Here is a 56680-nt window from a genome sequence, read left to right on the forward strand (position 1 = left end):
ACGCACACGCCGATCTCGGTGCCTTTCTCGGCGGCCAGCTGCTTGAGCCGGATCGCCGCCGACAGCCCGGCGGGGCCACCGCCGACGATCACGACGTCGTATTCCATCGATTCGCGCGGGCCGTATTGCTCGATGAGGCTTGCGGGGGTCATTGGCGTTCCTCTAACCGTTAGAATGCTTTTATTCGGGAGCGTATTGTCTGCGAAACGAAACGCTTGCCGCAACAGCATGCGCGTAGATTAGCACGATCGTTCTATTTTTTGTGCTAGGGTTATGCTGCGTGGGACAGGGCGCCCGCGGCGGCGAAACGACATCGAAAGGGGATGTGCAATGGGTCGATCGATCAATCTGGAAGGCAAGGTCGCACTGGTCACGGGCGCATCGAGCGGCCTCGGGCAACGCTTTGCACAGGTGCTGTCGCAGGCCGGCGCGAAGGTCGTGCTCGCGAGCCGCCGCGTCGAGCGCCTGAAGGAGCTGCGCGCGGAAATCGAGGCGGCGGGCGGTGCCGCGCACGTCGTGTCGCTCGACGTCACCGACGTGCAGAGCATCAAGGCGGCCATCGCGCACGCGGAAACGGAAGCCGGCACGATCGACATCCTCGTGAACAATTCGGGCGTCTCGACGATGCAGAAGCTCGTCGACGTGACGCCCGCCGATTTCGAGTTCGTGTTCGACACCAACACGCGCGGCGCGTTTTTCGTCGCGCAGGAAGTCGCGAAGCGGATGATCATGCGCGTGAACGGCAACGGCAAGCCGCCCTACCGGATCATCAACATCGCTTCGGTGGCCGGGCTGCGCGTGTTTCCGCAGATCGGGCTGTATGCGATGAGCAAGGCGGCGGTCGTGCAGATGACGCGTGCGATGGCGCTCGAATGGGGTCGCCACGGAATCAACGTCAACGCGATCTGTCCGGGTTACATCGATACCGAAATCAATCATTACCTGTGGGAAACCGAGCAGGGCCAGAAGCTGCAGTCGATGCTGCCGCGCCGGCGCGTCGGCAAGCCGCAGGATCTCGACGGGCTGTTGTTGCTGCTCGCGGCCGACGAGTCGCAGTTCATCAACGGCTCGATTATCTCCGCCGATGATGGCTTCGGCCTCGCCTGAGCGGATGACATTCAGCAACAAAGAAGACTGCAATGAGCGAATATTCCCCCGTATTTGAGATGTCGATGCCGATCCGCTGGGGCGACATGGATGCATTCGGCCATGTGAACAACACGGTCTATTTCCGCTACATGGAGCAGGCCCGGATCTCGTGGTTCGAGGAACTCGGCATCGCGGGCGGCAACGGCGAGGGGCAGGGGCCCGTGATCGTCACGGCGTCGATGGAGTTCCTGAAGCAACTGCACTATCCGGGTGACGTGATCGCGAGGATGTCGGCCGCGAAGCCCGGCCGCAGCAGCTTCGACACCGGTTTCGAGCTGACGCGCGCGGACGATCCGGAGCATGTCTACGCGCGCGGCAACGCGCGCTGCGTGTGGGTCGACTACGCGCTCGGCAAGTCGGTGCCGCTGCCGCAACTGTTGCGCGATACGATCGAGCGAGCGCTCGCGGCGAAGGTCGGCTGAACCCGGCGGCACCGAAGCCGGCGCTCGGGCGCCGGTGTGTCGCCATTTCCCGTTGATTTCCCGAATCGGCCGCTTCACGCGGCCGATTGCCATTCCCGGGTGCGTTTTACTGGCCGAGCAAGCGCTGCAGCAGTTCCGGCGTATTGTTCGTGCCGTACTTGCGCATCAACCGCGCCCGATAGATGTCGACCGTGCGCGAACTGATGTCGAGCACGCGCCCGATCTGCTTGCTGGTCTTGCCGGTCGCGAGCTGCGCGGCGATCTCGCGCTCGCGCGGCGTCAGCTCGACAGCGACGCGGCGCGTCGCGCTCAGGTCCTCGAACGTCCAGACGCCGGCCGCGAGCGGTGCGGTGCGGTCGAGTGCGCGGCCCGTCACATGGCACCAGAACAGTTCGCCGTCGGCTCGTTTCATGATTCTGTCATCGGCGTAGGTGCCGTTCGCGATCATCACGCGCGAGATACGCTCGCCGATGCGCTGGAATTCGTCCGGCGACGGATAGAGCACCTCGTACGACTTCCCGATCAGATCGGCCCGCGCACAGCGGAAGATCGACGCGAGCGCGTCGTTGCAGTCCTCGATCACGCGGTCGCGCGACATCACGAGGCCGAGCGGCGCGAGGTGAAAGGCAGTCTGGTAATCGAGAGCGGGCATGGCGCAGGCAAGCGGAGGCAAACGCTTATGTATTTTTGCGTATTGTGCCGCATCCGCGCCGCATCGTACCCTTTCAGGCATCTCGCGGCGCCTTGTCGCGATATAAAAACAGCGCGCTTCGACGCAGGTATCGCCGTGCATGCATAGAATGATGCGGCGGGCTTGCGGCCCAGTGGGCGCGTGAACCGGTTTTGCTGGTTTCCATAGAGGAAGGGACATACAGATGAACAAAGTCTATCCAAGCGCGGCGGCCGCGCTGGAAGGGATCGTCCGCGACGGACAGACCTTCGCGGTGGGCGGCTTCGGCCTGTGCGGGATTCCGGAGGCGTTGATCGCGGCGCTGCGCGATTCCGCCGTCAAGGGCATCACCTGCATCAGCAACAACGCGGGTGTCGACGGCTTCGGTCTCGGCCTGCTGCTGGAAACGCGCCAGATCAAGAAGATGATCTCGTCGTACGTCGGCGAGAACAAGGAGTTCGAGCGGCAGTACCTGGCCGGCGAACTCGAGCTCGAATTCACGCCGCAGGGCACGCTCGCCGAGAAGCTGCGCGCGGGCGGAGCCGGCATCCCGGCGTTTTTCACGAACACCGGCTACGGCACCGTGATCGCGGAAGGCAAGGAAACACGCCAGTTCGGCGATCGCCACTACGTACTCGAGCCGTCGCTGACGGCCGACGTCGCGCTTGTGAAGGCGTGGAAGGCCGACAAGTCCGGCAACCTGATCTATCGCCGCACCGCGCGCAACTTCAACCCGATGTGCGCGATGGCGGGCAAGATCACCGTGGCGGAAGTCGAGGAGATCGTCGAGAACGGCACGCTGGATCCGGACCAGGTCCATACGCCGGGGATCTTCGTGCAGCGCATCGTGCTGAACGCGACGCCCGAAAAACGCATCGAACAACGCGTCGTACGCGCAAAAGGAGACTGACATGGCCTGGAATCGTGACCAGATGGCCGCGCGCGCGGCGAAGGAACTGCAGGACGGCTTCTATGTGAACCTCGGCATCGGGCTGCCGACGCTCGTCGCGAACCACGTGCCGGCGGGCGTCGAGGTGTGGCTGCAGTCGGAAAACGGCCTGCTCGGCATCGGCCCGTCGCCGACCGAGGACGAAGTCGACGCCGACCTGATCAACGCCGGCAAGCAGACCGTCACGACGCTGCCGGGTTCGTCCATCTTCTCGTCGGCCGATTCGTTCGCGATGATCCGCGGCGGCCACATCAACCTCGCGATCCTCGGCGCGATGCAGGTCAGCAAGACGGGCGACCTCGCGAACTGGATGATCCCGGGCAAGATGATCAAGGGGATGGGCGGCGCGATGGACCTCGTCGCGGGTGTGAAGCGCGTCGTCGTGCTGATGGAGCACGTCGCGAAGGGCGATCAGCACAAGATCCTCGACGAATGCAACCTGCCGCTGACGGGTGTTGGCGTGGTCGACCTGATCATCACCGATCTCGGCGTGATCGAAGTGACGCCGAATGGCCTGAAGGTGCTCGAACTCGCCGACGGCGTGAGCGCGGAAGAGATCCAGGCGAAGACGGGCGCGCCGCTCGATGTGAGCGCGGTCGTGTAAGCGCCGGCTTTCCGGCACGACGCTCGACGCCCCGCGTTCCCCTATGGAACGAGGGGCGTTTTGTCATGGCGGCATACGTTACGCGATCGCACCGCCGCCGTCGATCAGCACCGTCGAGCCAGTCGCATAAGGCGTTGTCGCCAGATATACGATCGCATTCGCGACGTCCTCCGGCTGGCCCACGCAGCGTGCCGGAAGGCGCTGCGCGGCGCCCGCGTACATCGCGTCGCGCGCATCGGGTGCGAGCTTGTCCCACAGCGGCGTCGCGATCAGGCCGGGTGACACGGCATTCACTCTCACGGGTGCCAGCTCGAGTGCAAGGCCGCGGGCGAGCGCCTCGAGCGCCGCGTTGATCGCGCCCTGCAGTACCGACGATGCGTTCGGCCGTACGCTCAGGTAACCCGACACGAACGTCAATGAACCGCCGGGCGCGATATCGATCGAGCGTGCGACGCGGTATGCGCCCCAGAATTTGCTGTCCATCGCGGCTTGCGCGTCGGCAAGTGGCAGCGCGCGGACCGGGCCCGTCGCCGTCTTCGCGGCCGAAATCACGACGTGGTCGAACTGCCCGATGCGCGCGCAGAACGTATCGACGGCCGCCGTATCGGTGATGTCGAGCGCTTCGGTGCGCACGTGCGCGCCCGGTGCGTCATCTGCATTGACCCTGGCCGGGTCGCGCGATGCAATCGTGACGACAGCGCCAAGTTGTGCGAATGCTTTCGCGGCGGCGGCACCGATGCCGGAACTGCCGCCGACGACGAGTACCTTCTTTCCGTGGAGTGAATCGTTCATGGTGGTCCTTCCGAGGTGAAGAGGTGGGCGCAATCCGGTCAGATCGTTTCGGCTTCGCGCACCGTCGACGGGCTGTGCAGGGCAAAGCGGGCAATGTCATCCTTGCGCATGAAGGCTACGCCCGGATGCGATCGAGCGTAGTGCAGGAATGCGTCCCATGCGCGGACCATCGGCGGCGTGCCGCTAATCCGGTCGTGCGCGCTGATCGACATTAATCGCCGCCGCTGTCCGGTTTCCGCGTACAACTGGTCGAAATCGAGTTTGATCTGCTCGAGGAACATCGTCGGGGAATAGTTGCGGCCTTCGATCAGCAGGATGTCGTTGTTGCGCAACGTGTACGGAACGACCGCGAAATCGCGGCCGTCGACGGTTTCGATGAACGGCTCGTCACGGCTGACGTCGTCGATGTGATACACGTAGCCGAGTTCCTGCAGCAGCGGCAGCGTGTTCGGTCCGCGCCGCAGCCAGTTGCAGTTGTAGCCGATCGGGCGCTGTCCCGTCACTGCTTCAACCATGTCGCGAGCTTCGGTGAGGAAGCGGCGCTCGTCGTCGCGGCTCATCGCGAATTGCGATCGCCAGGTCGGGCCGTGCGCGGCCGCTTCGTGGCCGCGCGTCACGATCTCGCGTGCCAGTTCGGGATGCCGGCGTGCGGCCTCTCCGATCATGTGCGACGTGACTTTCACGCCATGCCGGTCCCACAGGTCGAGAAGGCGCGGAATTCCTTCACGGTAGCCATATGCGAACCACGTGGCCGAGGCCAGATCGACCGGCACCGACGACGGAAATTCGACGGACGGGAACGGGCTGTCCGCGCCCTTGGGCGGTTGTCCGCCGGCCTCGAACTGCATCGAGATCGAGATGACGAGGCGCGTGTCGCCCTGCCAGAACCTGCCGGTACCTGTCGATGCGGGGCCCGGTGTCGGGGCGGCCGTTGCCGACCCGGAGGCGCCCGCGGCCATCGCGATGCCGGCTGCCAGCCCGGCACCCGCTTGTGCAAGAAACGTGCGGCGAGCCGGATGCGTCGTCGAACCGTGATTGCTGTCAGTCATCGTTTCCTCCGTCAGCCGACGAGCCCGAGCTGACGCATCAGCGTCAGGTTGTCCTCGATGTGCCAGTTTTCCGCTATCCGGCCATGGTCGATCCGGTAGATGTCGGTCGCGATGAAGTCGATCGACTGTCCGCTTCCGGTCGTGCCATTGAACGTGCCGGTGAAATGTCCGCGAAAGTGCAGGTGCACGACGACACGGTCGCCCGCCACGATCATCTGTTCGATGTCGCAACGCAGGTCGGGGATGGCTGCGCGCATCGTGCTGGACGCCGCGAGCGGTCCCGCTACACCTTGCGCACGGCCGGCCGGCAATGTCCGGTCGACGAAATCGGCCGCGAGCGCGGTGCGGGCGAGGGTCGCATCACCGGTATTCCAGAACGTGCCGTAGCGACGCGCGGCGAGGATTTGCGCACGTGCCTGCGTAGCCGGCACGTCGGTCGCGACGGTCAGGCTGTGCGGATCGAGAAGGTCGGCGGCGCGGGACGCTGCAGGCAACAGTGCAACGACACAGGCCGCTGCAGCGATGACGCGGGTAATCGGGCGTGCGATCGGAGGAAAGTGAATCGACATGGTTTCGGGTGTCCTGTGGATGGCGTCGTGGGGCGACGCGCTACAGGTATGGTAGGTTTCCATTTCGAGCTTAAATACGGGGAAAAGGCGAATGGATTATTCGAAAAAAGGAAATGTCGAGGCTGGACAGGTGCCGCGATGCTGATCGACGATCTCCCGGCGCTCGATACCTTCGCGAGAATCGTGTCGGCCGGCAGCCTGTCCGCGGCGGCGCGCGAGCTTGATTTGTCGCTGTCCGTCGTCAGCAAGCGGCTCGCGCATCTCGAGTCGCAGCTCGGCGTGCGTCTGCTGCACCGGACGACACGGCAGCAGACGCTGACCGACGACGGTGCGCAGTTCCATGCGCAGGTGCTGCGCATCCTGGCCGAGGTCGATCGCGCCGAAACGCTGATGAGCGATCGTCGCGGCACGGTCAGCGGCGTGCTGCGCCTGACGGCGCCCGGCGAACTCGGCCGGCTGCGGATTGCGCCGCTCGTCGCGGCGTTTCAACGGCAACATCCGGAGTTGACCGTGCAACTGATGCTGACCGACACGATCGTCGATCTGCTCGCGCAGGACATCGACGTTGCCGTGCGGATCGGCAGCCTTGCCGATTCGACGATGATCGCGCGCGAACTGGCGCCGAATCATCGCGTGCTATGCGCGTCGTCGAGCTATCTCGCCGTGCACGGGATGCCGGCTCATCCGGCCGAACTTCGAGCACATCGATGCATCGTGATGGGCGACCAGCCTCGTACGGAGTGGCGGTTCGACGGTGCAAACGGTGCAGTGGCGGTCGAAGTGACGGCCGCACTGCTGACGAACGACGGGGGTGCGGCTCGCACGCTGGCATTGGAGGGCGCCGGAATTGCGCTGAAGTCGATCTGGGACGTCGGTGCCGATCTGGAGGCCGGCCGGCTCGTCCGTGTGCTGCCGACGTTCGCGGCGCCTGCCGCACCGCTCCATGCCGTATACCCCGGCGGCCGTCACGTGCCGCTGCGCGTGCGGACCTTCGTCGATTTCCTGCGCGACCAGTTGCGCGAGACGTGGCGCCGCAGTGCGTGAGCGGTTGCGAACGATGCGTCGGATGACTGCGGCCGCGTGACGGCCCGTCGTTGCGAAGCGGTTTACAATCGTTCGCATCGGGCGGCGCGAGTGTTGCCCGCCGCACCGCCCCCGTTCGACAGGATGCCAACGATGCCATCAACTTCAGCGAATCCTCCGGTTCCCCGTCAGCGACGTGTGCAGTGTGCGAGCGCCGCCGGCCTTCACCACGTCGCCTATACCGAATGGGGCGACCCCGCCAATCCGCGTGTGCTGGTCTGCGTGCACGGGCTGACCCGCTCGGGGCGCGACTTCGACCGGCTTGCCGCCGCGTTGTCCGATACGTATCGCGTCGTCTGCCCCGACGTCGTCGGGCGCGGGCGTTCCGACTGGCTTGCCGATCCGCGGCTTTACGCGATCCCGCAATATGTGGCCGACATGGTCACGCTGATCGCGCGGCTCGACGTCGAGTCGGTCGACTGGTTCGGCACGTCGATGGGCGGGCTGATCGGCATGGCGCTCGCGGGGCTGCCCGGTTCGCCGCTGCGCCGGATGATCGTCAACGACGTCGGCCCGCGCATCGAGCCCGATTCGCTGACGCGCATCGGCGAATACCTCGGCGTGCAGCCGTGCTTCGCGACCGAACAGGAGGGCATCGACTATCTGACGTCGCTGTCGCTGCCGTTCGGTGCGTTGACCGACGACGAATGGCGCGAGATCAATGGGCCGTTGCTGCGCGAGCTGCCCGACGGGGGCTGGACGATGCGCTACGATCCGCGCATCGCCGAACCGTTCAAGGCGACGACGCCCGAGCTGGCCGCGCTCGGCGAGGCCGCGCTGTGGCGCGCGATCGAGACCACCGATGCGTCGCTGCTCGTCGTGCGCGGCGAGCGTTCCGACCTGCTGTCGCGCGACACGGTGGCGGAGATGGTGCGTCGCGGCCGGCATGTGACGCAGGCCGAGATCCGGGGCGCGGGCCATGCACCGGCGTTCATCGGCGTCGACCAGATTGCGCTCGCCCGCCGGTTTTTCGTCGAAGGCGGCGCATAAACGCGTCATAATATGCGGTTCGGCGGCACGCGGGCCGCGTCGTCGCCGATTCTCACCCAATCACACGACCGGAACATTCCATGGCAGTCATTCGTCACCACGTCGGAGCGCGTCTCTCCGAAACCGCGATCCACAACGGTACCGTGTATCTGGCCGGCCAGATCGCCGAAGACACCACCCAGGACATCAAGGGCCAGACGCGCGAAGTGCTCGGCCACATCGACCGCCTGCTCGCCGAAGCGAACAGCGACAAGGCTCATCTGCTGTCGGTGCAGATCTACATTTCGGATCTCGCGAACTTCGAAGGCATGAACGCGGAGTGGGACGCGTGGGTCGCGCAGGGCAATACGCCGCCGCGCGCGACCGTCGAGGCGAAGCTCGCGGATCCGGCGCTGCTCGTCGAGATCGTCGTCGTCGCCGCGCAACGGAGCTGATCGAAGCGAAGCATTCCGATGACCGCGATACGCCAGGCCGTGCGATGACCGAGTCCGTTTCCGCTTCTTCCGTCACAGCGCCGTCGTTCGACGACGTGCTCGCGTTCGTGCGCGAGCGTGCCGGTGACACGCGCCTGTCTTCGGGCGAACTGCTCGCCGATCACTCGGCGGGCACGGCGTCGATCATGCGCACGCTGAACGTCGACCCGCACGCAATGCAGGCGGCCGCGCTGTTCGTGCTCACGCCGCACCTGAATGATCCCGAGCGGGAGCTGACGGAACGGTTCGGCGAAGAGGTCGCCCGGCTCGTATCCGACGTGCGCAAGCTGCTGCGGCTCGGCACCGTCAGCCTGCGCGCCGCGCAGAGCGTGATGCCCGATGCCGGGCGCGACGCCGCGCAAGAGCGGCGCACGCAGATCGAGGCGTTGCGCAAGATGCTGCTCGCGTTTGCGCAGGACATCCGCGTGGTGCTGATCCGGCTGGCGTCGCGGTTGCAGTCGCTGCGTTACTACGCGGCGGCGAAGATCGATCCGCCTCCCGACGTCGCGCGCGAGACGCTCGAGATCTATGCGCCGCTCGCGAACCGTCTCGGTATCTGGCAACTGAAGTGGGAGCTCGAGGACCTCGCGTTCCGCTTCGAGGATCCGGTCACCTACAAGCGCATCGCCAAGCTGCTCGACGAAAAGCGTATCGAACGCGAGGCGTACGTCGCGCAGGCGATCGAGCGGCTGCAGCACGAACTGGCGGAAGCGCACATCCCGGCCGATGTGAGCGGGCGGCCGAAGCACATCTACAGCATCTGGCGCAAGATGCGCGGCAAGGAGCTCGACTTCTCCGAGCTGTACGACGTGCGCGCGTTCCGCGTGATCGTGCCGGACATCAAGGATTGCTACGCGGTGCTCGGCATCGTGCATCACCTGTGGCAGCCGGTGCCGAAGGAATTCGACGATTACATCTCGCGTCCGAAGCCGAACGGCTACAAGTCGCTGCATACGGTCGTGATCGGCGACGACGGCCGCGCGTTCGAAGTGCAGATCCGCACGCAGGAAATGCACCGTTTCGCCGAGTACGGCGTCGCCGCGCACTGGCGCTACAAGGAAGCGGGAGCACGCGGCTACGGCGGCCAGTTTTCGGCGAGCGACAAGTACGACGAGAAGATCGCGTGGCTGCGCCAGCTGCTCGCGTGGAAGGACGACGTCGAGGATGGTACCGAAGTGTCGGGCGACCAGGCGTGGGCGCAGTTGCGTGAGACGTCGCTCGACGACGACCACATCTACGTGCTGACGCCGCAGGCGCGCGTGATCGCGCTGCCGCAGGGCGCGACGCCGGTCGACTTCGCGTACCACCTGCACAGCGAACTCGGCCACCGTTGCCGCGGCGCGCGCGTCGACGGCGTGATGGTCCCGCTGAATACGTCGCTCGCGAACGGGCAGACGGTCGAGATCGTCGCGGTGAAGGAGGGCGGGCCGTCACGCGACTGGCTGAACCTGCAGCTCGGCTACCTGAAGAGTCCGCGTGCGCGGCAGAAGGTGCGCGCGTGGTTCAACTCGATCGAGCAGGAAGAGAACATCGCGCATGGTCGCGCGCTCGTCGAAAAGACGCTGCAGCGCGAGGGCAAGACGTCGGTCAATCTCGACAACCTCGCCGCGAAGCTCGGCTTCAAGTCGCCCGAGGAACTGTTCTCGGTCGTCGGCAAGGAAGAATTCAGCCTGCGCAACGTCGAGCATGCGCTGTCCGATGCGCCGCCGCCCGAGCATGCACCCGAGGCGCCCGCCGATTTCGAGAAGCGCAGCAGCGGGGCGAGTGTCGCGCACGGCGCGTCGACCGGCGTGCTGGTGGTTGGCGTCGATGCGCTGCTGACCCAGCTTGCGCGCTGCTGCCGTCCGGCGCCGCCCGACCCGATCAGCGGTTTCGTGACGCGCGGCAAGGGGATGTCGATTCACCGCAGTGACTGCCCGACGTTCCGGCGGATGGCCGAACGGGCGCCGGAGCGCGTGCTGCAGACAACCTGGTCGGCCGACGTGCTGGGCGGCCGTGGCGTGTCCGTCTATCCGGTCGACCTGATGATCGAGGCGAGCGACCGGCAAGGCTTGCTGCGCGATATCTCCGAAGTATTCGCGCGTGAGAAGATGAACGTGGTGGGCGTGAAGACGCAGAGCCGCCGGAATGCGGCATTCATGCAGTTCACGGTCGAGGTGTCGAATTCCGCGCAGGTGCAGCGTGCGTGCACGCTGCTCGGCGAAGTGCCGGGCGTGGTGCGGGCGGGGCGCAAGACGTGACGCCCTCGTAAATGGGGTTGAAGCGCGATCATTTTGCTGCGACCGCATAAAAGCGCTTGCCAAGTGAACGATAGCCCCATATAATCTTAGCTTCTTTAGGCTCGTAGCTCAGCTGGTTAGAGCACCACCTTGACATGGTGGGGGTCGTTGGTTCGAGTCCAATCGAGCCTACCAACGAATTGAGAATGCCCGGTTTTCGGGTGTTCGATGCAGTAAATAACTCAACGCGAACAAGGCGAATACGGTTATGACACCGCGAACGTTGACCGAAACCTTTTCGGAGCGACGCTAGTCGAGGAACGTTTTCGCCCTTTCAGTTTGAGTGAAGTATCGAATGCGGCCCCTCGAAAGCGGGGCCGCATTTTTTTTGTCGCGAAATTTTCGCGCGTGACTTTGATATCGCGTGCTTGGTTTGCCGCCCACTGTCGGCATCACGGAGATTGCTATGGTTTCGATACGCTTGCCTGACGGCTCAGTTCGACAATACGAGCATCCGGTGACAGTTGCCGAGGTTGCGGCCTCGATCGGTCCCGGCCTTGCGAAGGCTGCGCTTGGTGGCAAGCTCGACGGCGAGCTGGTCGATACGTCCACGGTCATCGATCGCGATGCATCGCTCGCAATCGTCACGGACAAGGATGCCGACGGTCTCGACATCATCCGTCACTCGACCGCGCATTTGCTTGCCTACGCGGTGAAAGATCTGTATCCGGATGCGCAGGTGACGATCGGCCCGGTGATCGACAACGGCTTCTACTACGACTTCTCGTATAACCGCCCGTTTACGCCCGAAGATCTGGAAAAGATCGAAAAGCGCATGCAGGAGCTCGCGAAGAAGGATGAGCCGGTGACGCGCCGCGTCGTGTCGCGCGACGAGGCGGCCGGTTATTTCCGCAGCCTCGGCGAGAAGTACAAGGCCGAGATCATCGAATCGATTCCGCAAAGCGACGAAATCAAGCTGTACTCGCACGGCGGCTTCACGGACCTCTGCCGCGGTCCGCACGTGCCGTCGACCGGCAAGCTGAAGGTCTTCAAGCTGATGAAGGTCGCGGGCGCGTACTGGCGCGGCGACTCGAAGAACGAGCAGCTGCAGCGCATCTACGGCACGGCCTGGACGAAGAAGGAAGACCAGGATCAATACCTGCACATGCTCGAGGAAGCGGAAAAGCGCGACCACCGCAAGCTCGGCAAGCAGCTCGACCTGTTCCACATGCAGGAAGAGTCGCCGGGCATGGTGTTCTGGCATCCGAAGGGCTGGGCGCTGTGGCAGCAGGTCGAGCAGTACATGCGCCGCCGCGTGAACGAAGCCGGCTACCTCGAGATCAAGACGCCGATGATCATGGACCGCTCGCTGTGGGAAGCGTCGGGCCACTGGCAGAACTACCGCGAGAACATGTTCACGACGGAGTCGGAGAAGCGCGACTACGCGATCAAGCCGATGAACTGCCCGGGTCATGTCCAGGTGTTCAAGCACGGCCTGCGCTCGTACCGCGATCTGCCGCTGCGTTACGCGGAATTCGGTTCGTGCCATCGCAACGAGGCATCGGGCGCGCTGCATGGCCTGATGCGCGTGCGCGGCTTCGTGCAGGACGATGCGCACATCTTCTGTACGGAAGATCAGTTCATCTCGGAATCGATCGCGTTCAACACGCTGGCAATGAGCGTGTACAAGGACTTCGGTTTCGATCACATCGACATCAAGCTGTCGCTGCGCCCGGACCAGCGTGCGGGCACGGACGAGACGTGGGATCGCGCCGAGCAGGGCTTGCGCGACGCGCTGACGGCCTGCGGCCTTACGTGGGAAGAACTGCCGGGTGAAGGCGCGTTCTACGGCCCGAAGATCGAGTACCACATCAAGGATGCGCTCGGCCGCTCGTGGCAGTGCGGCACGCTGCAGCTCGACATGGTGCTGCCGGAGCGCCTCGGCGCCGAGTATGTCGCGGATGACAGCAGCCGCCGCCGTCCGGTGATGTTGCACCGTGCGATCGTCGGTTCGATGGAGCGTTTCCTCGGCATTTTGATCGAGCACCACGCTGGTGCGATGCCGGCCTGGCTCGCGCCGTTCCAGGCAGTTGTGCTCAATATTGCCGAAAGTCAGGCAGAATATGCGCAGTCTCTGGCCCAATCGTTGCAAAAACAAGGGGTTAGAGTGACGGCCGATTTGCGCAATGAGAAGATTAGCTATAAAATACGCGAGCACACGCTGGAAAAGGTGCCTTATCTCCTCGTCGTGGGGGATAAGGAGCGTGATGCGCAAACGGTAGCCGTGCGTGCCCGTGGCGGCGTCGATCTTGGCGTAATGCCGGTCGAAGCCTTCGTTGAGCGTCTGCAGGAAGACCTGCGCTCGTTCAAGTAACCGCCCTGGCAGCGCGGCTCGTTTTTTTAATTTTTAGAGGAAACGTAACATCGCTACTGATAAGTCGTCGCATCGCATCAACGGTGAAATCACTGCGCCGGAAGTGCGTCTGGTCGGGATCGAGAACGAACCGCTCGGTATCGTAAAACTCGCTGATGCTTTCCGTAAATCGGAAGAACTGGATGTTGACCTGGTGGAAATCGCGCCGCAAGCGGTTCCCCCGGTTTGCCGTCTGATGGATTACGGCAAGTTCAAGTACCAGGAATCGAAGAAGCAGCACGAAGCGAAGCTGAAGCAGAAGGTCATCCAGGTCAAGGAAGTCAAGTTCCGCCCGGGTACCGATGACGGGGATTACAACGTCAAGCTCCGCAATCTCGTGCGCTTCCTCGAAGAAGGCGACAAGACGAAGATCACGTTGCGTTTCCGCGGCCGCGAAATGGCTCACCAGGAAATCGGTATGCGGATGCTTGAGCGTCTGCGCACGGATCTCGAGGAAGTCGGCCAGGTCGAGCAGATGCCGAAGATGGAAGGGCGCCAGATGATCATGGTGCTTTCGCCGAAGAAAAAGAAGTAACGGGCCCGCGCGCATGCCGCGCAGGTTCGAGAGTGGTTCGGTGCGTCGCCCGGTCAGGGCGGCGCGCCAACAATGACGGCAACTGCGCAAGCGGTTTGCCGTACACAAGTGGACTGGGTTTCGAAGGGCGGGTCAAGGGCGCAAGCCAACCGCACACCCATCGCCATCAAATAAACTGGAGTTGTTCGTCATGCCTAAGATGAAGACCAAGAAGAGTGCTGCAAAGCGCTTCGTGGTGCGTCCGGGCGGTACCGTCAAGCGCGGTCAAGCCTTCAAGCGTCACATCCTGACCAAGAAAACCACGAAGAACAAGCGTCACCTGCGCGGCGCAACGGCAGTTCATGATTCCGATCTGAACTCCGTCCGCGCAATGCTGCCGTTCGCGTAACCCCTCAACTGATACTCTAAGGAGAGAAACATGCCTCGAGTCAAACGTGGGGTAACCGCACGGGCCCGCCACAAGAAGATCATCAACCTGGCCAAGGGTTATCGCGGCCGTCGCAATAACGTCTACCGCATCGCCAAGCAGGCGGTGATGCGCGCTGGTCAGTACGCGTACCGCGATCGCCGCAACAAGAAGCGTGTGTTCCGCGCACTGTGGATCACGCGTATCAACGCGGCAGTTCGCCAGCACGACATGACCTACAGCGTGTTCATCAACGGCCTGAAGAAGGCGTCGATCGAACTCGACCGTAAGGTCCTGGCCGACATGGCGGTGTTCGACAAGGCTGCTTTTGCTGCGATCGTCAAGCAGGTGAAAGCCGCCGTTGCAGCCTAATTGCGAAATTAGCACTGCGTGGTTAGTTGCAGCGATGTTCCGGTAGTCTCGGCCGCTGCAGCGAAAACGGGGCTCTTCCGAGCCCCTTTTTTGTTTGGATGGGCGATTTCGCTCGCCAAGACCGAATGACGTTGGAAATGATGGGATCTATGGATCTGGACCAGATTGTCGCCGACGCGCAGCAGTCCTTCGAACAGGCTGCCGACATCACCACGCTCGAAAACGAGAAAGCACGATTTCTCGGCAAGTCGGGTGCGCTGACCGAGTTGCTCAAGGGCCTCGGCAAGCTCGATCCCGAATCACGCAAGACCGAAGGCGCACGCATCAACGTCGCGAAGCAGCAGGTGGAAGCCGCGCTGACCGCACGTCGTCAGGCGCTCGCCGATGCGCTGCTGAACCAGCGCCTCGCCGCCGAGGCGATCGACGTCACGCTGCCGGGCCGCGGCGCCGGTGCAGGCAGTCTGCACCCCGTGATGCGCACGTGGGAGCGCGTCGAACAGATTTTCCGCTCGATCGGCTTCGACGTGGCCGACGGTCCCGAAATCGAGACCGACTGGTACAACTTCACGTCGTTGAACAGCCCGGAGAACCATCCGGCGCGTTCGATGCAGGACACCTTCTACGTAGAAGGCAAGGACGCCGACGGCCGCCAGCTGCTGCTGCGCACGCACACGAGCCCGATGCAGGTGCGTTACGCGCGCATGAACCGCCCGCCGATCAAGGTGATCGCACCGGGCCGCACGTATCGCGTCGACAGCGATGCGACCCACTCGCCTATGTTCAATCAGGTCGAGGGGCTGTGGATCGACGAAAACATCAGCTTCGCCGACCTCAAGGGCGTCTATACCGACTTCCTGAAGAAATTCTTCGAGCGCGACGACATCCTCGTGCGCTTCCGTCCGTCGTATTTCCCGTTCACGGAACCGTCGGCCGAGATCGACATGATGTTCGAGCACGGCAAGAACGCCGGCAAATGGCTCGAGATCTCGGGCTCGGGGCAGGTGCATCCGACCGTGATCCGCAACATGGGCCTCGATCCCGAGCGCTACATCGGCTTTGCGTTCGGCAGCGGCCTCGAGCGCCTGACGATGCTGCGCTACGGCGTGCAGGATCTCCGGCTGTTCTTCGAGAACGACCTGCGTTTCCTGCGCCAGTTCGCATAACGCACGCGCCGCGCCGACATGTGCCCGCGCATGCCCCGCCGGACGTTTCCGACGGGGGCCGGGCGCCGATCTAACCTGTTTCGAACGTAGACATCCATGCAATTCCCTGAATCCTGGTTGAGAACCTTTGTCGACCCGCAGCTGACGACCGACGAACTGTCGCACGCGCTGACGATGGCGGGGCTCGAAGTCGAATCGCTGAGCAAGGCTGCGCCGCCGACGTCGAAGATCGTCGTCGGCCGCGTGCTCGAAGTCGTCAAGCATCCGGATGCGGACAAGCTCAATGTCTGCCAGGTCGACGCCGGCACCGGCGCGACGCTGAATATCGTGTGCGGCGCACCGAACGTGGCGCCCGGCATCAAGGTGCCGGTCGCGCTGGTCGGCGCGGAACTGCCGCCGGCGGAAGAGGGCGGCAAGCCGTTCGCGATCAAGCTGTCGAAGCTGCGCGGCGTGGAGAGCCAGGGGATGCTGTGCTCGGCGCGTGAGCTGAAGTTGTCCGAGGACCACAGCGGCCTGCTGATCCTGCCGGAAGACACGCCGGTCGGTCAGGACATTCGCGACACGCTCAATCTCGACGACACGATCTTCGAAATCAAGCTGACGCCGAACAAGGCCGACTGCCTGTCGGTGTTCGGCATCGCGCGCGAGACGGCCGCGATCACCGGCGCGCCGCTGACGCCGGTCGACATCCGTCCGGTGCGCGTCGAGCTCGATGAGACGCTGCCCGTGCGCATCACCGCCCCCGATCTGTGCGGCCGTTTCTCGGGTCGCGTGATCCGCGGCGTGAACGCGCATGCGAAGACGCCGCAATGGATGGTCGAGCGCCTCGAGCGTTCGGGCCAGCGCAGCGTGTCGGCGCTTGTCGACATCTCGAACTATGTGATGTTCGAGCTCGGCCGTCCGTCGCACGTGTTCGATCTGGACAAGATCCACGGCGGCATCGAGGTGCGCTGGGGCAAGCGCGGCGAGTCGCTGAAGCTGCTGAACGGCAACACGGTCGAACTCGACGAAACGGTCGGTGTGATTGCGGACGACCGTCAGGTCGAAAGCCTCGCGGGCATCATGGGCGGCGACAGCACGGCCGTCACGCTCGACACGACCAACATCTACCTGGAGGCCGCGTTCTGGTGGCCGGACAGCATCCGTGGCCGCGCGCGCAAGTACAACTTCTCGACCGATGCGGCCCATCGCTTCGAGCGCGGCGTCGACTACGCGACGACCGTCGAGCACGTCGAGCGCATCACGCAGCTGATTCTCGAGATCTGCGGCGGCAAGGCCGGCCCGGTCGACGACCAGGCAGTGAACCTGCCGCAGCGCGCGCCGGTGAAGATGCGTGTGTCGCGCGCGAACCGCATCATCGGCGTGAAGATCGACGCCGACGAGATCGCGAACATCTTTACGCGCCTGTGCCTGCCGTTCGAGCGTGACGACGACGCATTCCTGGTCACGCCGCCGTCGCACCGCTTCGACATCGAGATCGAGGAAGACCTGATCGAGGAAGTGGCGCGCATCTACGGCTTCGAGAAGATCCCGGCCCGTCCGCCGGTCGCGACGAGCGAGATGCGCGCGACCAACGAGACGCGACGTTCGATCCACGATATCCGTCACGCGCTCGCGGCGCGCGATTATGCCGAAACGGTCAACTTCAGCTTCGTCGATGCGGAGTGGGAGCACGACTTCGCCGGCAACGACACCCCGATCCGCCTGCTGAACCCGATCGCGAGCCAGCTGTCGGTGATGCGTACGACGCTGTTCGGCAGCCTGATCTCGGTGTTGCGCCACAACCTGAACCGTCGCGCGGATCGCGTTCGCGTGTTCGAGACGGGCCGCGTGTTTCTCGCCGATCCGTCGGTGAAGGCCGGCGAACTGACCGTCGAAGGCTACACGCAGCCGAAGCGTGTCGGCGCGCTCGCGTACGGCCCGGCGGTCGACGAACAGTGGGGTGTCGCGACCCGCGCAGTCGATTTCTTCGACGTGAAGGGCGATCTCGAGGCGCTGCTCGCGCCGGCCACCGCGCGCTTCGTGAAGGCCGAGCATCCGGCCCTCCATCCGGGCCGCAGCGCGCGCATCGAGGTCGATGGCCGCGCGGTCGGCTGGATCGGCGAGCTCCATCCGCGCCTGATGCAGAAGTACGAGCTGCCGCATGCGCCGGTGATGTTCGAAATCGACGCGGATGCGCTGATCGCACGTGCGCTGCCGGCACCGACCGACGTGTCGAAATTCCCGCCGGTGCGGCGCGATATCGCGGTCGTGGTCGATCAGGCGGTCGAGGTTCAGGCGCTTTTCGACGAAATGAAGAAGGCGTTGGCCGAAGACGCCTGCCGATTCGTTCAGAAGGTTGTACTCTTCGACGAATTTCGTGCAAAATCAAATACTTCCGGTGGTCTCGCCGCGCACGAGAAGAGCCTTGCCTTCCGCGTGACGCTGCAGGACGCGGCTGGCACGCTACAGGACGAGGTCGTCGATCAGGCGATCCAGACGCTGGTCGAGCGGATGGCTCGTGCTGGTGCCCGCCTGCGCGGCTAGGGAGACGGGCTGCCCCCTCGCGGGCGGCTCTTCCCCATCGTAAGTTTTGGTTTAACGCGCTGTATGGCAGATATGAACGACATGACCTCGAGTGAATTCGAAGCCCTCCTGACGGCGCAACGCAGTGCCATGAACCGCGACGCTTCGGCGCCGGCGTCCACCGAGACGCCGACGCTGACGAAAGCGGAACTGGCAGAGCTGCTGTTCGACAGCGTCGGGCTGAACAAGCGTGAAGCGAAGGACATGGTCGAGGCGTTTTTCGAAGTGATCCGCGACGCGCTCGAAAACGGCGAAAGCGTCAAGCTGTCGGGGTTCGGCAACTTCCAGCTGCGCGACAAGCCGCAGCGTCCGGGCCGCAATCCGAAGACGGGCGAGGCGATTCCGATCGCGGCCCGCCGGGTGGTAACCTTCCACGCGAGCCAGAAGCTGAAGGCGCTGGTCGAAAACGGCGCGGAGTAACACCCGCGCGCTGACGTCTCCGCGCGGCCGCCGCGCACCCTTTACCGACGGTTAACCGACGATGACCACTACGGTTGAGAAAGTCGTCTTGCCTCCGATTCCCGCGAAGCGCTACTTCACGATCGGTGAAGTCAGCGAATTGTGCGGGGTCAAGCCGCATGTGCTGCGTTACTGGGAACAGGAATTCACTCAGCTTAGGCCGGTGAAGCGGCGCGGCAATCGTCGGTATTACCAGCATCATGAAGTGCTGCTGATCCGGCGGATTCGCGAGTTGCTGTACGAACAGGGGTTCACGATCAACGGGGCACGCAACCGGCTCGATTCACCGAGCGGCGAGCGCGCTGCCGGCGCACCGGTCGAGCCCGACGTGCTGGCCGCCGATGCGCGTGCATCGGGCAAGCCGGGGGCGACGGTCGACGTGATCGCGCTGCGGCAGGCGCTCCTCGACGTGATCGACGGACTGAAGCACGACTGAGCACAACGCTCGGATCGATATGAAGCCCGGTGTGCGAAGCGCCACCGGGCTTTTTTCATGCACGCGGGCCCGCCCGCATCAGCGCGACGCGAGCGGATTTGGCTTGCCCATGTCGACGACCAGCGTGCCGTCCGGCAGCATCCGCACCGAGCCTTGCGCGACCTGGCTGCGGTAGCCGTACAGGTCGAAGCGCATCGGGCCTGCCTCGGCCGAGTTCCGGATCAGCGCGCGCACGTTCAGTTCCAGCACGTTGAACATCTTCATGTCTCCGCCTTCCATCCACATGTAGCTCGGTGCGTCGATCTGCGGCCGCTTCGGCGCGGGTGCGTCGGCAACCCGCCGGAACGTCAGGCGCAATCCGTCGCGTTCGACGGTGGCCTGGCCGAGCTTGCCGTTCAGCACGGGAGGCGGAAAGACGGTGTACTGGTCGAGCACGAGCGTGTCGCCACGCAGTTCCGCGCCGCGGCGCTGCAGCGGCGTCAGGGACGCGAGCTCGATGCCGAGCGAGCGCAGCAGCTTCGCCTGCGGGATGCCGAGCACCGACACCTGCGACGGCCGGAACGCGAGGTGCCGGTCGTCGAGCACCGAAAGCGAGCCCTTCATGTCGGTCGGAAGCCACACGCCGGGCACGTGATTCCAGAGCTTGATGCCGCCCTGGACGCGCAGGTCCTGGCCATCCGCGCTCAACTGCAGGTCGTTCAGCGAGCGCGGCGAGTAGTCGAGCAGGTAGTTGTTGAAGAGCGCCGACATCGCCTTCCACGATTCGACGACCGTCCCGCCGAGAATGCGGATGTCGTACTGGTTCGGATCGTCGAGATCGACCGGTTCGCCCGGCCGTTTCGCGATGAGCTGTACGTCGAGATCCTCGACGTGGAAGCCGATGTCGCCGGACAGGTTGAAGTCGACATTGTGCAGATGGATCGTCGGATTGCGGTTCGACACGTGCCGTTCGTTGAACGGGATGGCCGACGAGCGCCGCATCGCAACTTTCTGCATGCCGGGCTGCGTCGTGCCGGCCGCGAGTGCAAACGCTTCCCAGTGCTGGCGCGAGTCGTGCAGCGCAGTCTGCTGCGCGGCGAGGAAGCTGTCGTTCAGGCGGGCGGCCGTGCTGCCGAGCGCAGCGCCGCTCGCGGGGCCCGCGTACGACGGCATCCGGATCGCCATCGCGCCGCTTTCGTCGAAATTGAAATAGCCGGCCGATACCTGATCGCGATAGTGATACAGGTCGAACACGAAATTCTGGTCACGCTTCGTCGGATCGACGGGGCTGATCAGGATGTCCGCGTTCATCGGCATCGAGCGCATGAACTTCACGTCGCCGCCGCGGATGTACATCGCCTGTTGCGGCGCGTTCGCGGGCAGCGCGAAGCCGGCGTGCGAGCCGTCGTCGAGCTTCAGGTCGAGGCCGGCCGGCGTCACGCGCAGCGCGGTGATCCTGATCTTCAGCCGCGGCGGCGGCATCAGCTTGTCGACCGACATCACGAGGTCGTCGCCGGCGAGCCGTGCGATCGGGGTCTCGATCTTCAACAGATCGGCCATCTTCACGTTGGCCGCACGCATCACCGGCTGCGCGTTGATGCCCGACACGCGCACGCCGGTCGGGTGGAATACGAGCTGGCTGCCGTCGCGAATCGTGAGCGTGCCGGTCAGCGAGAACGGCACCCAGCCATCGCGCTGCATCTCGCCCTGCAGATGGATCACGCCATCGCCTGCCGATACGGCGAGGTTGCGCAGCGGCGCGTTGCGGTAACCGAAGATGTACGTGTTGAAGAGGGCGGTCAGTTTCGCGTTGTCGAGCGTGACCGTGCCTTCGTGCACGTCGATCTCGAAACTCGTCGGATCGTCGAACACGATCGGTGCGCCGGCCTGCGTCGGCACGAGTGTCGCGGACAGTTGATGGATGAAGAAGCCAAGGTTGTTGACGATACGGAAATCGACATCGCGCAGGAATGTCATCGCACCGCTCTGGCCCGAGTCGCGCAGCGTGAACGGGCGCGGCTGCGTGAGGCTGAGCGACGCGAGCGACGGCACCGTGCGGGCGATCTGCTGTTCGCGGGCGAGGCGTTCGGCCTTGGTGCGCTCGATCTTCGTCGACGAGACCGACGCGGTCCCGTCGCGCTGCGCGCCCGGTTCCGCGCAGCCGGCGCAGAGCAGCGCGAGCGCAAGCGCGCCGCAGCCGAGCGCACGAGAGGTACCAAGTGAAACCGACGCGGCCGCGCGTCGCGGGCCGCTCATCCAGTCGAATAATGCCAAAGGCGTGCGATGGCCGCGCCGGACCGCATTCCGCATCGTCTGTCTCCATGTCTTGTTGTGCTCGGCGAGGGCGCGCGGCCGATGCGCGGCGCGGACGTCGATGCCGTGCAGTGTGGCATAGCGTGCTAGAGCGGCGTAACCAAACAGCGGGCGTCCGGGCAGGACCGGCCGGCGCGCGACGGGACAATGGATTCGCGGCGGCGGAGCGGAAAAATCAAACGGTCGTTTGGTTTCGCGGTCGAGGCGGGCGGCGCGCGTTGCGCCGGATCGGCAAACCCGGCGTCGGCGTTGGCTGACGCGGGGTTACATGCCGGATGAAGGCGGTGTCCGATCCGGGGCGCAGACGGCGGGCGGGGGCGACGGACGCACCAGCGCTATCGCCGCCTGCGGACCGATCAGACCAGCATGCTCTGCCGGATTGCATTCTGCGTCGTCTGGTCCAACTGCAGACCGTTATCGATGTACGACGCCATCGAGCCGTATGACGCGACGACCTGATCGAATGCCGCCTGCATATAGGCGGCTTGCGCGCCCTGCAGCGCGGCCATCATGTCGGCCGCATCCTGCCCGCCGCTCTTGTGCGCCTGTGCGACATAGGCGGCGATTTCCGACGCGCTGTAGATGTTGGTCAGCAGATAGTCGGCGAGGATCGTCTGCCGTGGGACACCGAGAATCGTGTGCAGAATGGCCGTCGCCCAGCCGGTGCGATCCTTGCCGGCCGTGCAGTGGAAGACCAGGTTGCCGCCGGACGCGGCAAAGCCGGCGAATAGCGTGTGGAAACTCGTCCGTGCCGTTTCCGACGTCACGAACGCCCGATACATGCTTTGCATGAAGGCCGTGGCAGTCGCGCCATCGGTCGGAAGCGGACCAATACTGGCGGCGCCGAGCACGTTGAGGTTCTGCCAGATGGCGCCGGCCAATGGCACATCCGGCTGCGCGTGGATCTCCGCGGTCGTGCGCAGGTCGTACACGTGCGTGATGCCGAGCGTATCGACCGTTGCGAGGTCGGCCGCGGACAGCGCGAGCGCGGACGACCGGTAGATCGCGCCTTTCTTCATCGCTGACCCACTCGCGGTGGCATAGCCCGTTCCGTCCGGTCCCCCGGTGTCGCGAAAGTTCGCTGCCGAAGCGAGCCTGAGCGTCGTGACGGGGGCGACCGCGATCGAGTCGCCGCCGCACGCGGACAGAAGATACGCGTCTCCCAGCATGATGCCGATCGTGCCGGCACCCAGCCGGAGAAAGTGTCGACGGGAAATGTCGTTTTTCTGAGTCATTCACTGGCCTTTGTCTGAGACGGTGACGGGACGTCGCGACCGCCGTTGCGATCGAAACCGCCGCCGGCGTGCCGCGCAGCGCGGCAAAGCGGAGATGTGCCATATCGATCGGCATGCAGTCGGACGATGTGCCGTGCGCGTTGATCTCGCGCCGGGCAAGCGCACGGTAGCGATCCGCGACGAATCGGCCATCGTCCTTTTCGATTAAGGCGCGACACAGGTTGCCCGTGCGAATCGCGCAACTTGCCGCACGTGCGACGGCGGCGGCGCGGTAAGATCGGCGTCAGTGGCTGGATGGATCACAAAGCATGGTGGCCGACACGGGGGAGGCGTCATGGATCTGAAGGAGCTCGACGTACTGGGAGCGGATGTAGGCGATCACTGGTACTACGCGTCGAAGGCGAGCGCGATCCGTCGGTTTCTGGGCACGTCGGACGCGAACCGCATACTCGACGTCGGTGCCGGCTCGGGCTTCTTTTCGAAGCATTTGCTCGAGCGCACGCAGGCGACGGAAGCATGGTGTGTCGATACGAGCTATGCCGACGATACTGACGGGGAGGCGGCCGGCAAGCCCGTCCATTTTCGCCGTGCCGTCGATCGATTCGATGCCGATCTCGTGCTGCTGATGGATGTCCTTGAGCACGTCGACGACGATGTCGGGTTGCTTGCCCGCTACGTGGCGGGGGCGCCGAAGGGCAGCCGGTTCCTGATCACGGTTCCCGCGTTTCAGTTCCTGTGGAGCGCGCATGACGATTTTCTCGAGCACAAGCGCAGGTATACGCTCGCCGGTCTCGAAGACGTCGCGCGTCGTGCGGGGCTGGAGGTCGAGCGCGGCGCGTATTATTTCGGCCTCACGTTCCCGCTCGCGGCGGCATTGCGACTGAGCGAGCGGGCGCGTCGACAACCGCGCGAACCGGCGTCGCAGTTGCGCCGGCACCATCCGGTCGTCAACGGTTTGCTCAAGCTGATCTGCCGAGCCGAGCTACCGATGTTCCGGTTCAACCGGGTGGCGGGCCTCACGGTCATCTGTGTCGCGCGTCGACGGTAAGCATGCGGCGGATCGCATGGCCGGAGCGTGACGAGCGGGATGCATGTTGCCGCCCGTATCGAAGCCGTCTTGTCCCGTTTGATCATGTCGCAAAAAATTTCACGGGAACATGCACAAAATGCATGCGACCCGTTCTAAACCGGCCAACTGTCTGTTATAATTTTTTTCTTTCGGGGCGTAGCGCAGCCTGGTAGCGTACCTGCATGGGGTGCAGGTGGTCGGAGGTTCAAATCCTCTCGCCCCGACCAGACAAAGAACCCGCGTCAGTTCAGGCTGACGCGGGTTTTTTCTTGCCGGTCGCTTTTTTGCACATCCCGGCGCGGCCCCGGTAAAATGCAAGGTTGATCCACGGAAAGCGCCGTGATTTAGCGGAAGAGGATTCCCCGAACATGACTGATCTTCGTCTTACCATGCGGTTTGCTGCAGTGCTCGCCACCGGCGCGCTCGTTGCCGGTTGCGGTACGTCGTCGCCCACGAAAGTGGACTACAAGAGCGATTCGAAATCGAAGGAAGCGTCGCTCGCAGTGCCGCCCAACATGCTCGACGAGACGGCCGATCAGCGTTCGCTGCCGCCACAGGGCGGCGCGACTTCCCTGTCCGCGCTTCAGCAGGTGCAGCACGCGGCGCCCGCGACGGACACCGTCGCGCCCGCCGTGACCGGCATGCATATTCAGCGCGATGGCACCGAGAGCTGGCTCGTGATCGACAGCAAGAAGCCCGCCGACATCTGGCCGCAAGTTCGCCGTTTCTGGCAGGAGCAGGGCTTCCTGCTCGTCGTCGACCAGCGCGACAAGGGCGTGATGGAAACCGACTGGAACGAAACCCATCCGCAGATCAACGACGGCCTGATCCGCAGCGTGATCTCCAAGGCGATGGGCAATTCGTACGTGACCGCCGAGCGCAACAAGTACCGCACGCGCCTCGATTCGGCGCCGAACGGCGGCACCTACGTGTTCATCAGCCAGAAGGGCATGCGCGAGGCGATCACCGGCGCGAACAACGATTCGAGCAAGTGGGAAGCGAAACCGAACGATCCGGCGCTCGAGACCGAATACCTGAAGCGGTTGATGGCGGTGCTCGCACAGAACGATCAGCGCGCGAAGAATGGCGAGCCGCCGATCGCGAACATCAACGACAACACGGTGCCGAAGGACAAGAAGGCGGATACCGACGCATCGAAGGCCGCCGCCGCTGCGATCGCTGCGCAGAACGTCGCGCGTACGTCGTCGCAAGCGAACGACGTCGATTCGGCCGCGGTGCCGTCCGAAGTCACGCTCGGCGAGCCGTACGACCGGTCGTGGCTGCATGTCGGCCTCGCACTCGATCGCGCGAACTTCACGGTTGACGATCGCGATCGCACGAAGGGTCTGTTTTTCGTGCGTTATGTCGATCCGAAGGATCTCAGCTCGGCCGAGCAGGGCTTCTGGAGCCAGCTGTTCCACGGCAAGAAGGAAAAGCAGGCGAAGCAGTATCGCGTCAACGTGAAGGCGCTGACGCCCGACCAGACGCGTGTGGCAGTCGTCGATGACTCGGGCGCGATCGATACGTCGGGTCCGGCCCGGCAGATCATGGGGCTGCTCGTGAATCAGCTGCGCTGATCGCGGTACGCTCCCGCTCATCGAAAAAGCCCGCCTTCCGGCGGGCTTTTTTTATGGTCGCGCGCGCCTGCCGATTCTGGTGTGTGTCGGACGTTCGTGTCCCTCTCTCGTGACGTTACGTAACATTCGCGCGTTACGGCGGCGGAACGGGTGTTACATCGTCGTGACCACGAAAAATATCCTTATGGATCAAAGGCATGTTTTCGAAAGTGCACCTGGCACGCAAACTGCTTTATATGTGGGAATCGTTAGGACAGGGAGGATGGCGTCAGAGACCGGGCGGGCGTCGCGAGCGCCCGAACAACGGTTTCGACGTCTTCAGATGCCAGCGCTGCGAGCGCTGGCGTAACCGATGACGACCCGCGCCGCGCGCGGGTCTCGATGGCCCCGTCGCCTATCCTCGTAGGGCGACGGTTTCGCCCGCGCTTCTTCTGAAGCGCGGGCAATTTTTTTGGTGCGGCCGAAATGCGAGGCATGGCGATCCGGCGGGTGCTGGATTCGCTGATTCGCAATCGTTTCTGAATTGTGGGGGGGCGTTGGCGCGTGTTCGTCGAGCGCCGCGACGGCCAGGTCGCTTTGGCCGTGCATGCGCGTTCCGCGCACATTCCGGCTTGTCGCGAAGCAGCCTGGGACTGGATTGATCGGCCCGGGATCCGTGTGCTGTCGAAGCTCGCGTGAGCAGGGTGGTGCGGCCGGACGTGTTGCCGGCCGCCGCGACGCGTCAGTGCGACGTGTCGGGTACGTCGAGAATCAGGATGATCGTCCAGTCGGCGTCGCCGTCGTGGTGATACTGGCGTTCGGCGACGATGAACGGTTGCTGCTTGCCTTGCGGGCCGAGGAACAGCACGTCGCCCTCCATCGGCAGGCACTCGATCGGCGGCAGCGCGAGGAAGGCGTCTTCCGAGCCGCGCGGCATCAGTTGCTTGATCTTGCGAGTGGCTGCTTCGGTCCACTCGATGTCGAGTTGAATGTTGCTCATGCTGTCCTCCGCACCGGGGTGCGCACGGGTGGAAAATTTCGGTGCGCGACTTTAGCACAGCGCGCAGGCGCCGCAACCAAAAAAGCCGAACCCGGTTGCCCGGATTCGGCCTTTCGCTTGTGCGGTGCCGCCGAACTTACTGGCTGGCAGCGTCTGCCGGAGCGGCCTTGGCGGCCTTCTTGCCAGCCTTCTTCGCTGCCTTGTGGTGAGCGGCCTTCTTGCCGTGGTGCTCTTCCTGAGCCGCCGGCTGTGCAGCCTCGGCTGCTTGCTGCTGTTGCAGTGCCTGTGCGCGCTGCTCGATCTCGGCGATCTTGGCCGGGTCGGTGATGGTCTGGATTTGCGTGCTCTCTTGCGCATACGCTGCGCCAGTCAGCGCCGACATCGCGACCAGAATAGCCAGGGACGTCTTCTTCATTGCTTTACCTCCGCTAAGTGGTGATGAACCCGAATGTTGCCGTTTTGTCTGGCGACTGCAATCGAGTGCGTGTCGAGTGTAACAAAAGTGACGGATCAATGTGCACCGGATCGCCGTGCAGCGCAAGGCCCCGTTGAAGTCGCGCAACACTTCGTGCACTCCGTCATGCGCATGCCATCCGGGGGGAGGCGCCGTCGTTTTTGCACGCGTCGCCATCAAAACCAGCCGAGCCATCGGTAGACGTGGAACTGCGCGATGCCGATCAACTCGTGCAATACCAGATCCGCGTCTTCCAGGTTCTGCCAGCGGGGCAGCCAGCCCGTTTGCGCGCGCCGGTGGGTGGAATAAACGGGCTGCGGATCGATGCCGAAGCGGCGGAAATCGAGCAATGCGCGGCGCATCTGGTAGGACGACGCGACGAGAATGCGCGAGTCGTCATGTTGTGAGCGTAGTATAGAAGCGGTGAATTTCGCATTTTCATAGGTGGTGCGGCTGTTCGGCTCGAGTAAGAGGTCGTTGCGAGCGACGCCTTCCGCGATCAGCCGGCGCCCGTAGACGGCCGCCTCGGTTTCGCCGTGATGTTGCGGGTCGCCGCCCGACATCACCACGGTGCAACGGGTGGCCTGCTCGCGGCACGTGCGGTAGAGCGCCGCGGTCGTGCGGATGCGTGCTTCCCCGTCGGGCGGCGGCCGCAAGCCGGTGTCGCTGTGCCGTGTGCCGATGCCGATGATGATCAGTGTGGTTCGGCCGTGCATGTCGGGGTGCTCGACCGGCGTCACGCCCGCCTCGGTCCATGCGATGAGCGGCGCGGTGAGCCAGCCTGTCGCGAGCAGCCAGATCAGCGCGACGCTCGCGATCGCGATGAGTCTTCGCCGCTTGCGGAAGAGCATGAAACCGATGAAGAGAAGTACAAATGAATCGAACAGAATCAATTTGATTGGGGTATGGTGTCTTTTTATGGACGGCTGACGATCCGGCCCTGACGCGACGCCGAACGTCGGCCCCCAGAATCGGTGGCGGTATCGGCGGGTGGAGCTCCCGCCCGGCGCGCCGCTTCGCATTGTCGCTGCACTTTAAGAAAGAATCGAGATGGCCACGTATTCCAACGAAGCGGTGCTCGACGCATTGAGACGAGTGCAGTACCGCCAGGTACCGTGGGCGCGCCGCCCGGGCGTGTTCGAGTATCTCCGGTCACTGGGGCTGATGGACACGGTCAGGCAGAAGACGGTTGCCCCCGCGCCGGGTTTCCATGCACCGGTCGACATCGCGGTGCTGACCGATAGTGGTCGGGCCGAATGCGCGCGACTCGAGCGCGACGAAAAATTACTTTCCTGGACCGATCGCCGTATGGACGACTACGCGTTAAGCGAAGCGAGCGCCGTGGCGATTCTCGAAAGCCGCCTGTAGCGGCGCACTCCTGACCTCGCGCCGTCGCCGGCGACACTCAAAAAAAAGCCCGTATCGCGAGGATACGGGCGTACCGGATACTTTTGCTGTTGCCACGCTGTGCTCATGGCAACGGATGTGACTTGTCGTATGTCGAGCAGTTCCCGAATTCGGGAATTTTCTTTGACGAAATCCTGTGGACTACGGATGACGCGGCATGTCCGTCGGTTGCGAGCCGATGCGCGCACGTGCGTTACTGGCGATGTCGCCGCGCAAATCGCCGCGCGGCACGGTCGGTCGATTGAGCGGCGTGGCGGGCGGTTGCTGGCGAAGGGTGTTTCGGTGATCCTGCTGGCGGTGAGGTGGCTTCGCGCGATCGTCGGCGTGAGCGGGGGCGGTCGACGCCAACGAAATGACAATGCCGCATGCGACGAGCAGTGACATTGGTTTCATGGCGGGGCTCCCTTCAAGCCATCGGCGCGGCTTGTTGATATGTCGCTAAGGTAAGCGAGGGAGTGCAGGCTAGCTGTAAATAATAGTAAATAGATGTATCGCGGCACGACAGCGGTAATCGACGACGCGGGCGCCGCGAAAAGCGCGTGGCGCCGAAAGAAGCCGGGCGGCCGAAGCCGCCCGATCGAGCATGCGTTACGCCATCTTCACGGGGGCGCGCCAGGATTCCGGATTGGTCCAGAAGGCGCCGCGCAATCGGTCGCGGCTCGGCGGTGCAGGCGGCTTCGCCGCGCTTGCCCCGATGCGCCCGCGCAGCGAGATCTGACGGCCGCTCGTGCCGAGGCGCTTGACGATTTCGGCGAGCGTACCGTCTGCCTGCCATTCGTCGAAGCGACGGCGGCAGGTCGGCGGCGACGGATAGCGACCCGGCAGCTTCGACCAGCCTTCACCCGTCGACAGTACCCACAGCACGGCGTTTACCACCGAGCGGGCCTCCACGCGGGGGCGGCCGCGCCGTTCACTGCGTGCGGGTTCCGAGCAAAACAGACCTTCGACCAGCGCCCACTCGTTATCTCTCAAATCGTCGAACAGCATCATGTCCTCACCTCAGCGAAGCTAACTCCGGTGCGCTGCCCTGCGCCGCGCACTCTTCAAGCACTCGAGCGTCGAGTGCCGGGTGGGGGCGTCCGGTTGACCGGCAGCGGCGTTTCTGCCTTCCGTCCGACTAAACCTGCGCCCTGTGCGTCAGGTAAAGCACGATGTGTGCCATGCCGGAGGCGATTCCCTCGAGAGCCGCTTGGCAGCGGGCTAACGGCTAAGTCAGCTAGGGGCGTATAAGACGCCAAAATAACCCGCCAGCAAATCAGGACAATCACCAATCTTGTGCAACTCGCCCGTGCCACGTGCGTTTCCGTGGATATTGCACCGCAGCGAAACATGTGTGGCCGGTGCCGGATTCGCACATCGGAGCCGATTTCGCGCATTAAAATCGTGCATCGATATCGACGATTGATGAGGTGAGGAGATGAACGTTACGCTGCGCCAGCTTCGCGTATTCATCGAGGTTGCGCGGCTGCGGAGCTTCAGTCGCGCGGGCGACGAGATCGGACTCACGCAGTCTGCGGTCAGTCGTTGCGTGCGCGAACTCGAGGCCGAGCTCGGGCTGAAGCTGATCGACCGGACGACCCGCGACGTGCAGTTGACCGACGTCGGGGTGAACCTGATCGCGAGCGTGTCCCGCCTGATCGACGATCTGGACGACACGCTGCGCGAGATTCGCGAGATCGGCGAGCAGCGGCGGGGACGCGTGATCGTCGCCGCGAGTCCGACGATTGCGTGCCGGCTGATGCCGCGCGTCGTCGCGGCCTGCGAGCGCCAGTTTCCGTTCGTCACGCTCGGCCTGCGCGACGACGTGCAGAGCGACGTGCTGCGAAAGGTGAAGTCGAGCGAGGTCGATTTCGGCGTCGTCATCGGGCCGCTCGCCGTTGCGGACCTCGTCTGCGAACCGCTGATGACCGACTCGTTCTGCCTGGTCGCGCGCGCCGATCATCCGCTCGCGGCGCGGGCCGAGGTGCCCTGGACGGCGCTCGACGGCGAGCGCCTCGTCCTGCTTGACCATGCGTCCGGAAGCCGGCCATTGATCGACGCCGCGCTGGCTGCCCATCGGGTGAACGCGACGGTCATGCAGGAGCTCGGGCATTCGGCGACGGTATTCGCGCTCGTCGAGGCTGGCGTCGGCGTGAGCGTGCAGCCGTGGCTGTCGCTGCCGCTGCCGGCGGGATCGTCGCTGGTTGCGCGGCCGCTGACGCCGCGTACCGAGCGCACCGTCGAGCTGGTGCGCCGCCGCGACCGGTCGCTGTCGCCGGCCGCGCAGGCGATCTGGGAACTCGCGCGCCAGATGCCGGCGCGGGCGGAAGACCTCGACTGAGGGTGCTGAACCGGCGCGCACACCGGTACACTGCGTGGATCGTGTTCCTCGGTGGCGGTTCTCGATGACGCATTCCGCAGATGTCGGCCCGGCGACGGGTGAGCCGACGGCACGCAGCGCGGTCCAGGCGCTGCGTCCGTCGCTGATCAGGGAAGTCGCGAACGCCGGCTTCGGCGTACCCGACGTGCTGCCGTTCTGGTTCGGCGAATCCGATCGCGTGACGCCGGCATTCATTCGCGACGCGGCTGCCGCGGCACTGCGCGACGGCGCAACCTTCTACACGCACAATCTCGGCACGATACCGTTGCGCAACGCGATTGCGGCCTATGTGAGCGCGCGTCACGGCGCGACCGAGGCCGATGCGATCGCCGTGACGAGTTCGGGCGTGAGCGCGCTGATGCTGGTCGCGCAGCTGCTGGTCGGCCCGGGCGATCGCGTCGTCGCGGTCACGCCGCTCTGGCCGAACCTCGTTGAAATCCCGAAGATACTCGGTGCACAAGTCGAGTGCATACCGCTCCGCCATGGTGATGCGGGCTGGGGGCTCGACATCGACCGGCTGCTCGCGGCGCTGACGCCAGGCACACGAATGCTGTTCGTGAACTCGCCGAACAATCCGACCGGCTGGGCGATGTCCTGCGACGACCAGCGCGCCGTGCTCGCGCATTGCCGGCGTCACGGCATCTGGGTCGTCTCCGACGAAGTGTACGAACGGCTCGCGTTCGTCGCAGACGGCGCGCCGTCGTTTCTCGACATCGCGTCGCGCGACGAGCGGGTCATCGTCGTGAATTCGTTCTCCAAGGCCTGGGCGATGACGGGCTGGCGGCTCGGATGGCTGGTCGCGCCGGCGTCGATCATGGGCGATCTGTCGAAGCTGGTCGAATACAACACGTCGTGCGCGCCGGGTTTCATCCAGGCCGCGGGGGAAGTCGCGCTGCGCGACGGCGAGCCGTTCGTGCAGTCGTTCGTTGCGGCGCTGCGTGCCGCACGTGACCACCTGGTTGCCGCGCTGCGCGCGTTGCCGGGCGTCGATGTGCCGCCTCCGCCGGGCGCGATGTACCTGTTCCTGCGTTTGCCGGGCGCGGACGACAGTCTCGCGTTTTGCAAGTCGCTGGTGCGCGAGGTCGGGCTTGGGCTGGCGCCGGGGCGCGCGTTCGGTCCGGAGGGGGAAGGGTTCGTGCGCTGGTGCTACGCGTGCGATCCGGTGCGGCTCGACGCGGGCGTCGAGCGCCTGCGGGCGTTCGTCGCGCGCGGCGCGGGCCGGCGTTGAGGCGGGACCGAGCTGCGGCGGCGGGTCGTTCGGCTCATCTTTACGCACCGGGCAATTTTGCGTAAGATGGCGCTCAGTCACGCGGTTCCGTCGTTGAGCCGTGCTGTTCCGTCCGGTTTGGGCCTGGCTTGAAGTTGGTTCGCCGCCCCCGGTTCGTGCTCCCATCAATATGACCGATCAGAATCGGGCGAGCGCGTCTTCCGTTCCTTTCGTCTGTTTGTTGATCCGGTTCGTTTGACCACAGGGTCTGGCCTAGCTGCATGAATACCCAAGAGGCGAAGATCGTCCTCGAGACTGCCTTGATCTGCGCGCAAGAACCGCTGAAACTCGGCGATTTGCGCAAGCTCTTTGCCGACGTCGTGTCGGCTGACACGGTCCGCACGTTGCTCGAAGATCTGAAACAGGATTGGTCCGGCCGCGGTGTCGAATTGGTGGCGCTGGCAACCGGATGGCGCTTTCAGAGCAAGCCGGCGATGCGCCAGTATCTGGACCGGCTGCATCCCGAGAAGCCGCCGAAATATTCGCGTGCGGTGCTCGAAACGCTCGCGATCATCGCGTATCGGCAACCCGTCACGCGCGGCGACATCGAAGAGATTCGCGGCGTCACGGTCAATACGCAGGTGGTCAAGCAGCTCGAGGATCGCGGCTGGATCGAGGTGATCGGGCATCGCGACGTGCCGGGACGTCCGGCGCTTTACGCGACGACCAAGCAGTTCCTCGACGATCTCGGACTGAAGGCGCTCGACGACCTGCCGGCGCTCGAGGAGCCGGCCGCGAACATCGAGGCTGCGTTGCTCGCGCAGCAGGCGATGGACTTCGACGGCGATGCGCCGGTAGCGGACGGGGTGCCGGAAGCCGGCGAAGCGGCGGCCGACGTGTCGCACATGCGGCCGGATGAATTGCCGGACGCCGCCGCGGCGGAAGGTACGTCGACGCAGGAAATGCCGAACCGCGATACGCTGGGAACTGATCGCGTTCAGATGGAACAGGGCGGCGCCGACGCAGCGCCGGCCGGCGGGCAGCCCGAGCCGCTGCGCGCGGAAGGGAACGAGGAAGATCGCAAGGCGACCGCCGACGCGGTTGCCGGAGACGGAGCGGAAGCGGCCGGCGACATGCCGGGCGAGGCTGGCCAGGCCGATGCCTCACGCGCCCGTCCCGCTGAGGGCGAGCTGCTGGACGATACGTCCGACAGCCTCGCCGACGCCGTACGCAGTGCGAGCGCGCCCATCGGCGCCGACGCACTGCCGGACGACGAAGCAGAACCCGAACAGCGCCGCGCCTGATTGCGGCCGACTTCTTGCCGCGCCCGAGCCGGGCGCGAGACCTGACATTTTGAGGTTGTTTTGACTGATATCCACGATATTGAATCGTCCGCGCCTGCCGTGCAGGCCGCGCGTGCCGACGATGCGCCGGAGCAGGATGCTCCGGCCACGGGTGGTGACGAGCGTCCCCGCCGCGGGCTGCGGCGCGGCCCGCGCAGCCTGATCGCGCGCCGCCGCGCGGCGGCCAAGTCGAAGGGCGATGGCGAGTCGCAGGGCGGCGAAGGCGCGGACGCGCAACCGGCCGCGGCCGCGGAAGCTCAGCCCGCACGCGCGCCGCGCAAGGAAGGCGCGGCCAAGGGCGGCCGCAAGCCGGCCGGTAAGCGTGAAGGTGCGGCCAAGGGTGCCCAGGGCGGGCAAGGCGGCCAGGGGCGGCGCGGCGGTTCGGCGAAGGCCGAGGGTGGCGCTGCGAAGGCCGAGGGCGGCGCAGCGAAGGCCGACGGCGACGCAGCGTCGCAGGACGACCTGTTTGCCTATGTGACGTCGCCGGCGTTCGATGCCGACAATTCGGCGGGCGGCAGCGGCGTACGTGCGCCGATGCTGCGTCGCGGCCGCAACCAGCCGACGAACAAGCGCGTGCTGTCGCCGGACGACGATGCGCCGAAGCTCCACAAGGTGCTCGCAGAAGCCGGCATGGGCTCGCGCCGCGAAATGGAAGAGCTGATCGTCGCCGGCCGCGTGTCGGTGAACGGTGAACCCGCGCACATCGGCCAGCGCATCATGCCGACCGACCAGGTCCGTATCAACGGCAAGCCGGTCAAGCGCAAGCTGCCGAACAAGCCGCCGCGCGTGCTGCTGTATCACAAGCCGACGGGCGAGATCGTCAGCCACGCGGACCCGGAAGGTCGTCCGTCGGTGTTCGATCGCCTGCCCCCGATGAAGACGGCGAAATGGCTCGCGGTGGGTCGTCTCGACTTCAACACCGAAGGTCTGCTGATGCTGACGACGTCGGGCGATCTCGCAAACCGTTTCATGCATCCGCGCTACAGCGTCGAGCGCGAGTATGCGGTGCGCGTCGTCGGCGAACTGTCCGAAGGGATGCGGCAGAAGCTGCTGCACGGCGTCGAACTCGATGACGGCCCGGCGAACTTCCTGCGCATCCGCGACGGCGGCGGCGAAGGCACGAACCATTGGTATCACGTCGCGCTGGCAGAAGGCCGCAACCGCGAAGTGCGCCGGATGTTCGAGGCGGCCGGCCTGATGGTGAGTCGCCTGATCCGTACCCGTCACGGTCCAATTCCGCTTCCGCGCGGCCTGAAGCGCGGTCGTTGGGAAGAGCTCGACGAAGCGCAGGTGCGCAAGCTGATGGCGACCGTCGGCCTCAAGGCGCCGTCCGAGGAAAAGGGCAAGCGTGGTGGTGGCGGGCAGGCCGAGCGCCGCCAACCGGATCCGATGCAGACATCGATGGGCTTCATCAGCCGCGAGCCGGTGCTGACCACGCATGGTCAGCTCGATCAGCCGCGTCGCGGTGGCGGTCGACGTGGCGCCCCGGGCTTGCCCGGCCTGAGCGGCTACGGCAGCCTGCCGGTTTCGCCGTCGGGCTATGGCAACCGCTCGGGTGGCGGTCGCGATGTCGATGGCAACCGCGCGTCGTATGGCGCCGGCCCCAAGCGTGAAGGCGCGGCCGGCAAGCGCAGCGGCGGCAAGGGCGGCAATCGCAATCCCAACGGCAATCGCGCCGAAGGCGCCGGCAACGGCGGTGGTGGCGCGCGCGGCGGCCAGCGTCCGCAGCGCAGTCGCTCGCGCAGTCGCTGAGCGTTTCCGGGCGGTCGGCGGCGTGAAGCCGCCGGTGTGCCGGCAATATCGGTGCGAGTCCGGTCGGGTCGGCACTTTGCCTTGCGTGGTTTGCTTTTGACTGTATATATATCGCGCTGCCGGATTGTGCCGCCTGGTCGGACAGTCCGGTTTCGCATTTTTGGTCGGTAAAGGCGGTCTGGACGCTGCTTTTACCGGCTGGCTTGGCGTTTGCGCCAAAAATCGCTATAATCGCGGAGTCGCTGGGCGTACGGATTCAATGTGCGGCTCAGGTGCGACCACCAGTAAGAAGATGGGCGTTCCGCCCATTTTTTTTTGCTGAAACGGTTAGGCATCTCGGGTAGCGCTTCCTGCGCCGGCTAAGGCGCGCGCCCGCGGGTGAATCGCGAGCGGCGGGCGCGAACACCTGAGAGGACACTGTGCAACTGACGGAACTGATAGAAACCACGGTCACCGGGCTCGGCTACGAGCTGGTGGATCTCGAGCGCACCGGGCGCGGCATGCTTTGCATCTATATCGATCAGCCTGCCGGCATCTCGCTCGAAGATTGCGAAAAGGTCACACGTCAGCTCCAGCACGTCTTGACGGTCGAAAACATCGATTACGAACGGCTCGAAGTCTCGTCCCCGGGGCTCGACCGCCCGTTGAAGAAGCTGGCCGACTTCGAGCGCTTCGCTGGCAGCGAAGTTTCCGTGACCTTGAAAAAGCCGCTGGACGGGCGCAAGACGTACCGGGGCATTCTGCACGCGCCGAATGGCGAAACGATCGGTTTGGAATTTGAGAGGAAGAAGGGCGAGGCAGCCATGCTGGATTTCACGCTGGCCGATATCGACAAAGCCCGCCTGATTCCGCAAGTTGACTTTAGGAGCCGCAAATAATGAGTCGCGAAGTTTTGATGCTGGTGGATGCGCTGGCGCGCGAGAAAAACGTCGACAAGGATGTGGTGCTGGGCGCCCTCGAGGCTGCGCTCGCGTCCGCGTCCAAGAAGCTGTTCGACGAAGGCGCCGAAATCCGCGTCCATATCGATCGCGAAAGCGGCGAGCACGAAACCTTCCGTCGCTGGCTCGTCGTGCCCGACGAGGCAGGCTTGCAGGAGCCGGATCGCGAGATCCTGCTGTTCGAAGCGCGTGAGCAGAAGCCCGACGTCGAAGTCGGCGAATTCATCGAGGAGCCGGTGCCGTCGATCGAGTTCGGCCGTATCGGCGCGCAGGCCGCCAAGCAGGTGATCCTGCAGAAGGTGCGCGACGCCGAGCGCGAGCAGATCCTGAACGACTACCTCGAGCGCGGCGAAAAGATCATGACGGGCACGGTGAAGCGCCTCGACAAGGGCAACTTCATCGTCGAATCGGGCCGTGTCGAAGCGCTGCTGCGCCGCGACCAGCTGATCCCGAAGGAAAACCTGCGCGTGGGTGACCGCGTGCGTGCATACATCGCGAAGGTCGACCGCACCGCGCGCGGCCCGCAGATCGAACTCTCGCGCACGGCGCCCGAGTTCCTGATGAAGCTGTTCGAGATGGAAGTGCCGGAAATCGAGCAGGGCCTGCTCGAGATCAAGGCAGCCGCTCGCGATCCGGGCGTGCGCGCGAAGATCGGCGTGATCGCCTACGACAAGCGGATCGACCCGATCGGCACCTGCGTCGGCATCCGCGGTTCGCGCGTGCAGGCCGTGCGCAACGAGCTCGGTGGCGAAAACATCGACATCGTGCTATGGTCCGAGGATCCCGCCCAGTTCGTGATCGGCGCGCTCGCGCCGGCAGCCGTCCAGTCGATCGTCGTCGATGAAGAAAAGCACTCGATGGACGTCGTCGTCGACGAGAACGAGCTGGCTGTCGCGATCGGCCGCAGCGGTCAGAACGTTCGCCTTGCCGGCGAGCTGACCGGCTGGCAGATCAATATCATGACGCCGGACGAATCCGCCCTGAAGCAGGGTGAAGAGCGCGATCGACTGCGTTCGCTGTTCATGGCGCGTCTCGACGTCGACGAAGAAGTTGCCGACATCCTGATCGACGAAGGCTTCACGAGCCTCGAAGAGATCGCTTACGTGCCGCTCAACGAAATGCTCGAAATCGAGGCGTTCGACGAGGACACCGTGCACGAGTTGCGCAACCGCGCACGCGACGCACTGTTGACGATGGCGATCGCGAACGAAGAAAAGGTCGAAAACGCAGCGCTGGATTTGAAGGGCCTCGACGGCGTGACGCCGGAGTTGCTCGCGAAGCTGGCCGAACACGGCATGCAGACGCGGGACGATCTCGCCGAGCTGGCTGTGGATGAACTGGTCGACATGACCGGGATGGAAGAGGATGCCGCTAAGGCGTTGATCATGAAAGCACGTGAACACTGGTTCCAGTGAGAAATGACCATGGCGCACTGATTTGATGGCGGCCGTATGGCCTGACCCGATGCTAACCGCAAGGAATCGGTCCTTGCACTAAGAGGAATGAATGGCGAGTAACAACGTAGCCCAATTTGCCGCGGAACTGAAAATGCCTGCTGGTGTGCTGCTCGAACAGCTGCAGGCAGCGGGCGTCCAGAAAGCGAGTGAAGACGATGCGCTGTCCGAGGCGGACAAGGCGCGTCTGCTCGATCATTTGCGCAAGTCGCACGGCGCAACCGACGGCGACAAGCGCAAGATCACGCTGACCCGCAAGCATACGTCGGAGATCAAGCAGTCTGACGCGACGGGCAAGGCTCGCACCATTCAGGTCGAGGTCCGCAAGAAGCGTACGTTCGTCAAGCGCGACGACGTGGCCGAGGGTGCGGAGCAGGGTCAGGCGCAGGTCGCCGAAGCGGATGACGATGCGGATCTGAAGCGTCGCGAGGAAGAAGCGCGCCGCGAGGCCGAGCTGCTCGAAAAGCAGGCGCAGGAACTGCGCGAGCGCCAGGAACGCCTCGAGCGCGAGGAAGCCGAGCGCCGTGCCCGCGAGGAAGCGGCCGAAGCCGAGCGCCGCCGTGCCGAGGAAGAAGCAGCGGCGAAGCGCGCCGCGGCCGAAGCCGCAGCGGCACAGCAGGCTGCGGCCCAGCAGGCCGCTGAAGCCAAGCAGGAAGCAACCGGTGCGCAGTCCGCGCAGGACGAAGCACGCGCGGCCGCCGAACGTGCGGCCCAGCGTGAAGCGGCGAAGAAGGCCGAGGACGCTGCCCGCGAGGCGGCCGACAAGGCGCGGGCCGAGCAGGAAGAGATTCGCAAGCGTCGCGAGGCGGCCGAGGCCGAAGCGCGCGCGATCCGCGAAATGATGAACACGCCGCGCAAGGCCGTGGTCAAGGCAGTCGAGCCGCCGAAGCCGGTGGAACCGCCGAAGCCGGCCGAAGCGAAGGGCACGCTGCACAAGCCGGCCAAGCCGGCAGGCGCAGGCGCGCAGGCACGTCCGGCCGTGAAGAAGCCGGCCGGCGCAGCGCCGGCGACGACGCAGGCACCGGCAGGCGCGGGCGACCGCAACAAGAAGCCGGGCGGCGGCAAGGGCGGCTGGCAGGACGACGCGGCCAAGCGCCGCGGCATCAAGACGCGCGGCGATTCGAGCGGTGGCGTCGACCGCGGTTGGCGCGGCGGCCCGAAGGGTCGCGGCCGTCACCAGGACAGCGCATCGACGTTCCAGGCACCGACCGAGCCGATCGTGCGTGAAGTGCACGTGCCGGAAACCATCTCGGTTGCCGATCTTGCACACAAGATGTCGATCAAGGCCTCCGAAGTCATCAAGGTGATGATGAAGATGGGCCAGATGGTCACGATCAACCAGGTGCTGGACCAGGAAACGGCGATGATCGTCGTCGAGGAACTGGGTCACCGCGCGGTCGCCGCGAAGCTGGACGATCCGGAAGCACTGCTGGTCGAAGGCGAGACCGGTACCGATGCGGAGCAACTGCCGCGTCCGCCGGTCGTCACCGTGATGGGTCACGTCGACCACGGCAAGACCTCGCTGCTCGACCACATCCGCCGCGCGAAGGTTGCAGCGGGCGAAGCGGGCGGCATTACGCAGCACATCGGCGCATATCACGTCGAAACGCCGCGCGGTGTCATCACGTTCCTCGATACGCCGGGTCACGAGGCGTTCACGGCAATGCGTGCACGCGGCGCGAAGGCGACCGACATCGTCGTGCTGGTGGTGGCTGCCGACGACGGCGTGATGCCGCAGACGAAGGAAGCCATCGCTCACGCGAAGGCGGGTGGCGTGCCGATCGTCGTGGCGATCAACAAGATCGACAAGCCGGAAGCGAACCCGGACCGCGTCAAGCAGGAACTGGTCGCGGAAGGCGTCGTGCCGGAAGAATACGGTGGCGATTCGCCGTTCGTGCCGGTGTCGGCGAAGACGGGTGCCGGTATCGACGACCTGCTCGAGAACGTGCTGCTGCAGGCCGAAGTGCTGGAACTGAAGGCACCGATCGAGGCGCCGGCCAAGGGCATCGTGATCGAAGCGAAGCTGGATAAGGGCAAGGGCCCGGTCGCGACGATCCTGGTGCAGTCCGGTACGCTGAACCGCGGCGACATCGTGCTGGCAGGCACGGCTTATGGCCGCGTGCGTGCGATGCTCGACGAGAACGGCAAGCCGACGAAGGAAGCCGGCCCGTCGATCCCGGTCGAAATCCAGGGTCTGTCGGAAGTGCCGGGTGCAGGCGAGGAAGTGATCGTGCTGCCGGACGAGCGCAAGGCGCGCGAAATCGCGCTGTTCCGCCAGGGCAAGTTCCGCGACGTCAAGCTGGCGAAGCAGCAGGCCGCGAAGCTGGAAAGCATGCTCGAGCAGATGGGCGAAGGCGAAGTGCAGAACCTGCCGCTCATCATCAAGGCGGACGTGCAGGGCTCGCAGGAAGCACTCGTGCAGTCGCTGCTCAAGCTGTCGACCGACGAAGTGCGCGTGCAGATCGTGCACAGCGCGGTGGGCGGCATCAGCGAAAACGACGTCAACCTCGCGACGGCATCGAAGGCGGTCATCATCGGCTTCAACACGCGTGCGGATGCACAGGCGCGCAAGCTGGCCGAAGCGAACGGTATCGACATTCGCTACTACAACATCATCTACGACGCAGTGGATGAGGTGAAGGCCGCGATGTCGGGCATGCTGGCGCCGGAGAAGCGCGAAGTCGTGACGGGCATGGTCGAGGTGCGCCAGGTGTTCAAGGTGCCGAAGGTCGGTACGGTTGCCGGCTGTATGGTCACCGACGGTATCGTCAAGCGTTCGTCGTCGGTTCGCGTGCTGCGCAATAACGTCGTGATCTTCACGGGCGAACTCGAATCGCTGAAGCGCTTCAAGGACGACGTGAAGGAAGTCAAGCAAGGCTTCGAGTGCGGTATGTCGGTGAAGAACTTCAACGACGTCATCGAAGGCGACCAGTTCGAAGTCTTCGAAGTGACTGAAGTCGCACGTACGCTGTAATCATCGCGTATCGGCTCGTGGGCGGGGCAGGCTTGAGCCTGTCCCGCCCATTTTCATGGTGGCGTGTCAATAGCGCGCCGCTTTATCCTGATAAACGGATCACGGATCGATCATGTCCAGGAAACGTACTTCCCCCAATCGCAACGTTCAGATTGCAGACCAGATTCAACGCGATCTGTCCGAACTCATCATGCGCGAGGTCAAGGACCCGCGCATCGGCATCGTGACCATCCAGAGTGTGGAGCTCACGCCGGACTACGCGCACGCGAAGGTCTATTTCACGGCGCTCACCGGCGATCCGGAGAAGACGCAGGAAGCGCTGAACCACGCATCGGGTCACCTGCACAACCTGCTGTTCAAGCGCCTGCACATCCATACGGTGCCGACGCTGCATTTCCATTACGACCAGACGATCGAAAAAGCGGTGGAAATGTCGCGCCTGATCAAGGAAGCCAACTCGACGCGCGCGAAGGACGACGACGAAGCCGACGCGCCTGCGAAGGGCGAGTGAGCGCGCGTGCCCCAATGACGACTGCAGCTCCTCAGCGTCCACGCGTGCCGCGGCGCGCGCTGGACGGCGTCCTTCTGCTCGACAAGCCGGTCGGCCTGTCGAGTAACGACGCCCTGATTCGCGCGAAGCGCCTGCTTCTCGCGAAGAAAGCCGGCCATACCGGCACGCTCGATCCGCTGGCCTCGGGTCTGTTGCCGCTGTGCTTCGGCGAGGCGACGAAGTTCTCGCAGGACTTGCTGGAAGCGGACAAGACCTACGAAGCGACGATGCGCCTCGGCGTGCGCACGACCACCGGCGATGCTGAAGGCGACGTGCTCGACACGCGCGCCGTCGAATGCGACCGGACTGCGGTGGAGGCGGCGCTCGCTCGCTTTACCGGCGAGATCGTGCAGGTGCCGCCGATGTATTCGGCGCTCAAGCGCGACGGCAAGCCGCTGTACGAATATGCGCGCGCGGGCCAGACCGTCGAACGGGAAGGCCGCAACGTGACGATCCATGCGCTCGACCTGCTGGCCTGCGAACTACCGGACGTGACGTTTCGCGTGACTTGCAGCAAGGGTACGTATGTGCGCACGCTGGCGGAGGATATCGGCGAGGCGCTCGGTTGCGGCGCGCATCTGACGATGCTGCGTCGCACGGGCGTCGGCGCTCTGACGCTCGAGCACGCGGTGACGCTGGACGCGCTGTCCGACGCCACCGAAGCAGCGCGCGACGCGTGGCTTCAGCCGGTCGACGCGCTGCTGTCGACGTTTCCGCTGGTGCGTCTCGACGAAGCCTGCGCGAAGCGGTTCCTGCATGGCCAGCGTCTGCCGCTGTCGGCGCTCGATCCGATCGACGCGGCAGAAGGCGAGCGGGTGCGCGTGTACGACGCGGTGCGGCTGCTCGGCGTCGCCCGCAAGGCAAACGGCGTGCTTGCGCCTGAACGTCTCGTCGTGACGGCTCAATGATGCACGGCGCGCTGGCGCCCATCGAAATGAAAAAAGCCCGGTCTCGACCGGGCTTTTTGCTGCGTGAGCGTGTGGGGGCGCGGGCCGGCTCAGTGTGCAGCCGACGCGGCCGCACCCGCATCGCCGCCGCCCGCGCGTTCGGGCTTCGTGATCCAGATCAGTCCGATCAGCAGCACGAAGATCGCCGCCGAGATGTAGAAGAGATCGTTCACGCCGAGCTGCGCGGCCTGCTGCGTGGCCATGTTGTTGATGAGGCCATGCGCCTGGTCCGGCGTCAGCCCGAGGTTGCCCATCTGCGTGACGGCCTGGTTGAACGTCGGGTTGTACGGATTGGTCTGCTCGACCAGTTGCGCGTGATGGAAGTTGTTGCGGTGATCCCACGCGGTCTGGAAGATCGACGTGCCGATACCGCCGCACATGATCCGCACGAAGTTCGACAGGCCCGATGCCGCGGGAATGCGGTGGCCGGGCAGGCCGGACAGCGTGATCGACACGAGCGGAATGAAGAAGCCCGCCATCGCGATGCCTTGCACGAGCGTCGGCAACGTCAGCGACCACTCGTCGACGCCTGTCGTGTAACGCGAGCGCATCCAGAAACACAGCGCGAACGTGAGAAACGCGGCGGTCGCGATGTAGCGTGGATCCGTGCGCGGCAGGAACTTGCCGGTCAGTGGCGACAGCAGGATCGCGAACAGTCCGACCGGCGCCATGACCAGGCCTGCGTCGGTTGCCGTGTAGCCGATCTGGGTTTGCAACCAGAGCGGTAGCAGCACGAGGTTGCCGAAGTAGAGGCCGTAACCGACCGCGAGCGCGATCGTGCCGCCCGTGAAGTTGCGCATCCGGAACAGCGACAGGTCGACGACCGGATGTTCGGCAGTCAGCTCCCAGATCACGAAGAACGCGAACGAGATGAGTGCGATCAGCGCAAGCGCGATGATCGTCGTCGACGCGAACCAGTCGAGATCCTTGCCCTTGTCGAGCATGATCTGCAGCGAGCCGACCCACAGCACGAGCAGCGCGAGACCGACCCCGTCGATCGGCGCGCGGCGCACCGTCGATTCGCGTGTCCGATAGATCGACCACGTGGCGAGCGCGGCGGCGATGCCGACCGGGATGTTCACGTAGAAGATCCACGGCCACGAATAGTTGTCCGAGATCCAGCCGCCGAGAATCGGCCCGGCGACCGGCGCGATCAGCGTCGTCATCGACCATAGCGCGAGCGCCATTGGCGCTTTCGCGCGTGGGTAGCTCGACAGCAGCAGCGATTGCGACAGCGGAATCATCGGCCCGGCGACCGCGCCCTGCAGCACGCGCGACGCGAGCAGGAACGGCAGGCTGGGTGCGAGGCCGCACATCCACGACGAGATGACGAACAGGATGATCGACGCGAGGAACAGGCGAACCTGTCCGAACCGGTCGGTCAGCCAGCCCGTGAGCGGCACGGAGATCGCGTTCGCGACCGCGAACGACGTGATGACCCACGTGCCCTGGTCGGACGACACGCCGAGGTCGCCCGAGATGGTCGGGATCGCGACGTTCGCGATGGACGTGTCGAGCACGTTCATGAACACCGCGAGCGATACCGCGATCGTCCCGAGCACGAGTTGCCCGCCTTGCAGCGGCGGGTGGGAGACAGGAGCCTGTGCCATGTCGGTAGTTTTCCGGAGTCGGAACCGTTACATCATCTTGGCGGCGTTGGTCGATTTCGCCGCGGCCGGGGCCGGCGCGTTGCCGCCGGCGTTCTCGGCGATGATGCGCGCGATCTCGGCGTCGGCTTCGTCGCCATACTTCGCGAACACGTTCGTCTCGTAGACGGTGTTCTGCGCGTTCGCAAGCTGGTCGCCGCGCTCGTCCTTGATGTCGACGTCGACCTGCATCGACAGGCCGATGCGCAGCGGGTGCTTCTCGAGGTCCTTCGGATCGATTTCGATGCGCACCGGCAGGCGCTGCACGACCTTGATCCAGTTGCCCGTCGCGTTCTGCGCCGGCAGCAGCGAGAACGCCGAGCCCGTGCCGGCCGAGAAGCCGACGACCTTGCCGTGGTAGACCGCCGACGAGCCGTAGATATCGGCCGTCAGTTCGACCGGCTGGCCGACGCGCATGTGCTTGAGCTGGACTTCCTTGAAGTTGGCGTCGACCCACACCGCGTTCAGCGGCACGACCGACATCAGCGGGTTGCCGGGCGACACGCGCTGGCCGACCTGCACCGAGCGCTTCGCGACATAGCCGGTGACCGGCGCGGGCAGCACGTTACGCGCGTTCGCGAGGTACGCGTCGCGAACCTTCGCTGCCGCGGCCATCACGTTCGGGTGCGACGCGATCGTCGTGTTCGCGGTCAGTGCGCGGTTCGATGCGAGCTGCTGTTGCGCCGCGTCGACTGACGCCTGCGCGGCGCGCACCGCGTCGCGTGCATGGGAGATTTCTTCCTGCGACACGGCGCCCGTCTGCGCGACGGCCATCCGGCGGCGCAGGTCGTCCTGCGCCTTCGACAGGTCGGACTGGCGCAGCGCGACTTGCGCGCGGTACTGGTCGTCGTTGACGAACAGGCCGCGCACCTGGCGCACCGTCTGCGCGAGGTTCGCCTCGGCCTGCTGCAGCGCGACCTGCGAATCGGCCGGATCGAGGACGACGAGCGGATCGCCGGCCTTGACCGTCTGCGTATCGTCCGCCTTCACGGCGATCACGGTGCCGGTGACCTGCGGCGTGATCTGTACGACGTTGCCGTTCACGTATGCGTCGTCGGTCTCTTCATGGAAGCGCGCGACGAGGAAGTAGTACAGGCCATACGCGATGGCCGCGATCACGATGACCGCGATCAGCAGCGTCATCATCCGCTTGCGTTTCCCGTTGTTCTGCGGCTGGGCGCTGGCGGCATTTTGTTGAGGGTCGCTCATGGCGATTTTCTCCGTCCGTTATTTCGAGTGTCTGCGTAGTGGTGGCGCCGGATCAGTTGGCGGCCTGTTTCGTGTGCTGGTCGGCGTCGGGCGCGGCGAGCCGCGTGCCGGTCGCGTCGAACCCGCCGCCGAGCGCCTTGATCAGCGCGAGCTGCATGTCGCGCCGGCGCATCTTCAGGTTGGTCACGGTCTGTTCCGATGCGAGGCGGTTGCTGTCCGCGGTCAGCACCTGCAACTGCGGCGACAGGCCGGCCTTGTAGCGGATCACGGCGAGGTCGTACGCGCGCGTCGACGCGTCGAGCGCACGCTGCGCGTCGTCCATCTGGTGATCGACCGCGCGGATCGACGCGACCTGGGTGGCGACGTCGTTCAGCGCGTTGATCAGCGTCTGGTTGTAGTTGGCGACCGACAGGTCAAAGTCCGCATAGCGGCCCTTGAGCTGTGCGCGCAATGCGCCGGCATCGAAGATCGGCAGATGGATGGCCGGGCCGAACTGCGCCTGGCGGCTCGCGAAGTTCAGGAATTTGCCCCAGCCGAACGCATCGAAGCCGAAGCCTGCCGCGAGGTTCACGTCCGGGAAGAACTCGGCCTTCGCCTCCTTCACGTCGTGCATCGCCGCCTCGACCTGCCAGCGCGCGGCGACGATGTCGGGACGGCGCGACACGAGGTCGGCCGGCAGGTTGCCGGGCAGTGCGACTTCGGCCGTCGGGTTCATCACCGGCGCGGCGATCTGCAGCCCGCGGTCCGGCCCCTTGCCGAGCAGCGCGGCGAGTTGGTAGCGCACGGTCGTGATCTGGCCGTCGAGGTCGGACAGCGACGCCTGGGTCGTCGCGATGTTGCCGCGCGCGGTCTGGCGCTCCACGTTGGTGTCGAGGCCGGCCGACACGCGGCCGTCGGTGATCTTGCCGACCGTCTGGCGGTTGGTGATCTCGCGTTGCGCGATGTCGCGCAGCGCGTACAGTTGCGCAAGCGAGTTGTAGGTGCGGGCGACCGACGATGCGAGCGTGATGCGCGCCTGCTGCATGTCGGCTTCGGCGGCTTTTTCCTGCGACACGGCCGTATGCAGGCGCTCGCGGTTCTTGCCCCACAGGTCGAGATCCCACGACGCGCTCGCAAGCGCGTTGTTCTCGCTGTACCACTGGCCGCCGTACGGGGGCGGAAACAGCGCGTTCGACGAATACAGCTCGCGCGTCCACGAGTAGCTGGCTTCGGCCTTCGGCATCAGGTTCGAGCGCGACGATTCGATGTACGAGGACGCCTTCGCGATGCGCGCCTGTGCCTGCGCGATCGACGGGCTGCCCTGAAGCGCCTCGTCGATCAGCTTCGGCAGCTGCGGATCGCCGAACTGGTTTGCCCAGTCGAGCGCCGGCCACTGGCCGCCCTGGGCGGGCAGACTCTGGGCGGTTTCGAATTGCGACGCGGGAGCGATCTGCTTGTCGCTCTTGATGCCGATGTAGTTTGCGCAGCCCGCCAGCGCCAGCGCGGCGACCGCAGCGGCGACGGCGGCGCGGCACGACCCGGCGCGCAGGGACAACGGGGAGGATTTCATCGCGCTGTTTTCTGACTCGGAATGAATGATGGACACTGCAAGGATTTCCTTACATTAATCTGTCAAAAGTAATTGTTATGGCAACTATTACGTGATGGTGCCGCCGGCCGTCTCGCAATAGTTGCTGAGAATGCGGCGCAGCATGCTCTTCAGGAAACCGACTTCTTCCGGCGTAAAGCCGTCGAGCAGCTCGTCGAGCACGCTGCGAAACACCGGCGGCAGCCGCTCGGCCAGCGCGCGGCCTTCGTCGGTCAGCTCGAGGCGCACGACCCGCCGATCCTCGATGCTGCGCACACGGGACAGCAGGCCGCGCTTCTCGACCCGATCGAGCAGGCGCGTGACCGCGCTCGCGTCGATCCCGTATTCCCGAGCGAGCTCGGCGGCCGTCGAGCATTTGCCGACCGCGATCATGAACAGCATGCTCGCCTGCGTGCCCGTGATGCCGAGCTCTTCCTGCGTGCGCTGCGTGACGAGGTTGGTCATCACCGATTTCACGCGCGACATCAGATAACCGACGCTGTCGTTCATCTGATACGAAGACAGCGGCGAAACAGGCGATTGGGAAGGAGAATCCGACATAAAACCCTGAAGCTGCAATAGTTGACTAGGCAGCAGTATAGGCACAATTGCTTGCCGCGGCAAATGTTAATCGAACGGGCGAGGGCGCGCTCCGTGGCCCGAAATTCCCTTGTCCGCGCCAGGGTTTTCGGCGTGCCGCCGGGCCCGTTGGTCGCGAGCGGGGCAGCGGCAGGGCGGGGTCGTTTGTTGCGCTGCAACGAACAGCGCGGCTCTCGCCACTCTCACGTGCTATAATTTGTGGTTTCCAAGCTGCAACGCGCGCGCACGTGTCCCGGTGACTGACGAGCGTGCGCGTTTGCGCGTTCAACGATTTCCAGGTTTCTATGACCCGCGCCCTTCGCAATATCGCCATCATCGCTCACGTCGACCACGGCAAGACCACGCTCGTCGACCAACTGCTCCGCCAGTCCGGCACCTTCCGCGAGAACCAGCAGATTGCCGAGCGAGTGATGGACTCGAACGACATCGAAAAAGAGCGCGGGATCACGATTCTCGCGAAGAACTGCGCGGTCGAATACGAAGGCACGCACATCAACATCGTCGATACGCCGGGGCACGCGGACTTCGGTGGCGAGGTGGAGCGCGTGCTGTCGATGGTCGACTCGGTGCTGCTGCTCGTCGACGCCGTCGAGGGCCCGATGCCGCAAACGCGCTTCGTCACGAAGAAGGCGCTCGCGCTCGGCCTGAAGCCGATCGTCGTCATCAACAAGATCGACCGTCCGGGCGCGCGGATCGACTGGGTCATCAACCAGACCTTCGACCTGTTCGACAAGCTTGGCGCGACCGAAGAGCAGCTCGACTTCCCGATCGTCTACGCATCGGGCCTCAACGGCTACGCGTCGCTCGATCCGGCGACCCGCGAAGGCGACATGCGTCCCCTGTTCGAGGCGATTCTCGCGCACGTGCCGGTTCGCCCGGCCGATCCGGAAGCGCCGCTGCAGCTCCAGATCACGTCGCTCGACTATTCGACGTACGTCGGCCGGATCGGCGTCGGCCGCATCACGCGCGGCCGCATCAAGCCGGGTCAACCGGTCGTGATGCGCTTCGGTCCGGAAGGCGACGTGCTGAACCGCAAGATCAACCAGGTGCTGTCGTTCAAGGGCCTCGAGCGCGTGCAGGTCGAGTCGGCGGAAGCCGGCGACATCGTGCTGATCAACGGTATCGAAGACGTCGGCATCGGCGCGACGATCTGCGCGGTCGATACGCCGGAAGCGCTGCCGATGATCACCGTTGACGAGCCGACGCTGACGATGAACTTCCTCGTCAACTCGTCGCCGCTGGCCGGCCGCGAAGGCAAGTTCGTGACGAGCCGCCAGATCCGCGATCGTCTGATGAAGGAACTGAATCACAACGTCGCGCTGCGCGTGAAGGACACGGGCGACGAAACGGTGTTCGAAGTGTCGGGCCGCGGCGAACTGCACCTGACGATTCTCGTCGAGAACATGCGCCGTGAAGGCTATGAGCTGGCCGTGTCGCGTCCGCGCGTCGTGATGCAGGAAATCGACGGCGTGCGTCACGAGCCGTACGAGCTGCTGACCGTCGACGTCGAGGACGAGCATCAGGGCGGCGTGATGGAGGAGCTGGGTCGCCGCAAGGGCGAAATGCTCGACATGGCATCGGACGGCCGCGGCCGCACGCGCCTGGAGTACAAGATCTCGGCGCGTGGCCTGATCGGCTTCCAGAGCGAATTCCTGACGCTTACGCGCGGCACGGGTCTGATGAGTCACATCTTCGATTCGTACGCACCGGTCAAGGACGGTTCGGTCTTCGAGCGCCGCAATGGCGTGCTGATCTCGCAGGACGACGGCGCTGCCGTGGCGTACGCACTGTGGAAGCTGCAGGATCGCGGCCGCATGTTCGTGAAGCCGGGCGATGCGCTGTATGAGGGCATGATCATCGGCATCCACAGCCGCGACAACGACCTCGTCGTCAACCCGATCAAGGGCAAGCAGCTGACCAACGTGCGTGCGTCGGGTACCGACGAAGCCGTGCGTCTCGTGCCGCCGGTCCAGATGTCGCTCGAATACGCGGTCGAATTCATCGACGACGACGAGCTCGTGGAAGTGACGCCGCAGTCGATCCGTCTGCGCAAGCGCTTCCTGAAGGAGCACGAGCGTCGCCGCGCGAGCCGCGAAGGCGCGGTCGACTAAGCATCGGCTGTTCCCGTGCATGACGAAAAAGGCTGCCCTTGGGCGGCCTTTTTTGCATCTGCGCAGTGTGCAATCGGGCGGGTTGCAAAACACTGTTCCCGCGCGTCGTGGCAATCCGGCGAAACGCCGCCACGCGGTGCTTTCAGGCACATTTCGTCGTGAACTCCGGTATCGGTTCTGTGATATGCTGCGCGCACGCAAGTTTTAGGTCCTTCCAAGCAAGACTTGATTCGCAATCCGCTAAACGGTCAGGCCGTGTCGCGGAAGGTTGAGTAACCCGCTATTTCTCGAGAAGCTCGAAGAAAGGTGAGCGTAAAATGTCAGATGTAATGAAGCAGTTTCAGCTGAACTCCTATCTGTTCGGCGGCAATGCTTCGTACGTTGAAGAACTGTACGATGCATACCTCAACAATCCGGCATCGGTGCCGGAGAATTGGCGAGAGTATTTCGACGCGCTGCAGAACGTGCCTGCAACCGACGGCTCGAATGCCAATGACGTTGCTCATTTCCCGATCGTCGAATCGTTTGCCGAGCGTGCGAAGGCCAATGCCTTCATCCCGCGCGAAAGCACGAGCAATCTGGCGACCGCGCGCAAGCAGGTCCACGTCCAGTCCCTCATCAGCGCATATCGCTTCCTCGGCTCGCAATGGGCCAATCTGGATCCGCTGAAGCGTCGCGAACGTCCCGCCATCCCCGAACTCGAACCCGCGTTCTACGACTTCTCCGAAGGCGACCTCGACCAGACGTACAGCGCAAGCAACCTGTATTTCGGTTTCGACCAGGCTTCGCTGCGCGACATCGTCAAGGGCCTGCGTGACACGTACTGCGGCACGATCGGCGCCGAATACATGTACATCAGCGATCCGGAGCAGAAGCGCTGGTGGCAGGAGCGTCTGGAATCGACCCGCGCGACGCCGTCCTTCTCGATCGACAAGAAGAAGCACATCCTGAATCGCCTGACGGCAGCGGAAGGCCTCGAGCGCTATCTGCACACCAAGTACGTCGGCCAGAAGCGCTTCTCGCTCGAAGGCGGCGAAAGCTTCATCGCGGCGATGGACGAAGTCGTCCAGCACGCAGGCAAGACCGGCGTGCAGGAAATCATCATCGGCATGGCGCACCGCGGCCGTCTGAACGTGCTGGTCAACACGCTGGGCAAGATGCCGGCCGACCTGTTCGCCGAATTCGAAGGCAAGCACGTCGACGACCTGCCGGCAGGTGACGTGAAGTACCACAAGGGCTTCTCGTCGGACGTGTCGACCGAAGGCGGCCCGGTTCACCTGTCGCTCGCGTTCAACCCGTCGCACCTCGAAATCGTGAACCCGGTGGTCGAAGGTTCGGCGAAGGCGCGGATGGATCGTCGCGGCGACGAAGACGGCCTGCAGGTGCTGCCGGTTCAGATCCACGGTGACGCGGCCTTCGCTGGCCAGGGCGTCGTGATGGAAACGCTGAACCTCGCGCAGACGCGCGGTTACGGCACGCACGGCACGCTGCACATCGTCATCAACAACCAGATCGGCTTCACGACGTCCGACCCGCGCGACGCGCGCTCGACGCTGTACTGTACCGACGTGGTCAAGATGATCGAAGCGCCGGTGCTGCACGTGAACGGCGACGATCCGGAAGCCGTCGTGCTCGCGATCCAGATCGCGATCGACTACCGGATGCAGTTCCACAAGGATGTCGTGATCGACATCGTCTGCTTCCGCAAGCTGGGTCACAACGAGCAGGACACGCCGGCGGTCACGCAGCCGCTGATGTACAAGAAGATCGCGCAGCACCCGGGCACCCGTGCGCTGTACGCCGAGAAGCTCGTGCAGCAGGGCGTGATCACCGCGGAAGACGCCGACAACTACGTGAAGGCGTACCGCAAGGCGATGGACGACGGCCACCACACCGTCGATCCGGTTCTGTCGAACTACAAGAGCAAGTACGCGGTCGACTGGGTTCCGTTCCTGAACCGCAAGTGGACGGATGCAGCCGATACGGCCGTGCCGCTCGCCGAACTGAAGCGCCTCGGCGAACGCATCACGACGGTCCCGGAAAACTTCAAGGTCCACCCGCTCGTCGAGCGCGTGATCAATGACCGCCGCAACATGGCGCGCGGCGACCAGCCGCTCGACTGGGGCATGGGCGAACACCTCGCATTCGCTTCGCTCGTCGCATCGGGCTACTCGGTGCGCCTGACGGGCCAGGACTCGGGCCGCGGCACGTTCACGCACCGTCACGCGGTGCTGCACGACCAGAACCGCGAGCGCTGGAACGACGGCACGTACGTGCCGCTGCAGAACATCGCCGACGGTCAGGCGAAGTTCACGGTGATCGACTCGGTGCTGTCGGAAGAAGCGGTGCTGGGCTTCGAATACGGTTACTCGACCGCCGAGCCGAACACGCTCGTGCTGTGGGAAGCCCAGTTCGGCGACTTCGTCAACGGCGCGCAGGTCGTGATCGACCAGTTCATCTCGTCGGGCGAAGTGAAGTGGGGCCGCGTGTCGGGTCTCACGATGCTGCTGCCGCACGGCTACGAAGGCCAGGGTCCGGAACACTCGTCGACGCGTATCGAGCGTTTCCTGCAGCTGTGTGCCGATCACAACATGCAGGTCGTTCAACCGACGACGCCGGCGCAGATTTTCCACCTGCTGCGTCGCCAGATGATCCGTCTGTTCCGCAAGCCGCTGATCGTCGCAACGCCGAAGTCGCTGCTGCGTCACAAGGAAGCGGTGTCGGACCTGTCGGAACTCGCGAAGGGTTCGTTCCAGCCGGTGATCGGCGAAACCGACGGCGGCATCGACGCGAAGAAGGTCAAGCGCGTGCTGGCATGCTCGGGCCGCGTGTATTACGACCTCGTCGCACACCGCCGCGAAGCGAAGGCGAACGACGTCGCGATCATCCGTATCGAGCAGCTGTATCCGTTCGCGCACAAGCAGTTCGAAGCCGAAATGAAGAAGTACGAGAACGCGACTGAAGTGGTCTGGGTGCAGGACGAGCCGCAGAACCAGGGCCCCTGGTTCTACGTCGAGCACCACCTGAAGGAAGGCATGAAGGAAGGGCAGAAGCTGGCGTACAGCGGCCGTCCGGCTTCGGCCTCGCCGGCGGTTGGCTACTACGCGAAGCACTACGAGCAGCAGAAGGCCCTCATCGAAGGTGCGTTCGGCCGCCTGAAGAGCGCATCGATCGCGAAATAACCGACGTCAAGCGAAACGGGAAGGCGCGCTGCGCTTTCCCGTGTCTTTTGGCCCGCCGGGCGCGTCGCGCGCCGCAACGGCCGAAGGAATCGCACGAACCTCGTCATTACCCAGATTAAGCATCCAGGAAAATCACATGGCTATCGTAGAAGTCAAAGTCCCCCAGCTTTCGGAGTCGGTTTCGGAAGCCACCATGCTGCAGTGGAAGAAGAAGCCGGGCGAAGCAGTCGCGCAGGACGAAATCCTGATCGAACTCGAGACCGACAAGGTCGTGCTTGAAGTGCCGGCGCCGGCCGCGGGCGTACTCGCGCAAGTGCTGCAGAACGACGGTGACACGGTCGTCGCCGACCAGATCATCGCGACGATCGACACCGAAGCGAAGGCAGGTGCTGCCGAAGCAGCGGCAGGCGCCGCCGAAGTCAAGCCGGCAGCAGCACCCGCTGCAGCCGCACCGGCAGCGCAGCCGGCTGCCGCAGTTGCATCGAGCTCGGCCGCTGCATCGCCGGCCGCAGCAAAGCTGCTGGCCGAGAAGGGCCTGTCGACGGGCGACGTCGCGGGTTCGGGCCGCGACGGCCGCGTCACGAAGGGCGACGCGCTGGCCGCAGGCAGCGCACCGAAGGCTGCTCCGGCCGCCGCACCGGCGAAGACCGCCGCAGCAAAGCCGTCGCTGCCGGAAGTGAAGGTGCCGGCGTCGGCCGCGACGTGGCTGAACGACCGTCCGGAACAGCGCGTGCCGATGTCGCGCCTGCGTGCGCGTATCGCCGAGCGTCTGCTCGAGTCGCAGCAGACCAACGCAATCCTGACGACGTTCAACGAAGTCAACATGGCTCCGGTCATGGAGCTGCGCAACAAGTACAAGGACAAGTTCGAGAAGGAACATGGCGTGAAGCTCGGCTTCATGTCGTTCTTCGTGAAGGCGGCCGTGCATGCGCTGAAGAAGTTCCCGCTCGTGAACGCGTCGATCGACGGTAACGATATCGTCTACCACGGCTACTTCGACATCGGTATCGCCGTCGGCTCGCCGCGCGGCCTCGTGGTGCCGATCCTGCGCAATGCCGATCAACTGAGCCTCGCGGACATCGAGAAGAAGATTGCCGAATTCGGCCAGAAGGCGAAGGACGGCAAGCTGTCCATCGAGGAAATGACGGGCGGTACGTTCTCGATCTCGAACGGCGGTGTGTTCGGCTCGATGCTGTCGACGCCGATCATCAACCCGCCGCAGTCGGCCATCCTCGGCGTGCACGCGACGAAGGAGCGCCCGGTCGTCGAAAACGGCCAGATCGTGATCCGTCCGATCAACTACCTGGCACTGTCGTACGACCACCGCATCATCGACGGCCGCGAAGCCGTCCTGTCGCTCGTCGCGATGAAGGATGCGTTGGAAGATCCGGCACGCCTGCTGCTCGACCTGTAAGCCGAGTCTCACTGCATTGACCCGCTCCGCACGCTCGCGTACACGCGCGACCGTGCGGGCGTACAAGTAGAAAGGATTGTCATGTCCAAGGAATTTGACGTCGTCGTGATCGGCGCCGGCCCCGGCGGCTACATCGCCGCGATTCGCGCCGCGCAGCTCGGCAAGACCGTTGCCTGTATCGAGAAGTGGAAGAACCCGGCCGGCGCGCTGAAGCTCGGCGGTACCTGCCTGAACGTCGGCTGCATCCCGTCGAAGGCGCTGCTCGCTTCGTCGGAAGAGTTCGAGAACACGTCGCATCACCTGGCCGACCACGGCATCACGGTCGACGGCGTGAAGATCGACGTCGCGAAGATGCTCGGCCGCAAGGATGCGATCGTCGAGAAGATGACGAGCGGGATCGAGTTCCTGTTCAAGAAGAACAAGATCACCTGGCTGAAGGGCCATGGCAAGTTCACCGGCAAGACCGACGCCGGCGTGCAGATCGAAGTGAGCGGCGAGGGTGAAGCCGAAGTCGTCACCGCGAAGAATGTGATCATCGCGACGGGCTCGAAGGCGCGTCACCTGCCGAACATTCCGGTCGACAACAAGATCGTGTCGGACAACGAAGGTGCGCTGACGTTCGACTCGGTGCCGAAGAAGCTCGCCGTGATCGGCGCAGGTGTGATCGGCCTCGAACTCGGCTCGGTGTGGCGTCGCCTGGGCGCCGAAGTGACGGTGCTCGAAGCGCTGCCGGCCTTCCTCGGCGCAGCCGACGAAGCGCTCGCGAAGGAAGCGGCCAAGCTGTTCAAGAAGCAAGGCCTCGACATCCATCTCGGCGTGAAGATCGGTGACGTGAAGACGACGGCGAACGGCGTGTCGATCGCCTACACCGACAAGGACGGCAACGCGCAGACGCTCGACGCCGACCGCCTGATCGTGTCGGTCGGCCGCGTGCCGAACACCGACAACCTCGGCCTCGAGGCGATCGGCCTGAAGGCGAACGAGCGCGGTTTCATCGACGTGGACGACCACTGCCGTACCGCGGTGCCGAACGTCTATGCGATCGGCGACGTGGTGCGTGGCCCGATGCTCGCACACAAGGCGGAAGACGAAGGCGTGCTGGTCGCGGAAGTGATCGACGGCCAGAAGCCGCACATCGACTACAACTGCATTCCGTGGGTGATCTACACGTACCCGGAAATCGCATGGGTCGGCAAGACGGAACAGCAACTGAAGGCGGAAGGCCGCGAGATCAAGTCGGGCAAGTTCCCGTTCTCGATCAACGGTCGCGCGCTCGGCATGAACGCGCCGGACGGTTTCGTGAAGATGATCGCGGATGCGAAGACCGACGAACTGCTCGGCGTGCACGTGATCGCTGCGAACGCGTCGGACCTGATCGCGGAAGCCGTGGTGGCGATGGAGTTCAAGGCGGCGTCGGAAGACATCGCCCGCATCTGCCATCCGCACCCGTCGATGTCGGAAGTGATGCGCGAAGCGGCGCTCGCCGTCGACAAGCGCTCGCTGAACAGCTGAGCACGGTGTAGCGCCTGCCGGCCACCGGCCGGCGCAGCCGTCTCATGACGAAGGCGGGCGGGGTTTCCCGCTCGCCTTCGTTCTTTCCGGTTTGCCCGATGAACGTCACCGAATACTACACGCGCGAATTGACCACGCGCGGCTATCAGTCCGATCCCGCCCAGCGCGCGGCCGTCGATCGCCTGCAGCGCTGTTTCGACGAGTGGGTCGAATACAAGTCGCGCCGCTCGAACGCGTTCAAGAAGCTCATCATTCATCCGGACCTGCCGCGCGGCGTCTACATGTGGGGCGGCGTCGGCCGCGGCAAGAGCTTCCTGATGGACAGCTTCTACGCGGTGGTGCCCGTGCAGCGCAAGACGCGCCTGCACTTCCACGAATTCATGCGTGAGGTACACCGCGAACTCGAGGAACTGAAAGGACAGGCCGATCCGCTCGACGAGCTCGCGCGACGCATCGCCAAGCGCTACCGACTGATCTGCTTCGACGAATTCCATGTGTCGGACATCGCGGACGCGATGATCCTGTACCGGCTGCTCGATCGCCTGTTCAACAACGGCGTGCAGTTCGTGATGACGTCCAACTACGATCCCGACGATCTGTATCCGGACGGCCTGCATCGCGACCGCATGCTGCCGGCGATCGCGCTGATCAAGCAAAAGCTCGACGTGCTGAACGTCGACGCGGGCGTCGACTATCGCCAGCGCACGCTCGCGCAGGTGCAGATGTACCACACGCCGCTCGGCGCGGACGCCGATCGCGAACTGCGTCATGCATTCGGGAAGCTCGCCGCGGTGCCGGACGAAAGCCCGATCCTGCATATCGAGAAGCGCGAGCTGAAGGCGCTGCGCAAGGCCGACGGGGTCGTCTGGTTCGATTTCGCGACGCTGTGCGGCGGCCCGCGTTCGCAGAACGATTATCTCGAGCTTGCCAGCCGCTTCCATGCGATCGTGCTGTCGGAAGTGCCGCAGATGTCGCCGCGGATGGCGTCCGAGGCGCGGCGCTTCACCTGGCTCATCGACGTGCTCTACGACCACAAGGTCAAGCTGCTGATGTCCGCCGCGGTGCCGGCGGAGCAGTTGTACGTCGAAGGACCGATGGCGAACGAATTCGCGCGCACGGTATCGCGGATCGTCGAGATGCAGTCGAAGGAGTACCTCGAAACGCCGCGCCGTATCGTCGATACTTCGCTGACCTGATCGCGGTTTTCGACAAGCGACGGAGTTCAAACGTCAATTCCGGTCAAATTCCCGCAATCTCGGGGTATTTTCGGACTTGTCTTATGTTCAGGGTTGAGGGCAGTCGATATCGTGTGTCATGGTTCCTAAGGCTGGAGATGTCCATGACACCGTATCGCGATCTGACCGACCATGAGTGGCGCTGCGTCGTGCCGCTTCTGCCCGAAATGCAGCCGCGCACCGAGTTGCGCGGCCGTCCGTTGGCCAACACGCGCGCCGTCCTGAACGGCGTACTCTGGGTGATTTACAGCGGCGCGACCTGGTCCGCGATGCCGCGTCGCTACCCTTCGTACCAGACATGCCATCGCCGCTTCAAGGTCTGGCACGAGACCGGCACGTTGATGCAGGT

At 64.6% G+C, this 56680-nt stretch carries 50 protein-coding genes, 2 tRNA genes and 1 pseudogene (1 of these 53 cut by a window edge); 36 read left to right on the forward strand and 17 right to left on the reverse strand.

Annotated features, from left to right (window positions below):
* Positions 1-224: FAD-binding protein (locus DIE11_RS16620; RefSeq protein ID WP_226251539.1), on the reverse strand; the 224-nt coding region annotated here is incomplete at its 3' end.
* A 106-nt stretch (positions 225-330) separates the two neighbouring features.
* Between DIE11_RS16620 and DIE11_RS16625 the strand changes: the two genes are divergently transcribed.
* Positions 331-1107: an SDR family oxidoreductase gene (locus DIE11_RS16625; RefSeq protein WP_124625636.1), complete on the forward strand. Its 777-nt coding sequence runs from the start codon at positions 331-333 to the stop codon at positions 1105-1107.
* Between the two features lie 32 nt (positions 1108-1139).
* Positions 1140-1571 carry a thioesterase family protein gene (locus DIE11_RS16630; protein ID WP_059608589.1) on the forward strand — a complete coding sequence of 144 codons (432 nt, stop codon included), beginning with the start codon at positions 1140-1142 and terminating at the stop codon, positions 1569-1571.
* 106 nt (positions 1572-1677) lie between these two features.
* On the opposite strand, the gene DIE11_RS16635 is transcribed toward DIE11_RS16630, so the two are convergent.
* A complete protein-coding gene (locus DIE11_RS16635; protein ID WP_059447349.1) occupies positions 1678-2223 on the reverse strand; it encodes a LuxR C-terminal-related transcriptional regulator in 546 nt (181 codons plus the stop codon).
* Positions 2224-2446: 223 nt separating this feature from the next.
* Between DIE11_RS16635 and DIE11_RS16640 the strand changes: the two genes are divergently transcribed.
* Both DIE11_RS16640 and DIE11_RS16645 read left to right on the forward strand, forming a co-directional pair.
* Positions 2447-3151, forward strand: a complete 705-nt coding sequence (locus tag DIE11_RS16640; RefSeq protein ID WP_012363722.1) for a CoA transferase subunit A — start codon at positions 2447-2449, stop codon at positions 3149-3151.
* Between the two features lies 1 nt (position 3152).
* Entirely contained in the window at positions 3153-3794 is a 642-nt protein-coding gene (locus tag DIE11_RS16645; RefSeq protein ID WP_059608588.1) for a CoA transferase subunit B, read from the forward strand.
* Between the two features lie 78 nt (positions 3795-3872).
* On the opposite strand, the gene DIE11_RS16650 is transcribed toward DIE11_RS16645, so the two are convergent.
* Genes DIE11_RS16650 through DIE11_RS16660 form a run of 3 tightly spaced genes read right to left on the reverse strand, consistent with a single transcriptional unit; the run spans position 3873 to position 6204 of the window.
* Positions 3873-4586 carry an SDR family oxidoreductase gene (locus DIE11_RS16650; protein ID WP_124625637.1) on the reverse strand — a complete coding sequence of 238 codons (714 nt, stop codon included), beginning with the start codon at positions 4584-4586 and terminating at the stop codon, positions 3873-3875.
* A gap of 38 nt (positions 4587-4624) precedes the next feature.
* Positions 4625-5635, reverse strand: coding sequence for a polysaccharide deacetylase family protein (locus DIE11_RS16655; protein WP_124625639.1), 1011 nt, complete (start codon positions 5633-5635; stop codon positions 4625-4627).
* A gap of 11 nt (positions 5636-5646) precedes the next feature.
* Positions 5647-6204, reverse strand: coding sequence for an ester cyclase (locus DIE11_RS16660; RefSeq protein WP_124625641.1), 558 nt, complete (start codon positions 6202-6204; stop codon positions 5647-5649).
* Between the two features lie 138 nt (positions 6205-6342).
* Between DIE11_RS16660 and DIE11_RS16665 the strand changes: the two genes are divergently transcribed.
* From DIE11_RS16665 to DIE11_RS16730, 13 genes are all read left to right on the forward strand, one after another.
* Positions 6343-7248, forward strand: coding sequence for a LysR family transcriptional regulator (locus tag DIE11_RS16665; RefSeq protein WP_124625977.1), 906 nt, complete (start codon positions 6343-6345; stop codon positions 7246-7248).
* A 132-nt stretch (positions 7249-7380) separates the two neighbouring features.
* Positions 7381-8277, forward strand: coding sequence for an alpha/beta fold hydrolase (locus tag DIE11_RS16670; protein WP_124625643.1), 897 nt, complete (start codon positions 7381-7383; stop codon positions 8275-8277).
* Between the two features lie 80 nt (positions 8278-8357).
* Positions 8358-8711, forward strand: coding sequence for a RidA family protein (locus tag DIE11_RS16675; protein ID WP_014897238.1), 354 nt, complete (start codon positions 8358-8360; stop codon positions 8709-8711).
* A 44-nt stretch (positions 8712-8755) separates the two neighbouring features.
* Positions 8756-10990 (forward strand): bifunctional (p)ppGpp synthetase/guanosine-3',5'-bis(diphosphate) 3'-pyrophosphohydrolase, encoded by a 2235-nt coding sequence (locus DIE11_RS16680; RefSeq protein ID WP_124625645.1) that lies wholly within the window; start codon positions 8756-8758, stop codon positions 10988-10990.
* A gap of 97 nt (positions 10991-11087) precedes the next feature.
* Positions 11088-11164 (forward strand) — tRNA-Val (locus DIE11_RS16685).
* A 271-nt stretch (positions 11165-11435) separates the two neighbouring features.
* Positions 11436-13343 (forward strand): threonine--tRNA ligase, encoded by a 1908-nt coding sequence (thrS, locus tag DIE11_RS16695; protein WP_059608581.1) that lies wholly within the window; start codon positions 11436-11438, stop codon positions 13341-13343.
* Between the two features lie 49 nt (positions 13344-13392).
* On the forward strand, positions 13393-13917 hold the full coding sequence (gene infC / locus DIE11_RS16700) for a translation initiation factor IF-3 (protein WP_071734130.1): 525 nt from the start codon (positions 13393-13395) through the stop codon (positions 13915-13917).
* Between the two features lie 190 nt (positions 13918-14107).
* A complete protein-coding gene (gene rpmI, locus DIE11_RS16705; protein WP_004191477.1) occupies positions 14108-14305 on the forward strand; it encodes a 50S ribosomal protein L35 in 198 nt (65 codons plus the stop codon).
* 30 nt (positions 14306-14335) lie between these two features.
* Entirely contained in the window at positions 14336-14695 is a 360-nt protein-coding gene (gene rplT, locus DIE11_RS16710; protein WP_004192938.1) for a 50S ribosomal protein L20, read from the forward strand.
* Positions 14696-14844: 149 nt separating this feature from the next.
* A complete protein-coding gene (pheS, locus tag DIE11_RS16715) occupies positions 14845-15858 on the forward strand; it encodes a phenylalanine--tRNA ligase subunit alpha (RefSeq protein WP_059608580.1) in 1014 nt (337 codons plus the stop codon).
* Between the two features lie 96 nt (positions 15859-15954).
* Positions 15955-18384 (forward strand): phenylalanine--tRNA ligase subunit beta, encoded by a 2430-nt coding sequence (gene pheT, locus DIE11_RS16720; RefSeq protein WP_124625648.1) that lies wholly within the window; start codon positions 15955-15957, stop codon positions 18382-18384.
* 72 nt (positions 18385-18456) lie between these two features.
* On the forward strand, positions 18457-18843 hold the full coding sequence (locus tag DIE11_RS16725) for an integration host factor subunit alpha (protein ID WP_006486093.1): 387 nt from the start codon (positions 18457-18459) through the stop codon (positions 18841-18843).
* 61 nt (positions 18844-18904) lie between these two features.
* Entirely contained in the window at positions 18905-19318 is a 414-nt protein-coding gene (locus tag DIE11_RS16730; RefSeq protein WP_124625649.1) for a MerR family transcriptional regulator, read from the forward strand.
* A gap of 78 nt (positions 19319-19396) precedes the next feature.
* Here the strand turns inward: DIE11_RS16730 and DIE11_RS16735 are convergent, their stop codons facing one another.
* Positions 19397-21607 carry a hypothetical protein gene (locus DIE11_RS16735; protein WP_124625651.1) on the reverse strand — a complete coding sequence of 737 codons (2211 nt, stop codon included), beginning with the start codon at positions 21605-21607 and terminating at the stop codon, positions 19397-19399.
* Positions 21608-21966: 359 nt separating this feature from the next.
* A complete protein-coding gene (locus DIE11_RS16740; protein ID WP_124625653.1) occupies positions 21967-22845 on the reverse strand; it encodes a tyrosine-protein phosphatase in 879 nt (292 codons plus the stop codon).
* Positions 22846-23179: 334 nt separating this feature from the next.
* On the opposite strand from DIE11_RS16740, the gene DIE11_RS16745 reads away from it, so the two are divergent.
* From DIE11_RS16745 to bamC, 3 genes are all read left to right on the forward strand, one after another.
* Positions 23180-23893, forward strand: a complete 714-nt coding sequence (locus tag DIE11_RS16745; protein ID WP_059608573.1) for a bifunctional 2-polyprenyl-6-hydroxyphenol methylase/3-demethylubiquinol 3-O-methyltransferase UbiG — start codon at positions 23180-23182, stop codon at positions 23891-23893.
* 171 nt (positions 23894-24064) lie between these two features.
* Positions 24065-24141: transfer RNA gene (locus tag DIE11_RS16750), tRNA-Pro, on the forward strand.
* 141 nt (positions 24142-24282) lie between these two features.
* Positions 24283-25491: an outer membrane protein assembly factor BamC gene (gene bamC / locus DIE11_RS16755; RefSeq protein ID WP_124625656.1), complete on the forward strand. Its 1209-nt coding sequence runs from the start codon at positions 24283-24285 to the stop codon at positions 25489-25491.
* Between the two features lie 318 nt (positions 25492-25809).
* Here bamC and DIE11_RS36365 read toward each other — a convergent pair whose 3' ends face one another.
* The 4 genes from DIE11_RS36365 to DIE11_RS16775 all read right to left on the reverse strand — a co-directional run bounded on the left by DIE11_RS36365 (position 25810) and on the right by DIE11_RS16775 (position 27817).
* Positions 25810-26079 carry a hypothetical protein gene (locus tag DIE11_RS36365; RefSeq protein WP_185633773.1) on the reverse strand — a complete coding sequence of 90 codons (270 nt, stop codon included), beginning with the start codon at positions 26077-26079 and terminating at the stop codon, positions 25810-25812.
* A 133-nt stretch (positions 26080-26212) separates the two neighbouring features.
* Positions 26213-26470, reverse strand: a complete 258-nt coding sequence (locus tag DIE11_RS16765; protein ID WP_059608571.1) for a hypothetical protein — start codon at positions 26468-26470, stop codon at positions 26213-26215.
* A 136-nt stretch (positions 26471-26606) separates the two neighbouring features.
* Positions 26607-26885 (reverse strand): hypothetical protein, encoded by a 279-nt coding sequence (locus tag DIE11_RS16770; protein ID WP_059608570.1) that lies wholly within the window; start codon positions 26883-26885, stop codon positions 26607-26609.
* Between the two features lie 215 nt (positions 26886-27100).
* Positions 27101-27817, reverse strand: coding sequence for a YdcF family protein (locus tag DIE11_RS16775; protein ID WP_124625979.1), 717 nt, complete (start codon positions 27815-27817; stop codon positions 27101-27103).
* Positions 27818-27974: 157 nt separating this feature from the next.
* On the opposite strand from DIE11_RS16775, the gene DIE11_RS16780 reads away from it, so the two are divergent.
* Positions 27975-28292, forward strand: coding sequence for a hypothetical protein (locus DIE11_RS16780; protein ID WP_059510817.1), 318 nt, complete (start codon positions 27975-27977; stop codon positions 28290-28292).
* A gap of 180 nt (positions 28293-28472) precedes the next feature.
* Here DIE11_RS16780 and DIE11_RS36935 read toward each other — a convergent pair whose 3' ends face one another.
* Together DIE11_RS36935 and DIE11_RS16790 are read right to left on the reverse strand one after the other, a co-directional pair.
* Positions 28473-28724: a hypothetical protein gene (locus tag DIE11_RS36935; RefSeq protein WP_124625657.1), complete on the reverse strand. Its 252-nt coding sequence runs from the start codon at positions 28722-28724 to the stop codon at positions 28473-28475.
* A 198-nt stretch (positions 28725-28922) separates the two neighbouring features.
* Positions 28923-29318: pseudogene (locus tag DIE11_RS16790) on the reverse strand (transposase); the annotation flags it as partial.
* Between the two features lie 430 nt (positions 29319-29748).
* On the opposite strand from DIE11_RS16790, the gene DIE11_RS16795 reads away from it, so the two are divergent.
* The 9 genes from DIE11_RS16795 (at position 29749) to truB (ending at position 41816) form a co-directional block, all read left to right on the forward strand.
* On the forward strand, positions 29749-30651 hold the full coding sequence (locus tag DIE11_RS16795) for a LysR family transcriptional regulator (RefSeq protein WP_059608567.1): 903 nt from the start codon (positions 29749-29751) through the stop codon (positions 30649-30651).
* 64 nt (positions 30652-30715) lie between these two features.
* Positions 30716-31918, forward strand: coding sequence for a pyridoxal phosphate-dependent aminotransferase (locus DIE11_RS16800; RefSeq protein WP_124625659.1), 1203 nt, complete (start codon positions 30716-30718; stop codon positions 31916-31918).
* A gap of 260 nt (positions 31919-32178) precedes the next feature.
* On the forward strand, positions 32179-33201 hold the full coding sequence (gene scpB, locus DIE11_RS16805) for an SMC-Scp complex subunit ScpB (protein ID WP_124625661.1): 1023 nt from the start codon (positions 32179-32181) through the stop codon (positions 33199-33201).
* A gap of 60 nt (positions 33202-33261) precedes the next feature.
* Positions 33262-34992, forward strand: coding sequence for a 23S rRNA pseudouridine(2605) synthase RluB (gene rluB, locus DIE11_RS16810; protein ID WP_124625663.1), 1731 nt, complete (start codon positions 33262-33264; stop codon positions 34990-34992).
* 419 nt (positions 34993-35411) lie between these two features.
* A complete protein-coding gene (gene rimP / locus DIE11_RS16815) occupies positions 35412-35870 on the forward strand; it encodes a ribosome maturation factor RimP (RefSeq protein WP_014897219.1) in 459 nt (152 codons plus the stop codon).
* Positions 35870-37345: a transcription termination factor NusA gene (gene nusA, locus DIE11_RS16820; protein ID WP_124625665.1), complete on the forward strand. Its 1476-nt coding sequence runs from the start codon at positions 35870-35872 to the stop codon at positions 37343-37345. Before rimP ends, nusA begins: the two co-directional genes overlap by 1 nt.
* A gap of 91 nt (positions 37346-37436) precedes the next feature.
* Positions 37437-40358, forward strand: a complete 2922-nt coding sequence (gene infB / locus DIE11_RS16825) for a translation initiation factor IF-2 (protein ID WP_059608562.1) — start codon at positions 37437-37439, stop codon at positions 40356-40358.
* Positions 40359-40548: 190 nt separating this feature from the next.
* A complete protein-coding gene (rbfA, locus tag DIE11_RS16830; RefSeq protein WP_409360411.1) occupies positions 40549-40869 on the forward strand; it encodes a 30S ribosome-binding factor RbfA in 321 nt (106 codons plus the stop codon).
* Between the two features lie 14 nt (positions 40870-40883).
* On the forward strand, positions 40884-41816 hold the full coding sequence (gene truB, locus DIE11_RS16835) for a tRNA pseudouridine(55) synthase TruB (RefSeq protein ID WP_124625669.1): 933 nt from the start codon (positions 40884-40886) through the stop codon (positions 41814-41816).
* Between the two features lie 89 nt (positions 41817-41905).
* On the opposite strand, the gene DIE11_RS16840 is transcribed toward truB, so the two are convergent.
* From DIE11_RS16840 to DIE11_RS16855, 4 genes are all read right to left on the reverse strand, one after another.
* Positions 41906-43465, reverse strand: a complete 1560-nt coding sequence (locus DIE11_RS16840; protein ID WP_124625671.1) for a DHA2 family efflux MFS transporter permease subunit — start codon at positions 43463-43465, stop codon at positions 41906-41908.
* A 27-nt stretch (positions 43466-43492) separates the two neighbouring features.
* A complete protein-coding gene (locus DIE11_RS16845; protein WP_124625673.1) occupies positions 43493-44710 on the reverse strand; it encodes an efflux RND transporter periplasmic adaptor subunit in 1218 nt (405 codons plus the stop codon).
* Between the two features lie 52 nt (positions 44711-44762).
* Complete coding sequence (locus DIE11_RS16850; RefSeq protein WP_124625675.1) at positions 44763-46259, reverse strand: efflux transporter outer membrane subunit; 1497 nt, start codon at positions 46257-46259, stop codon at positions 44763-44765.
* An 87-nt stretch (positions 46260-46346) separates the two neighbouring features.
* A complete protein-coding gene (locus DIE11_RS16855; RefSeq protein WP_059608556.1) occupies positions 46347-46838 on the reverse strand; it encodes a MarR family winged helix-turn-helix transcriptional regulator in 492 nt (163 codons plus the stop codon).
* 323 nt (positions 46839-47161) lie between these two features.
* Here DIE11_RS16855 and typA point away from each other — a divergent pair, with 323 nt between their 5' ends.
* The 6 genes from typA to DIE11_RS16890 form a co-directional block, all read left to right on the forward strand.
* Positions 47162-48988, forward strand: coding sequence for a translational GTPase TypA (typA, locus tag DIE11_RS16860; protein WP_059467636.1), 1827 nt, complete (start codon positions 47162-47164; stop codon positions 48986-48988).
* Between the two features lie 317 nt (positions 48989-49305).
* Positions 49306-52170 (forward strand): 2-oxoglutarate dehydrogenase E1 component, encoded by a 2865-nt coding sequence (locus DIE11_RS16870; protein WP_124625679.1) that lies wholly within the window; start codon positions 49306-49308, stop codon positions 52168-52170.
* A 136-nt stretch (positions 52171-52306) separates the two neighbouring features.
* Positions 52307-53584, forward strand: coding sequence for a 2-oxoglutarate dehydrogenase complex dihydrolipoyllysine-residue succinyltransferase (gene odhB, locus DIE11_RS16875; RefSeq protein ID WP_124625680.1), 1278 nt, complete (start codon positions 52307-52309; stop codon positions 53582-53584).
* An 81-nt stretch (positions 53585-53665) separates the two neighbouring features.
* Positions 53666-55096 (forward strand): dihydrolipoyl dehydrogenase, encoded by a 1431-nt coding sequence (gene lpdA / locus DIE11_RS16880; protein WP_057924323.1) that lies wholly within the window; start codon positions 53666-53668, stop codon positions 55094-55096.
* Positions 55097-55194: 98 nt separating this feature from the next.
* Positions 55195-56292 (forward strand): cell division protein ZapE, encoded by a 1098-nt coding sequence (gene zapE, locus DIE11_RS16885; protein ID WP_124625682.1) that lies wholly within the window; start codon positions 55195-55197, stop codon positions 56290-56292.
* Between the two features lie 143 nt (positions 56293-56435).
* On the forward strand, positions 56436-56680 hold the 5' portion of the coding sequence (locus tag DIE11_RS16890; RefSeq protein ID WP_059608552.1) for a transposase. The gene runs 166 nt beyond the window's last position; the window shows 245 of its 411 coding nt (coding positions 1-245); it begins with the start codon at positions 56436-56438; its stop codon lies beyond the right edge, outside the window.

The sequence above is a fragment of the Burkholderia sp. Bp9012 genome (assembly GCF_003853825.1).
In the GTDB taxonomy this organism is placed as follows: Bacteria; Pseudomonadota; Gammaproteobacteria; order Burkholderiales; family Burkholderiaceae; genus Burkholderia; species Burkholderia diffusa.

What these genes read in the sequence shown, in the direction of transcription:
- DIE11_RS16630 (WP_059608589.1), top strand. Translation starts at nt 1,140, where the DNA reads ATGAGCGAATATTCCCCCGTATTTGAGATGTCGATGCCGATCCGCTGG.
- DIE11_RS16800 (WP_124625659.1), top strand. Translation starts at nt 30,716, where the DNA reads ATGACGCATTCCGCAGATGTCGGCCCGGCGACGGGTGAGCCGACGGCA.
- pheS (WP_059608580.1), top strand. Translation starts at nt 14,845, where the DNA reads ATGGATCTGGACCAGATTGTCGCCGACGCGCAGCAGTCCTTCGAACAG.
- DIE11_RS16855 (WP_059608556.1), bottom strand. Translation starts at nt 46,838, where the DNA reads ATGTCGGATTCTCCTTCCCAATCGCCTGTTTCGCCGCTGTCTTCGTAT.
- DIE11_RS16870 (WP_124625679.1), top strand. Translation starts at nt 49,306, where the DNA reads ATGTCAGATGTAATGAAGCAGTTTCAGCTGAACTCCTATCTGTTCGGC.
- DIE11_RS36935 (WP_124625657.1), bottom strand. Translation starts at nt 28,724, where the DNA reads ATGAAACCAATGTCACTGCTCGTCGCATGCGGCATTGTCATTTCGTTG.
- lpdA (WP_057924323.1), top strand. Translation starts at nt 53,666, where the DNA reads ATGTCCAAGGAATTTGACGTCGTCGTGATCGGCGCCGGCCCCGGCGGC.
- bamC (WP_124625656.1), top strand. Translation starts at nt 24,283, where the DNA reads ATGACTGATCTTCGTCTTACCATGCGGTTTGCTGCAGTGCTCGCCACC.
- DIE11_RS16680 (WP_124625645.1), top strand. Translation starts at nt 8,756, where the DNA reads ATGACCGAGTCCGTTTCCGCTTCTTCCGTCACAGCGCCGTCGTTCGAC.
- DIE11_RS16745 (WP_059608573.1), top strand. Translation starts at nt 23,180, where the DNA reads ATGGATCTGAAGGAGCTCGACGTACTGGGAGCGGATGTAGGCGATCAC.
- scpB (WP_124625661.1), top strand. Translation starts at nt 32,179, where the DNA reads ATGAATACCCAAGAGGCGAAGATCGTCCTCGAGACTGCCTTGATCTGC.
- DIE11_RS16645 (WP_059608588.1), top strand. Translation starts at nt 3,153, where the DNA reads ATGGCCTGGAATCGTGACCAGATGGCCGCGCGCGCGGCGAAGGAACTG.
- odhB (WP_124625680.1), top strand. Translation starts at nt 52,307, where the DNA reads ATGGCTATCGTAGAAGTCAAAGTCCCCCAGCTTTCGGAGTCGGTTTCG.
- DIE11_RS16655 (WP_124625639.1), bottom strand. Translation starts at nt 5,635, where the DNA reads ATGACTGACAGCAATCACGGTTCGACGACGCATCCGGCTCGCCGCACG.
- DIE11_RS16770 (WP_059608570.1), bottom strand. Translation starts at nt 26,885, where the DNA reads ATGAAGAAGACGTCCCTGGCTATTCTGGTCGCGATGTCGGCGCTGACT.
- DIE11_RS16850 (WP_124625675.1), bottom strand. Translation starts at nt 46,259, where the DNA reads ATGAAATCCTCCCCGTTGTCCCTGCGCGCCGGGTCGTGCCGCGCCGCC.
- DIE11_RS16625 (WP_124625636.1), top strand. Translation starts at nt 331, where the DNA reads ATGGGTCGATCGATCAATCTGGAAGGCAAGGTCGCACTGGTCACGGGC.
- DIE11_RS16845 (WP_124625673.1), bottom strand. Translation starts at nt 44,710, where the DNA reads ATGAGCGACCCTCAACAAAATGCCGCCAGCGCCCAGCCGCAGAACAAC.
- DIE11_RS16675 (WP_014897238.1), top strand. Translation starts at nt 8,358, where the DNA reads ATGGCAGTCATTCGTCACCACGTCGGAGCGCGTCTCTCCGAAACCGCG.
- rbfA (WP_409360411.1), top strand. Translation starts at nt 40,549, where the DNA reads ATGCGCGAGGTCAAGGACCCGCGCATCGGCATCGTGACCATCCAGAGT.
- DIE11_RS16730 (WP_124625649.1), top strand. Translation starts at nt 18,905, where the DNA reads ATGACCACTACGGTTGAGAAAGTCGTCTTGCCTCCGATTCCCGCGAAG.
- DIE11_RS16650 (WP_124625637.1), bottom strand. Translation starts at nt 4,586, where the DNA reads ATGAACGATTCACTCCACGGAAAGAAGGTACTCGTCGTCGGCGGCAGT.
- infB (WP_059608562.1), top strand. Translation starts at nt 37,437, where the DNA reads ATGGCGAGTAACAACGTAGCCCAATTTGCCGCGGAACTGAAAATGCCT.
- DIE11_RS16665 (WP_124625977.1), top strand. Translation starts at nt 6,343, where the DNA reads ATGCTGATCGACGATCTCCCGGCGCTCGATACCTTCGCGAGAATCGTG.
- DIE11_RS16740 (WP_124625653.1), bottom strand. Translation starts at nt 22,845, where the DNA reads ATGACTCAGAAAAACGACATTTCCCGTCGACACTTTCTCCGGCTGGGT.
- DIE11_RS16640 (WP_012363722.1), top strand. Translation starts at nt 2,447, where the DNA reads ATGAACAAAGTCTATCCAAGCGCGGCGGCCGCGCTGGAAGGGATCGTC.
- DIE11_RS16780 (WP_059510817.1), top strand. Translation starts at nt 27,975, where the DNA reads ATGGCCACGTATTCCAACGAAGCGGTGCTCGACGCATTGAGACGAGTG.
- rpmI (WP_004191477.1), top strand. Translation starts at nt 14,108, where the DNA reads ATGCCTAAGATGAAGACCAAGAAGAGTGCTGCAAAGCGCTTCGTGGTG.
- DIE11_RS16765 (WP_059608571.1), bottom strand. Translation starts at nt 26,470, where the DNA reads ATGAGCAACATTCAACTCGACATCGAGTGGACCGAAGCAGCCACTCGC.
- zapE (WP_124625682.1), top strand. Translation starts at nt 55,195, where the DNA reads ATGAACGTCACCGAATACTACACGCGCGAATTGACCACGCGCGGCTAT.
- thrS (WP_059608581.1), top strand. Translation starts at nt 11,436, where the DNA reads ATGGTTTCGATACGCTTGCCTGACGGCTCAGTTCGACAATACGAGCAT.
- typA (WP_059467636.1), top strand. Translation starts at nt 47,162, where the DNA reads ATGACCCGCGCCCTTCGCAATATCGCCATCATCGCTCACGTCGACCAC.
- DIE11_RS16795 (WP_059608567.1), top strand. Translation starts at nt 29,749, where the DNA reads ATGAACGTTACGCTGCGCCAGCTTCGCGTATTCATCGAGGTTGCGCGG.
- DIE11_RS16670 (WP_124625643.1), top strand. Translation starts at nt 7,381, where the DNA reads ATGCCATCAACTTCAGCGAATCCTCCGGTTCCCCGTCAGCGACGTGTG.
- rplT (WP_004192938.1), top strand. Translation starts at nt 14,336, where the DNA reads ATGCCTCGAGTCAAACGTGGGGTAACCGCACGGGCCCGCCACAAGAAG.
- DIE11_RS16735 (WP_124625651.1), bottom strand. Translation starts at nt 21,607, where the DNA reads ATGCGGAATGCGGTCCGGCGCGGCCATCGCACGCCTTTGGCATTATTC.
- truB (WP_124625669.1), top strand. Translation starts at nt 40,884, where the DNA reads ATGACGACTGCAGCTCCTCAGCGTCCACGCGTGCCGCGGCGCGCGCTG.
- DIE11_RS16635 (WP_059447349.1), bottom strand. Translation starts at nt 2,223, where the DNA reads ATGCCCGCTCTCGATTACCAGACTGCCTTTCACCTCGCGCCGCTCGGC.
- nusA (WP_124625665.1), top strand. Translation starts at nt 35,870, where the DNA reads ATGAGTCGCGAAGTTTTGATGCTGGTGGATGCGCTGGCGCGCGAGAAA.
- DIE11_RS36365 (WP_185633773.1), bottom strand. Translation starts at nt 26,079, where the DNA reads ATGCACGGCCAAAGCGACCTGGCCGTCGCGGCGCTCGACGAACACGCG.
- pheT (WP_124625648.1), top strand. Translation starts at nt 15,955, where the DNA reads ATGCAATTCCCTGAATCCTGGTTGAGAACCTTTGTCGACCCGCAGCTG.
- DIE11_RS16840 (WP_124625671.1), bottom strand. Translation starts at nt 43,465, where the DNA reads ATGGCACAGGCTCCTGTCTCCCACCCGCCGCTGCAAGGCGGGCAACTC.
- DIE11_RS16725 (WP_006486093.1), top strand. Translation starts at nt 18,457, where the DNA reads ATGAACGACATGACCTCGAGTGAATTCGAAGCCCTCCTGACGGCGCAA.
- DIE11_RS16660 (WP_124625641.1), bottom strand. Translation starts at nt 6,204, where the DNA reads ATGTCGATTCACTTTCCTCCGATCGCACGCCCGATTACCCGCGTCATC.